General features: G+C 41.0%; 38 protein-coding genes, 4 tRNA genes and 1 pseudogene. 27 read left to right on the top strand and 16 right to left on the bottom strand.

Annotated elements, in window-relative coordinates:
- Window positions 1-139: 139 nt before the first annotated feature.
- The 10 genes from AABI99_RS06915 to lolB all read right to left on the bottom strand — a co-directional run bounded on the left by AABI99_RS06915 (window position 140) and on the right by lolB (window position 6,270).
- Window positions 140-216: transfer RNA gene (locus tag AABI99_RS06915), tRNA-Met, on the bottom strand.
- 5 nt (window positions 217-221) lie between these two features.
- Window positions 222-296, bottom strand: a tRNA-Gln gene (locus AABI99_RS06910).
- A gap of 40 nt (window positions 297-336) precedes the next feature.
- Window positions 337-421 (bottom strand) — tRNA-Leu (locus tag AABI99_RS06905).
- 66 nt (window positions 422-487) lie between these two features.
- Window positions 488-564 (bottom strand) — tRNA-Met (locus AABI99_RS06900).
- A gap of 728 nt (window positions 565-1,292) precedes the next feature.
- Window positions 1,293-2,384: a redox-regulated ATPase YchF gene (gene ychF / locus AABI99_RS06895; RefSeq protein ID WP_338364798.1), complete on the bottom strand. Its 1,092-nt coding sequence runs from the start codon at window positions 2,382-2,384 to the stop codon at window positions 1,293-1,295.
- A 33-nt stretch (window positions 2,385-2,417) separates the two neighbouring features.
- The gene (pth, locus tag AABI99_RS06890) at window positions 2,418-3,002 is read right to left on the bottom strand and encodes an aminoacyl-tRNA hydrolase (RefSeq protein ID WP_338364796.1); all 585 of its coding nucleotides are present in this window, start codon (window positions 3,000-3,002) and stop codon (window positions 2,418-2,420) included.
- A gap of 18 nt (window positions 3,003-3,020) precedes the next feature.
- The gene (locus AABI99_RS06885) at window positions 3,021-3,635 is read right to left on the bottom strand and encodes a 50S ribosomal protein L25/general stress protein Ctc (protein ID WP_338364793.1); all 615 of its coding nucleotides are present in this window, start codon (window positions 3,633-3,635) and stop codon (window positions 3,021-3,023) included.
- 151 nt (window positions 3,636-3,786) lie between these two features.
- Entirely contained in the window at window positions 3,787-4,734 is a 948-nt protein-coding gene (locus AABI99_RS06880) for a ribose-phosphate pyrophosphokinase (protein WP_338364791.1), read from the bottom strand.
- Between the two features lie 88 nt (window positions 4,735-4,822).
- On the bottom strand, window positions 4,823-5,680 hold the full coding sequence (gene ispE, locus AABI99_RS06875; protein WP_338364790.1) for a 4-(cytidine 5'-diphospho)-2-C-methyl-D-erythritol kinase: 858 nt from the start codon (window positions 5,678-5,680) through the stop codon (window positions 4,823-4,825).
- A 2-nt stretch (window positions 5,681-5,682) separates the two neighbouring features.
- Window positions 5,683-6,270, bottom strand: coding sequence for a lipoprotein insertase outer membrane protein LolB (gene lolB, locus AABI99_RS06870; RefSeq protein WP_338364786.1), 588 nt, complete (start codon window positions 6,268-6,270; stop codon window positions 5,683-5,685).
- An 83-nt stretch (window positions 6,271-6,353) separates the two neighbouring features.
- Between lolB and hemA the strand changes: the two genes are divergently transcribed.
- The 14 genes and pseudogenes from hemA (at window position 6,354) to AABI99_RS06800 (ending at window position 21,343) form a co-directional block, all read left to right on the top strand.
- Window positions 6,354-7,610: a glutamyl-tRNA reductase gene (gene hemA, locus AABI99_RS06865; RefSeq protein WP_338364785.1), complete on the top strand. Its 1,257-nt coding sequence runs from the start codon at window positions 6,354-6,356 to the stop codon at window positions 7,608-7,610.
- A gap of 7 nt (window positions 7,611-7,617) precedes the next feature.
- Window positions 7,618-8,703 (top strand): peptide chain release factor 1, encoded by a 1,086-nt coding sequence (gene prfA, locus AABI99_RS06860; RefSeq protein ID WP_338364784.1) that lies wholly within the window; start codon window positions 7,618-7,620, stop codon window positions 8,701-8,703.
- 2 nt (window positions 8,704-8,705) lie between these two features.
- Window positions 8,706-9,545: a peptide chain release factor N(5)-glutamine methyltransferase gene (gene prmC / locus AABI99_RS06855; protein WP_338364782.1), complete on the top strand. Its 840-nt coding sequence runs from the start codon at window positions 8,706-8,708 to the stop codon at window positions 9,543-9,545.
- A gap of 56 nt (window positions 9,546-9,601) precedes the next feature.
- Window positions 9,602-10,537, top strand: a pseudogene (locus tag AABI99_RS06850) (DUF3369 domain-containing protein); the annotation flags it as partial.
- 156 nt (window positions 10,538-10,693) lie between these two features.
- The gene (locus AABI99_RS06845) at window positions 10,694-11,068 is read left to right on the top strand and encodes a SirB2 family protein (protein WP_338364781.1); all 375 of its coding nucleotides are present in this window, start codon (window positions 10,694-10,696) and stop codon (window positions 11,066-11,068) included.
- 318 nt (window positions 11,069-11,386) lie between these two features.
- Window positions 11,387-12,214: a tetratricopeptide repeat protein gene (locus tag AABI99_RS06840; protein ID WP_338364779.1), complete on the top strand. Its 828-nt coding sequence runs from the start codon at window positions 11,387-11,389 to the stop codon at window positions 12,212-12,214.
- Window positions 12,215-12,228: 14 nt separating this feature from the next.
- Complete coding sequence (locus AABI99_RS06835) at window positions 12,229-13,482, top strand: DUF819 family protein (protein WP_338364777.1); 1,254 nt, start codon at window positions 12,229-12,231, stop codon at window positions 13,480-13,482.
- Window positions 13,483-13,490: 8 nt separating this feature from the next.
- A complete protein-coding gene (kdsA, locus tag AABI99_RS06830; protein ID WP_338364775.1) occupies window positions 13,491-14,345 on the top strand; it encodes a 3-deoxy-8-phosphooctulonate synthase in 855 nt (284 codons plus the stop codon).
- Window positions 14,346-14,468: 123 nt separating this feature from the next.
- Window positions 14,469-15,365: a transcriptional regulator GcvA gene (locus AABI99_RS06825; RefSeq protein ID WP_338364773.1), complete on the top strand. Its 897-nt coding sequence runs from the start codon at window positions 14,469-14,471 to the stop codon at window positions 15,363-15,365.
- Window positions 15,366-15,367: 2 nt separating this feature from the next.
- Window positions 15,368-16,003, top strand: a complete 636-nt coding sequence (locus AABI99_RS06820) for an alpha/beta family hydrolase (protein WP_338364771.1) — start codon at window positions 15,368-15,370, stop codon at window positions 16,001-16,003.
- Window positions 16,000-16,368, top strand: a complete 369-nt coding sequence (locus AABI99_RS06815; protein WP_338364768.1) for a DUF423 domain-containing protein — start codon at window positions 16,000-16,002, stop codon at window positions 16,366-16,368. Before AABI99_RS06820 ends, AABI99_RS06815 begins: the two co-directional genes overlap by 4 nt.
- 17 nt (window positions 16,369-16,385) lie before the next feature.
- Complete coding sequence (gene rlmM, locus AABI99_RS06810) at window positions 16,386-17,471, top strand: 23S rRNA (cytidine(2498)-2'-O)-methyltransferase RlmM (protein ID WP_338364766.1); 1,086 nt, start codon at window positions 16,386-16,388, stop codon at window positions 17,469-17,471.
- Window positions 17,472-17,488: 17 nt separating this feature from the next.
- Window positions 17,489-20,803, top strand: coding sequence for a lamin tail domain-containing protein (locus tag AABI99_RS06805; protein WP_338364764.1), 3,315 nt, complete (start codon window positions 17,489-17,491; stop codon window positions 20,801-20,803).
- Entirely contained in the window at window positions 20,804-21,343 is a 540-nt protein-coding gene (locus tag AABI99_RS06800) for a hypothetical protein (RefSeq protein ID WP_338364760.1), read from the top strand.
- A gap of 45 nt (window positions 21,344-21,388) precedes the next feature.
- On the opposite strand, the gene cysZ is transcribed toward AABI99_RS06800, so the two are convergent.
- Complete coding sequence (cysZ, locus tag AABI99_RS06795; RefSeq protein WP_338364757.1) at window positions 21,389-22,120, bottom strand: sulfate transporter CysZ; 732 nt, start codon at window positions 22,118-22,120, stop codon at window positions 21,389-21,391.
- A gap of 366 nt (window positions 22,121-22,486) precedes the next feature.
- Between cysZ and AABI99_RS06790 the strand changes: the two genes are divergently transcribed.
- From AABI99_RS06790 to AABI99_RS06775, 4 genes are all read left to right on the top strand, one after another.
- Window positions 22,487-24,742, top strand: a complete 2,256-nt coding sequence (locus AABI99_RS06790) for an EAL domain-containing protein (protein WP_338364755.1) — start codon at window positions 22,487-22,489, stop codon at window positions 24,740-24,742.
- Between the two features lie 162 nt (window positions 24,743-24,904).
- Window positions 24,905-25,375 carry a GNAT family N-acetyltransferase gene (locus AABI99_RS06785; protein ID WP_338364753.1) on the top strand — a complete coding sequence of 157 codons (471 nt, stop codon included), beginning with the start codon at window positions 24,905-24,907 and terminating at the stop codon, window positions 25,373-25,375.
- 164 nt (window positions 25,376-25,539) lie between these two features.
- Window positions 25,540-26,409 (top strand): MYG1 family protein, encoded by an 870-nt coding sequence (locus AABI99_RS06780; protein WP_338364750.1) that lies wholly within the window; start codon window positions 25,540-25,542, stop codon window positions 26,407-26,409.
- Window positions 26,410-26,488: 79 nt separating this feature from the next.
- Entirely contained in the window at window positions 26,489-26,821 is a 333-nt protein-coding gene (locus AABI99_RS06775; RefSeq protein ID WP_338364748.1) for a YnfA family protein, read from the top strand.
- Window positions 26,822-26,845: 24 nt separating this feature from the next.
- On the opposite strand, the gene AABI99_RS06770 is transcribed toward AABI99_RS06775, so the two are convergent.
- Both AABI99_RS06770 and AABI99_RS06765 read right to left on the bottom strand, forming a co-directional pair.
- Complete coding sequence (locus tag AABI99_RS06770; protein ID WP_338364746.1) at window positions 26,846-27,451, bottom strand: TetR/AcrR family transcriptional regulator; 606 nt, start codon at window positions 27,449-27,451, stop codon at window positions 26,846-26,848.
- A 2-nt stretch (window positions 27,452-27,453) separates the two neighbouring features.
- Window positions 27,454-28,317: an alpha/beta fold hydrolase gene (locus tag AABI99_RS06765; RefSeq protein WP_338364744.1), complete on the bottom strand. Its 864-nt coding sequence runs from the start codon at window positions 28,315-28,317 to the stop codon at window positions 27,454-27,456.
- A 224-nt stretch (window positions 28,318-28,541) separates the two neighbouring features.
- Here AABI99_RS06765 and speA point away from each other — a divergent pair, with 224 nt between their 5' ends.
- The gene (gene speA, locus AABI99_RS06760; protein WP_338364742.1) at window positions 28,542-30,455 is read left to right on the top strand and encodes a biosynthetic arginine decarboxylase; all 1,914 of its coding nucleotides are present in this window, start codon (window positions 28,542-28,544) and stop codon (window positions 30,453-30,455) included.
- A 3-nt stretch (window positions 30,456-30,458) separates the two neighbouring features.
- Window positions 30,459-31,382 (top strand): agmatinase, encoded by a 924-nt coding sequence (speB, locus tag AABI99_RS06755; protein WP_338364740.1) that lies wholly within the window; start codon window positions 30,459-30,461, stop codon window positions 31,380-31,382.
- Between the two features lie 77 nt (window positions 31,383-31,459).
- Here speB and AABI99_RS06750 read toward each other — a convergent pair whose 3' ends face one another.
- Together AABI99_RS06750 and AABI99_RS06745 are read right to left on the bottom strand one after the other, a co-directional pair.
- Window positions 31,460-32,482 (bottom strand): M48 family metallopeptidase, encoded by a 1,023-nt coding sequence (locus AABI99_RS06750; RefSeq protein WP_338364737.1) that lies wholly within the window; start codon window positions 32,480-32,482, stop codon window positions 31,460-31,462.
- Between the two features lie 9 nt (window positions 32,483-32,491).
- Entirely contained in the window at window positions 32,492-33,601 is a 1,110-nt protein-coding gene (locus AABI99_RS06745) for a YjgN family protein (protein ID WP_338364735.1), read from the bottom strand.
- Window positions 33,602-33,763: 162 nt separating this feature from the next.
- Here AABI99_RS06745 and AABI99_RS06740 point away from each other — a divergent pair, with 162 nt between their 5' ends.
- From AABI99_RS06740 to msrB, 7 genes are all read left to right on the top strand, one after another.
- The gene (locus tag AABI99_RS06740; protein WP_338364733.1) at window positions 33,764-34,495 is read left to right on the top strand and encodes an RNA methyltransferase; all 732 of its coding nucleotides are present in this window, start codon (window positions 33,764-33,766) and stop codon (window positions 34,493-34,495) included.
- Window positions 34,496-34,562: 67 nt separating this feature from the next.
- Window positions 34,563-37,958 carry an AAA family ATPase gene (locus AABI99_RS06735; protein WP_338364731.1) on the top strand — a complete coding sequence of 1,132 codons (3,396 nt, stop codon included), beginning with the start codon at window positions 34,563-34,565 and terminating at the stop codon, window positions 37,956-37,958.
- Between the two features lie 72 nt (window positions 37,959-38,030).
- Window positions 38,031-38,780 (top strand): cell division protein ZipA, encoded by a 750-nt coding sequence (gene zipA, locus AABI99_RS06730; RefSeq protein ID WP_338364729.1) that lies wholly within the window; start codon window positions 38,031-38,033, stop codon window positions 38,778-38,780.
- A gap of 70 nt (window positions 38,781-38,850) precedes the next feature.
- Complete coding sequence (gene ligA, locus AABI99_RS06725; RefSeq protein ID WP_338364727.1) at window positions 38,851-40,869, top strand: NAD-dependent DNA ligase LigA; 2,019 nt, start codon at window positions 38,851-38,853, stop codon at window positions 40,867-40,869.
- 9 nt (window positions 40,870-40,878) lie between these two features.
- Window positions 40,879-41,403: a DUF2919 domain-containing protein gene (locus tag AABI99_RS06720; protein ID WP_338364725.1), complete on the top strand. Its 525-nt coding sequence runs from the start codon at window positions 40,879-40,881 to the stop codon at window positions 41,401-41,403.
- Window positions 41,396-41,836, top strand: a complete 441-nt coding sequence (locus AABI99_RS06715; protein WP_338364723.1) for a hypothetical protein — start codon at window positions 41,396-41,398, stop codon at window positions 41,834-41,836. The genes AABI99_RS06720 and AABI99_RS06715 overlap by 8 nt, the downstream gene beginning before the upstream one ends.
- A 294-nt stretch (window positions 41,837-42,130) precedes the next feature.
- Window positions 42,131-42,571, top strand: coding sequence for a peptide-methionine (R)-S-oxide reductase MsrB (msrB, locus tag AABI99_RS06710; protein ID WP_338364721.1), 441 nt, complete (start codon window positions 42,131-42,133; stop codon window positions 42,569-42,571).
- 3 nt (window positions 42,572-42,574) lie between these two features.
- Here msrB and AABI99_RS06705 read toward each other — a convergent pair whose 3' ends face one another.
- Complete coding sequence (locus AABI99_RS06705) at window positions 42,575-44,221, bottom strand: response regulator (RefSeq protein WP_338364720.1); 1,647 nt, start codon at window positions 44,219-44,221, stop codon at window positions 42,575-42,577.
- Window positions 44,222-44,560 lie beyond the last annotated feature (339 nt).

Below are 44,560 nucleotides of genomic sequence, written 5' to 3'. Positions count from 1 at the left end.
AAGATACTGGAACCTAAATCCAGCGCGTCTACCAATTCCGCCACTCCCGCATTTTTTGTGTTTAATAAACACTGGTAGTTATTTTAAACTCTTTATTGAGCTGCAATTTAACTCTTGCAGAGCCACTTCAAAAAAGAAATGGTGGCTAAGACGGGATTTGAACCTGTGACCCCATCATTATGAGTGATGTGCTCTAACCAGCTGAGCTACTTAGCCATTGTTGGCTGGGATACCAGGATTTGAACCTGGGAATGCCAGGATCAAAACCTGGTGCCTTACCGCTTGGCGATATCCCAACAAAGAATTAATTGATAGTTTTAGTTCTTATCGAGAACATGGTGCGGAAGGAGAGACTTGAACTCTCACATCCTAAGATACTGGAACCTAAATCCAGCGCGTCTACCAATTCCGCCACTCCCGCATTTTCACTTTGAATAATCAAAGGAAGGTAGTTATTTTAAACTCTTCATTGAGCAGCAAAAGAAAATGGTGGCTAAGACGGGATTTGAACCTGTGACCCCATCATTATGAGTGATGTGCTCTAACCAGCTGAGCTACTTAGCCATCTCTTTTGTTATCACTTCATCGCTGAGTGCGGGGCGTATTATGCTGATATGACCCAAATCCGTCAACACCTTTTTTGCAAAAAAACACTTAACAGGGTTTGTTTGCAGGAAAATTAAGCTAAGAGACTAAATTTTAATAAATTTGCTGTTTTTTTAACTGCAAATCAACTGCCAAAGTACACCAAGTTAGTGCAAGTTAAAACTGTTGATATAAAAATTGCTTGTAAATTAAACAGCTAAATTGTAATTAAGCTTTATTTAAACTCAGTGTATTAATTATTTTTACTATTTAATAGTGTTTCGATACCTAAAAATAAGACGAGTTATTGATTAGTAGAGGCACCGACTGAGTTATTTCTGAAAAATGACGCTTTGATTCAACAATTGGATCAATAGTGGACATTGTTTAACTCACTCTAAGTTTGCATATCATGAGATTTTATTCAATTACAGATTAAACTCGACTTTTACCAATTTGTTTAATGAAGTGATCTATTTCAGAGCCAAAAAATGTTGGTAGCCGGGCAAAGAAATGTGTTATTCACTTGTCCTAAATGAGAATCTGTTGCCTATTTAGTGATGCGTTCAGCTGTCTAGCGTCATTAGATATTAGTAAAAACTAAAAGTGATTGCGGTTATGTGTGTTTTAAGTAAGTTTTGCTAAAGTATAAGTATAAAAAAACCCGCATTAAGCGGGCTTTTATAAACAGAGTGTTTTAAGCGTAATTATACGTTGAACAAGAAGTTCATCACATCGCCATCTTTAACAATGTACTCTTTACCTTCTTGACGCATTTTACCCGCTTCTTTAGCACCACCTTCGCCATTAAAGGCAATGTAGTCGTCATAACCGATAGTTTGTGCGCGAATAAAGCCACGTTCAAAGTCGGTGTGAATTTTACCAGCAGCTTGCGGTGCAGTTGCACCTACTGGAATAGTCCACGCGCGTACTTCTTTTACACCTGCAGTGAAGTAGGTTTGTAAATGTAATAGTTCGTAACCACCGCGAATAACACGGTTTAGACCTGGTTCGTCTAACCCAAGGTCTGCCATAAATTCAAGCTTGTCTTCTTCATCTAGTTCAGAAAGCTCAGATTCGATTGCAGCACACACCGGAATAACGACTGCGTCTTCAGACTCAGCAATAGCACGCACACGGTCAAGGTGTGGGTTATTTTCAAAGCCATCTTCAGCTACGTTAGCAATGTACATGGTAGGCTTAATAGTTAAGAAGTTAATTGAGCTAATAGCTGCTTTTTCTTCTTTAGTAAGCTCTAAAGAGCGAAGTGTTAAACCTTCGTCTAAATGCGCTTTTACTTTTTCAAGTACCGCATTTTGCTCTTTAGCGTCTTTATCGCCGCCTTTCGCTTTTTTAGCATTACGGAAAATAGCTTTATCAGCGCTGTCCATATCAGCAAGTACTAATTCGGTGTTGATAACATCAATATCGTCAGCAGGGTCAATTGTACCTGCAACGTGAATTACGTTTTCGTCTTCAAAACAGCGAACTACATGGCCAATTGCATCCGTTTCACGAATGTTTGCTAAAAATTGGTTTCCTAACCCTTCACCTTTCGACGCGCCTTTCACTAAACCAGCAATATCAACAAATTCCATACTGGTAGGTAGGATGCGTTGAGGATTTACAATCTTTGCTAGCTCGTTTAAGCGAGGATCGGGTACCGGTACTACACCTGTGTTAGGTTCGATGGTACAAAAAGGAAAGTTAGCGGCTTCAATACCCGCTTTAGTTAGTGCATTAAAAAGCGTTGATTTACCAACATTAGGCAAGCCAACGATGCCACATTTAAAACCCATAGTAAGATACCTTGTTAAGATTCGTTTAAACGATTATGGTTTAAAAGAATGTAGTCTGTTTTGTGCTTTTAACACACCATCTTTTGCAAGTATTTCCATACAACGAACTGCTTCATCAACCGCGGCATCCATTTTTTGTTGGTCTTCTTTGGCTGCTTTTCCAAGCACCCAACCTGTGACCATTTCACGATGCCCTGGATGACCGATACCTATGCGTAAGCGCATAAAATCTTTTTGGTTTGCCATTTTTGCAATAATGTCTTTTAAGCCATTATGACCGCCATGACCGCCGCCTTTTTTAAGTTTGGCAACGCCTGGGTCTAAATCCATTTCGTCATGGGCAACAAGTATGTTCTCCACGGGGATTTTGAAAAAATTGGCTAAACTACTGACCGCTTTACCACTTAAGTTCATGTAGGTGGTGGGGATCAATAATTTGAATTCTTGGCCTTGGATGATCACTTTGGCTGTGAGGCCGTGATATTTAGGATCGTGTTTAAGCGTGCAGTTGTAACGTGCGGCAAGTTCTTCAATGAACCATGCACCTGCATTGTGGCGTGTGTTTGCGTATTCGGGGCCTGGATTAGCCAGGCCCACAAGCATTTGAATAGAATTCAAGGTGCAAGACCTTAAATATTATTCAGCAGCGTCTGAAGCTTCTTCTTCAGCTGGAGCTGCTTTGTTAGCTTTGATAGTTACTACTGACAGGTCGTGGCCTTCGCCTTTACCTAGCTCAACAGACTGAACGCCTGCAGGAAGCTCAAGGTCAGAAATGTGAACTGAATCACCAACTACTAATTTAGAAACGTTAACTTCAACGAATTCTGGTAAAGATTTAGGAAGACAAGAAATCTCAACTTCAGTTAACTGGTGAACAACAGTTGCGCCAGCTTTAGTTACTACTTCTTCACCGATGAAGTGAAGAGGAACTTTAGTTACTAGCTTGTGAGTTGCATCTACACGTTGGAAATCAAGGTGAGTGATTTTTGGCTTGTATGGGTGACGTTGAATATCTTTTAAGATAGCTTCAACAGACTCGCCGCCAACATTTAGCGTAAGAATGTGCGTGTAAAAACCTTCGCTTTCTTGTGCTTTGATCATGTCTTTATGAGCAAGAGTAAGCGATACCGCTTCTTTATCTGCACCGTAAAGGATAGCAGGTACTTTGTCTTCGCGACGTAGGCGGCGGCTCGCACCAGTACCAGTTTCTACGCGAAGTTCAGCGTTGTAAGTATAAGTTTCGTTAGACATAATGTCTCCAATAATTAAAAGTGTTAGGGCCTTTGCGACCAAGGTCCCTACCCAAAAGGCGCGCTATCATAACACCGCCCCCCGATAAAATAAACAACACATACAAAAAAAGCGCCAAAAGGCGCTTATGTGTTCAAGCAGATGTGTGATTTTAATGTTCAAACATCGCTGAAATAGATTCTTCATTGCTGATGCGACGAATTGTTTCGGCTAACATGTCAGCAAGGGTCAGTACCTTTACATTATCAAGGGCTTTTAATTCATCAGATAACGGAATTGAGTCAGTTACAATTACTTCATCAATCACAGAGTTACGAATGTTCTCTGCGGCTTTACCCGATAAAATAGGGTGTGTTGCATAGGCAAATACGCGTTTAGCACCATGTTCTTTAAGTGCTTCTGCGGCTTTACATAAAGTGCCACCGGTATCAATCATATCATCTACGATAATACAGTCGCGGCCTTCAACATCACCAATAATATGCATTACTTGAGAAACGTTTGCTTGAGGGCGACGTTTATCAATGATAGCAAGGTCTGTGTCGTGAAGTAGCTTAGCAATAGCACGCGCACGTACTACACCACCAATATCTGGCGATACTACAACAACGTCTTCAAACTCACGCTCTTCCATATCTTCAAGCAGTACAGGGCTACCGAATACGTTATCTACAGGTACATCAAAGAAACCTTGTATTTGCTCGGCGTGTAAGTCAACCGTAAGAACACGGTCAACACCAACACTTGATAAGAAATCGGCAACAACTTTAGCGGTGATTGGAACACGCGCAGAACGTACGCGACGGTCTTGACGTGCATAACCAAAATAAGGAATGACTGCAGTAATACGACCTGCTGATGCACGTCGTAGAGCATCAACCATAACGATAAGTTCCATTAGGTTATCGTTAGTAGGGGCACAGGTTGATTGCAAGATAAAAACATCCGAGCCACGAACGTTTTCATTTATTTGAACACTGATCTCACCGTCACTAAAACGGCCAACAACAGCATCGCCTAATTCAATATACAAACGTTTTGCAACTTTTTGAGCTAGCTCAGGTGTTGCGTTACCAGCGAAGAGCTTCATGTCAGGCACGGTAGGGTTCCTCAGGCACTGAATTTTTGGACTAACGGGTAATAGGTAACCCTACTACGCGTTAACTTATGATTACTTGTACGTTACTTCATTGATCGAATATGGCGGTAAGCTCCGTATGAGCAGGTGAGACATTTGCGCTAGAAGCAACAAAACCCTGCCAATTATGGGGGAGGTTATCAAGTACATCTTGTGCTTGAACTTGACTTGCAAATTCAACAAAACAACATGAACCTGTTCCGGTCATCTTCGACGGGGCGTATTTTAGCAACCACTGCAGGGTTTTTTCAACCTCGGGGCAGAGCTTTTTGACTAAAGGCTCACAATCGTTGGTTAATTTATGAGTTCGCCAATCGCCTGAAATCTTTGGCGTGTCGCGCTTAAGCTCGGGATGAGTAAATATTTGGGCGGTACTTACATGTTGATTAGGGTGCACAACACAATACCATTTTTGCTCCAGCTGTACATCAACTAGCTGCTCGCCAATACCCTGTGCTATAGCGCTTTTACCTCGTATAAATACCGGAACGTCGGCGCCCAGTTGTAAGCCAATGTTTGCTAACTCATCTGTAGTGAGTTGGGTATTCCACAGTTTATTCAACGCAAGTAATGTGGTTGCAGCATCAGATGAGCCGCCGCCAACACCGCCACCCATAGGTAAGCGTTTAGTGAGGTTTATTGTTACCCCCGATGAAATGTTACCGTGTTCTTTTAATAGCGAAGCGGCTTTATAAATAAGGTTGTCGCAATCTTCAATGCCCTTGGTGTCACCTGTAATTACGATGGCGGGTGCTTCATTTAATGAAAAATCAAGCGTGTCGCCAAAATTTAAAAAGGTAAACAAGGTTTCGAGTTCGTGATAGCCGTCATCACGGCGTGCGTTGATGTGTAAAAATAAGTTAAGTTTTGCCGGTGCAATCACCGAAAAAGCTGTTTTAGTATTCATACTTAATTAAATTGCCAATTGTAGAGTTGAATTTTGATTTTAATTTGCTGATGTTTGAGCGTGACATTGCCAGGGACCCAAAAGCCACTTTGTTGCTTGTAGTTTGAATATGTTATTTGCCACTTTTTATTGCTGTTATCGTACCAAATAACTTGTTGTGCACGGTCAAGTTCGTCTACTTTTAATGTTTGCGAGATTAACGTGCCTTTTAACCAGTCAGCGGCGTTATCAACTGGTAGGTCAAAACCGGTTAAGCGCTTTAATAACAACGTGGCGTTAGTATCTGTGTATGTTTTATCGTCGTAATCGAGTACCGCACCAGTGCGGGTTTGTTTAAGTGACAATATACGAGTACCAATAAATGTAGTGAGCACTAATTTGTTTTGTTTTTCGTCTTGTTGCCAATTTAAGTTTGCAGATTGGCGTTCATCAGGGCTTATAAAAGCTAATTTACCTTGTGCTTGCCAGCTTTGTTGTGCTGCTAAACGGGGTTTCCAATCATCGTAAAGCGTTGTTTTAGTACCTATTTGATGGGCGCAGCCCGCTAAAAACAAATAAAGAGTGAATAAAATTAAATAATGTCTAATCAAATGTTGTTCCTTACTTTCCATATTCCGCTGATTTTTGATAAAATTACCGCCTTTAAAGTAGGGCGCAGTAATATTTGGCAAATATGACCATCATAGCACTTGGTATAAATCACAAAACCGCATCCGTAGAATTACGTGAAAAAGTGGCTTTTTCGCCTGAGCAAATGGCTGAGGCGCTCCAGCAATTAAGCGGTCATGCCAACTTTAACGAAGCCGTTATTGTATCTACCTGCAATCGCACTGAGCTCTATTGTAGCCTTGAGCAGTCAAATTCCCAAGCATTGCTGGCATGGCTTGCCAGTTTCCATGGTTTGGATGAACTCGAACTGAGCAAAAATATATACTGTCATCAAGGCGATGCGGCCATTAATCATCTAATGCGTGTTGCATGCGGCTTAGATTCGTTAGTTTTAGGTGAGCCGCAAATTTTAGGTCAAATAAAACAGGCCTACCATAGTGCCAAAACACATGATGCTGTTGGCGTCAAATTTGATAGGTTGTTTCAAAAAACGTTTTCGGTCGCGAAGCAAGTTCGTACCGACACCGATATTGGTGCCAGTGCTGTGTCTGTGGCATTTGCTGCGGTTAATTTAGCAAAGCATATTTACGGCAAGCTTGATAAGACCAATGTGTTACTAATAGGCGCTGGCGAAACAATAGAGCTTGTAGCTAAACACTTATACCAAAATGAGCCACAGCAGATAACGGTTGCTAATAGAACCATTGAACGTGCACGGGGTTTAGCACAGGAAGTCTCGGCTGATGTTATAGCGCTGGCGCAATTACCAGAGCGTTTGCACAAAGCCGATATTGTGATTAGTTCCACAGCCAGCACTTTGCCTATAATAGGTAAAGGAGTGGTGGAGCAAGCACTTAAACAGCGCCGCCATAAACCTATGCTGTTTATTGATATTGCTGTACCGCGCGATATAGAAAGCCAAGTTGGCGAGTTAGATGCCGCCTATTTATATTCGGTTGATGACTTACAAGCTATTGTGAGCGAGAATATGGCCGCGCGTGAACAAGCTGCAGAGCAAGCACAATTAATTATAAGCGAACGCGTAAAAGAATTTGAAATGTGGATTCGCTCTCTCGATTCGGTTGATTTAATTCGCCATTACCGAAACGACGTACAAACCATTAAGTCAGAACTTGTAGGGCGGGCAGTGAGTCAGTTAAATACAGGTAAAGACGCCGAAAAAATTATATTAGAGTTGGCCAATAAATTAACCAATCGCTTAATGCACGCGCCTACCCGTGCAATTCAAGATGCGGCTAAAAACGGTGAAGTGGCCCAACTAACTCAGTTGAAAAAAATGTTAGGTATTGATCAGGAATAACAGTTAAATGAAAGAGTCTGTATATCGTAAATTAGAAACCTTAGTTGAGCGCTACGAAGAAGTGCAAGCGCTACTAAGCGATCCGTCGGTCATTAGTGATCAAAACCGCTTTCGTGCGCTTTCAAAAGAATACGCTGAGCTAGAAGAAATTGTAAAAACTTTTTTAGCTTACCAACAAGCGCAAGATGACGTGACGACGGCTGAAGAAATGCTTAAAGATTCAGACCCTGACATGCGTGAAATGGCACAAGAAGAATACAAAGAAGCTAAAGCACAAATAACTTCTCTTGAAGATGAATTGCAAGTATTGATGCTCCCTAAAGATCCTAAAGATAATAACAATGTGTTTTTAGAAGTACGCGCCGGTACGGGTGGTGATGAGGCTGCTATATTTGCTGGTGATTTATTTAGGATGTATAGCCGTTACGCCGAAACACAAAAGTGGAAAGTTGAAGTAGTAAGCACCAATGAAGGTGAGCATGGCGGTTACAAAGAAGTGATTGCCAATATTAGCGGCGAAGGGGTGTACGGTAAGCTTAAGTTTGAATCGGGCGCACACCGTGTTCAACGTGTGCCAGAGACTGAATCGCAAGGGCGTGTACATACCTCTGCGTGTACGGTTGCTGTGATGGCGGAAATTCCAGAAGCAGAAGCTATTGAAATAAACACCGCCGACATAAAAGTAGATACATTTAGAGCTTCGGGCGCGGGTGGTCAACACGTAAATAAAACCGATTCAGCTATTCGTATTACCCATATCCCAACGGGCGTTGTGGTTGAATGTCAGGATGAACGTTCGCAGCATAAAAACCGTGCTAAAGCAATGTCGGTGCTATCAGCGCGCTTACAGCAAGCCGAGGATGAAAAACGCCATGCGGCTGAGGCTTCTGAGCGTCGTAATCTAGTTGGTAGTGGTGACCGCTCTGAGCGTATTCGTACCTATAACTACCCGCAAGGGCGTATTACTGATCACCGCATTAACTTAACACTTTATCGTTTAAATGAAGTGGTAACCGGCGATTTAGGCGCAATTATTGACCCTCTAATGCAAGAGCATCAAGCCGATTTACTTGCCGCTATGGGTGATGAGTAATTGTGACCCTTACCCTTGAGCAGGCAATAGCAGTTGGTGCAAATACACTTGCACCAGCTAGCGACAGTGCTAAATTAGACGCACAAGTACTTCTTCTACATATTCTTCAAAAACCTCGTAGTTATTTATTTACTTGGCCAGATAAGCTACTTAGCAGCGATGAACAATACCAATATGATGTGTTTTGTCAGCGCCGCTTAAAGGGGGAACCGGTAGCCCATATTACTGGTCAGCGCGAATTTTGGAGCTTAGCGCTCGAGGTGAATGCCACGACGCTTATTCCTAGACCTGATACCGAAACACTCGTTGAGCAAGCGCTAGCGCTTTCGGTGCCCGAGCATGCAAAAGTCCTTGATTTAGGCACTGGCACCGGGGCAATTGCATTGGCGCTGGGTAGTGAAATGCCCACATGGAAAATAACAGCAGTTGACAAAGTAGCCGATGCAGTCGCCTTGGCGAGTCGAAATCAGCAGCGTTTAGCAATTGAAAACGTGCAAGTTAAGCAAAGTAACTGGTTTAGCGCGCTTAAAAATGAGCAATTTAATTTAATTGTTACCAACCCACCTTACATTGAACACGGCGATAAACATTTAAAAGAAGGGGATGTACGCTTTGAACCTCTTTCTGCGTTAGTGGCCGATGAAGCCGGATTGGCTGATATAAAACAAATAATTACACAATCACGTGACTATTTGCTCCCTAGTGGCTATCTTTTAATAGAACATGGTTTTGAACAGGGTGAAGCTGTTCGGTATTTGTTTAAACAAATGGCGTTTATAAATATTAAAACAGTAAAAGACTTGGGAAATAACGATCGTGTAACGCTCGCACAATGGCCTTAACTTATAATAAATAGCCATGCTTGTGTGTTCAATAAATGCATTAAGGAACCTTTAATATGATGGGTGATTTTTTATTTTCAGATGAGCCAGATGAGTTAGAAAGTGAAGTAGAGCTTGGCACTTGGAAAGTATTAATCGTTGATGATGAACCTGAAGTCCATGCTGTTACCAAACTTGCGTTGAGTGATTTTGAATTTCAGAACAAACGGCTAGAGTTTTTAAGTGCCTACTCGGGTGCTGAGGCAAAAGAATTAATAAATGCGCATCCTGATGCCGCCATTGTACTGCTTGATGTAGTAATGGAAACTGATGACGCTGGATTGCAAGTTGCTAAATTTATCCGTGAAGAGGCAGATAATAATCATATCCGTATTATTTTAAGAACCGGTCAACCAGGGCAAGCGCCTGAGCGCCAAGTGATTATTAATTACGATATTAACGACTATAAATCAAAAACAGAGCTAACAGCGCAAAAATTATTTACGGTGATTATGTCGAGCTTGCGCTCGTATCGCGATATTATTTCTATTGAGCAATCTCGTGAGGGGCTTGAAAAAATTATTGTGGCCTCGCGCGATATTTTTGCGACTCGTTCAATTGAGCAATTTATCGAAGGCGTGATGCAGCAGCTTACCTCGTTATTAGGTATTGCAGAGCAAGCGGTATATGCCACAACCTTAGTGGCTCAAAACTCGCAAGATAACAGCAACGAAAAACTTATTGTGCGCTCTGGCACTGGTGAATTTGAGCAAAGCGAAGGTAAAGAACTTGAAGCGGTGTTACAAAATGAGCAGCTAGAGGCGTGTCATCAGGCACTTAAAGAAAAAAGTATTATTTATAAAGATAACTATTTGTTTGCTTATTGCAGCAGCGAATACAATCACAACTCGATGTTATTCATATCAGGGATCCCTAAAAATATCACCGATACTCAGCGTCACTTAATTGAAATTTTTTCTCAAAATGTGCAGCTGGCATTTGAGAATGTTCAACGACAACAACACTAGTTGTAATTATACGTTTAAAAAGCACATGGCACTTGCAGCTATGTGCTTTTTAGTTTGTAAGGCATAATAGCCAACATTGTGTGCCGCGCAGGTAAGTTGGCGCACGCCAATACATTTAATAGCATAAAAAGTACGGGGCTTATGGATTATTTAGCAGTAAAACACTCACACATGGCAATTGCTATGCTCAGCGTTATTTTATTTTATATTCGCTCATTTTCACGTATGGGCAGTGGCAAGCTTGCTAAAAACAAGTTGGTTTTTATTGGCAGCCATAGCATTGACACTTTATTACTTGTTTCTGCACTAACATTAATGTTTATGGCAAAATTTAATCCTTTTGAACAGCTTTGGTTATTAGAAAAAATAGTGCTTGTAGTGATTTATATTGCCATAGGCATTATTAGCGCTAAACAAACTAACACTTTGCCTAAAATTATTTATTTGGTCGTAAACACGGTTGTGATTTTAGCCATAGGGTATTTGGCAACGGCAAAATCGCCGCTGCTTTTTTAAAAGTGCTTAAGTATCAGTGCGTGTAAAATTATTAATCACGCACTGTGCTTAAAAATACGAGTTAACATATTGAGGGGGAGTTCTACGAATTAAACCTTCCAATCAGTAGCAATTAATTCACAGTGCTAGGTGTATAACTTGTAAGCTTACTAACTGCGTCTGCGTTCATCTTAATATGGCCTAAAATTGTAATCACTTTGTTTACTACAAATCATATTAACAACTTATAAATTGAACCTATAGTCTTTGCTGTATTGGTAACTGTGTTTAAAGTTAGGTAAACTACGCCTTCGTTTTTTTATAAATGTTGTAGTATTGATGACCACCCTCGGGTATGACGAACACGATGAATCGTATTTAGATGATGCGTATGACGAATTTACTCCACCGCCACTTTATCGGTGTATTAACGCAGAATCGAAATGGGATCCTCAAATAGACTTAGCCCCCACGTTTTCTCTGTTAACTGACTTTGAGCAGCAAATAAGTGCATTGTGTGTTAAGCAAAAAGACCCTCACGATAGATTAGAAGCACTACTTGATATGTTCTATAGTCAGTGGCTTTTTAGCGCCTCTGGATTGAAAGTGCCTGAGTATAAAATTAATAGCGTCAGTTACACGCTTACTATGCGCAGCGGCTCTATAACCACATTAGGCATTTTATTAACACACTTACTTGAGCAAGCGCAATTAGACGCCAGTGTGTCTATTAACCAGGGCGATATTAGCGTGCATGTCGCAATAAGTGACGAAGAAGGCTACATTATTGAGCCTAGCAGCGGGCAACAAAGTTGGTACATCATTCCTGAAAATGCAGATGAAGAAAATGGCCAAGAACAAGAGCCTCTTGAACTTATATACAACGATGAAGTATATAAACTGTTTTTAGCGCAGCAAAAATGGTCATTTATTAGTGAAAATAAATTTGGCCATGCACTGGTATGCGTTGAGTTGCTCATGGAGCTATTAGGCGATGACCCGTACGAGAGACGCGATAGAGGTTACTTACTCAATCAGTTAGATTGCCCTAAAATGGCACGCGATGATTTACAGTTTTTTGTTGATGAATGCCCAGATGATCCGGCAATAGAGATTATTCAGCATCAGATAGAAGAACTGGAAGATAATAATAAAACACACCATTAATAATAGGAACAAATATGGCTGATACTCACACTGCATTGATCACCAATGATGCTGTTGTACTGGGTTTGCTTGCTGTAATTTTAGGGTTCATTTTTAAAACCTCAAATAGCGATAACCCCAAACTAAAAGCATTTTATAAATATGTGCCAGCATTATTACTATGTTACTTTTTACCGTCATTATTAAATACGTTTGGTATTGTAGATGGGCACAGCTCAAATATTTACTATGTTGCTTCACGCTATTTACTGCCAGCGTGTTTAATTCTACTCACCATTAGTATTGATTTAAAAGCGATTATTAATTTGGGCCCCAAAGCACTTATTATGTTTTTAGTGGGCACGCTGGGTATAGTGGTTGGTGGGCCTTTATCAATTTTAGTGGTAAGCGTATTTAGCCCTGACTTAGTGGGCGGCCACGGCCCTGATGCGGTTTGGCGCGGTATGACGACGGTTGCTGGAAGTTGGATTGGCGGCGGAGCAAACCAAGCTTCTATGAAAGAAATGTTTGAAGTAGGCGGCGATATATTCTCGGTCATGGTGACCGTTGATGTAATAGTGGCAAATATTTGGATGGCTGTTTTATTATTAATGGCGGCCAATCACACAAAAATTGATGCCGCAACTGGGGCAGATACAAGCGCTATTGAAGATCTAAAAAAGCGGGTAGAGGAATATCATGCCCAGCATGCGCGTATGCCTACCTCAAATGATTATATGACCATCATTACTATTGCGTTTGGCATAACAGGGCTTGCGCATTTTTGTGCCGATTTTTTAGGGCCGTTTTTTGCAAACAATTATGCGTGGGCTAAAGAATACAGCTTAAATAGCAAATTCTTTTGGTTAATTGTTATTTCTACTACGATTGGTATTAGCTTATCGTTCACGAAAGTCAGACAAATAGAAGCGTTTGGCGCATCAAAAGTTGCTTCTAGCTTTTTATATATTTTAGTGGCATCCATTGGTTTACACATGAACGTAACCGCTATATTTAGTAATCCGGGGTTATTTTTAATCGGTGCTATTTGGATGTTAACACACGCAAGTTTAATGCTGATTGTAGCTAAAGTGATTAAAGCACCGTTGTTTTACATGGCAGTAGGCTCACAAGCTAATGTAGGCGGCGCTGCGTCAGCGCCTGTAGTGGCTTCAGCGTTTCACCCTTCGCTTGCGCCTGTAGGCGTATTATTAGCTGTATTAGGGTATGGTGTAGGCACATATATGGCCTACATTTGTGGATTAATGATGCAAGTAGTTGCACCTTAGGAATTAAAATGAATAACCAAGTAATTAATATTAACGATATAGAACTGGCTAATGACAAACCATTTGTATTATTTGGTGGTATGAATGTATTAGAATCGCGTGATTTGGCGATGCGTATTGCAGAGCATTACGTAGAAGTCACCACTAAATTAAATATCCCTTATGTATTTAAAGCCTCGTTTGATAAAGCAAACCGATCATCAATAAACTCTTACCGTGGTCCGGGTATGGAAGAAGGCTTAAAAATATTTGAAGAAATTAAAACTACCTTTAATATTCCGCTAATTACCGATGTACACGAACCACATCAAGCTGCCCCAGTTGCCGAAGTTGTTGATGTTATCCAACTGCCTGCTTTTTTGGCACGCCAGACAGATTTAGTTGTTGCTATGGCTAAAACGGGTGCCATCATTAACGTGAAAAAACCACAGTTTTTAGCTCCTCACGAAATGCGCCATATCATTACTAAATTTAATGAAGCGGGTAATAACAATGTTGCTCTGTGCGAGCGTGGCTCTAGCTTTGGCTACAACAACTTAGTCGTTGATATGTTGGGCATGGATGATATGAAAGCTATGGCGCCAGTTATTTTTGATGCAACCCATGCACTACAACGCCCAGGCGGGCGAGCAGATTCTGCAGATGGGCGCCGCGCACAAGCTGCCGAACTTGCACGCAGTGGTATGGCATTAGGCATTGCTGGTTTATTTATTGAAGCACACCCTAATCCTAATGAAGCTAAGTGTGATGGTCCATGTGCATTGGCACTGAGCAAGCTTGAAGGCTACTTATCGCAAATGAAAGCCGTGGATGAGTTAATTAAAAGCTTTGCACCTCTTGATACAAGTGCAAGTGACTTATAATGGCTATTTAGGCCATCGACAAAAAGCGACTTAGGTCGCTTTTTTTATGCCATTAATATACACGCACGACGATGCTGTATATAATCTTATGCATAAGAAAAACTAATTCTAAGCTTGGTCACTATGTCAAGACGAGTCCCTCCATTAAACGCACTAAAAGCTTTTGAAGCCGCGGCACGCCATTTAAGCTTTACTAAAGCAGCAGAAGAGCTTTATGTAACGCAAGCGGCAGTGAGCCATCAAATAAAAACACTTGAAGAACATTTAGGCTTAAAATTGTTTTTACGTAAAAACCGCTCGTTACTATTAACCGAAGAAGGCCAAGGCTATTTTTTAGATATTAAAGAGATTTTTACCCAGTTAATAGATGCCACCGAAAAGCTGCTTGCTCGCGGAGCAAAGGGCTCACTTACGGTAAGCTTAACCCCAAGTTTTGCAATTCAGTGGTTAGTTCCTCGGTTGAGCTTATTTAACGAGTTGCACCCTGAAATAGATGTGCGTATTAAGGCGCAAGATCATGATGAAAACTCGTTAACCGATGATGTTGATATTGCTATTTATTACGGCCGAGGCCACTGGAGTGGGGTGCAAACTTATAAACTGCACACCGAGTATTTGGTGCCTTTATGTAGCCCGCTGTTATTAAGTGGGCATAAACCGCTTAATCAACCGAGTGACTTAGCCCAACACACTTTATTGCACGATACCACACGCCGTAACTGGAAAACATGGATGAAAACGGCGGGAGTTCGCAATGTACAGGTAAACCAAGGCCCAATATTTAGTCACTCATCAATGGTTCTTCAAGCTGCAGTGCACGGACAAGGCGTTGCTATTGGTAATAGTGTACTTGCCAAGCCAGATATAGACGCAGGGCGTTTAGTGATCCCATTTAGTCACAGTTTAGAGAGTAAAAACGCGTATTACTTGGTTATTCGTGAATCACAAACCGAGCTGGGTAAAATTGTGTCGTTTAAAGATTGGATGCTGAGCTTAGTAGAACAAGAACAAGAGTATTGATAATGATTGAATGGTTTAAAAGTAACACACAGCCTGCTATTGCACAGTTTATATTTGCACACGGCGCAGGTGCTGGAAGTGACTCTGATTTTATGCAGCACATGGCTAAACTTATTAGTGCGCAAGGAATTGATGTGGGTTTGTTTGATTTTGAATACATGCAAATAGCAAAACAAACTAATAAACGCAGGCCACCAGAGCGTGCTCCTAAATTGTTGGCTTTTTACGAGCAAGTACTCACAAATGCGCAGCCTGAGCTGCCACTGTTTATTGGTGGAAAGTCGATGGGCGGGCGAATGGCGTCTATGCTTGCCTGTATTTCTAAACAACCAATAGCAGGTGTATTAGCGTTTGGCTACCCGTTTCACCCGCCAGGTAAACCCGAAAAGCTACGCACCGAGCATTTTGCAGACATCCCTTGCCCATTTTTAGTGTTACAAGGTGAGCGAGATACTTTTGGTACCCGTGAAGAGCTTAAAACGCTTTCTATGCCAAAACAGCCAACTTATGTTTGGCTTAGCGATGGTGACCATTCACTCAAACCGCGTAAAAAAAGTGGTGTAAGCGAGCTTGAAAATCGTGAAACTGCAGCGCGTGAAGCCAGTAAATTTATAGTCAACAGGGTGGAGCAATTATGATTAAATTATTTTTACTGACGGGCAGCATTTTTTGCATGCTGTCGGTTATGTTAGGCGCGTTTGCCGCACATGGCTTAAAAAGCCGATTAACGGAGTATTCGTTGGGTGTATTTAAAACTGGCGCTGAATATCAAATGGTGCACGGCTTAGCGCTGATTGCTGTTGCTATTTTGATTAAATGGGGGATTAACTTAACCATGGCGGGTGGCTTTTTCATTGCCGGCACGCTGCTTTTTAGTGGCAGTTTATATTTATTAGCATTAACAGGTATGAAGTGGTTAGGGCCAATAACCCCGTTAGGTGGGTTGTGTTTTATCATTGGTTGGGTCGTTATTCTAGTGCAAGTTGCACGATTTAAGTTTTAAAGAGTTTAAGGGTTAATATGTCTAGTGTTGTGATTTATTGTCGTAGTGGTTTTGAAAGTGATGCGGCTGCTGAAATAACGTTTCATGCTGCCGAGCAAGGTTTTGCTGGCTATGTAAAAGCTAAACCAAATACAGGCTACGTGATTTATGAATGTTTTGAAGCACAACACAGCGACGAAATAATCAAAAAGGTCGACTTTAAAAGTATGGTATTTGCGCGTCAATGGTTTGCAGGTACACTCATCGAAAATATGCCGGTAGAAGATAGGGTAACTGCAATAAAAGATGCCGCGAAGGCGTTTCCTTTATGTAGTGAATTGCGTGTAGAAACCCCCGACACCAATGAGGGCAAAGAGCTACTGACCTTTTGTAAAAAAATATCAACGCCATTAAAAAAAGCACTCGAAAAACAAAATACGGTATTGCGTGAGCCTAAGGCAAACCGTCCGGTAATGCATGTTTTATTTTTAGCAAACAACACCGCTTTTGTTGGCTACTCTTATAGCTATAATAACTCGCCGCTATTTATGGGCATTTTGCGTTTACGCATGCCAAGTGATGGACCGAGCCGCTCAACGCTTAAACTTGACGAAGCTTTTAATGTTTTTATTCCTGAAAAAGAGCGAGAAGAGCGAGTACAACCAGGTATGCGTGGTGTTGATTTAGGTGCCTGCCCGGGTGGCTGGACGTACCAATTAGTACGCAGAGGCATGTTTGTCAGCGCAATAGACAATGGCCCAATGAACGAAAGTTTAATGGAAACAGGCCAAGTTAAGCACTTTAGAGCAGATGGTTTTAAATATCGCCCAGAAAAAAGAAATATTGATTGGTTAGTATGCGATATGGTGGAAAAACCAGCCAAAGTGACTAATCTAATGATTGACTGGGCAGTAAACGCATACGCCAAAGAGCTTATATTTAATTTAAAGCTGCCTATGAAAAAACGCTTTGATAGTGTTTATGAATGCCTAACGATGATCAAAGAAGAGCTTACTAAGTACGGTATAACCTATGAATTGCAAGCTAAGCATTTGTATCATGATCGTGAGGAAATCACCGTTCATTTAAACGTTGTTAAGGTGCCCCAAAATTTGTATAGCTAAATCATAGAGGCATAAAAGTGGTATTAAATAATGTTTATAAATGGCTAGGGTTACTTTTTTTATCACTTTTAATTGCCGGTTGCGGCGGCGGGGGCGGTGATAGTGACACCACAGATAGTGGAGCAGCTGACAATTCGGCCCCGATCGTTAATGTTGATGTTAGCAGCAGTGTTATTGTTGCTAACCAAACCTTTACCATCACAGCGCAAGCAAGCGATAACGATGGACAAATATCAAGCTATCAATGGCAGCAGTTATCAGGCCCTGAATTTACTTTTACGGCTAATGGCAATGTACTCACAGTAACGGCCCCAAATGTGCAGAGTGACACTGACTTTAGCTTTTCGGTCGTTGTTACCGATAATGATGGTGCAACCACAGAGCAAGTTTTTTCAGGTACCGTTACAGTTCAAAATACGCCGCCAACAGTAAACATTACTGGCCCAAGCAGTGCACTGGCTAACACCCAAGTTAATTTAATAGCCAATGCACAAGATATAGATGGCACAATTAGCAGTATTGTGTGGGAACAATCTTCAGGACCCTCAGTTGAGTTTAGTCAAACAGAAGCAGAGCTTAGCTTTACTGCACCTAATGTAAGTAATAATGAAACGCTTGGTTTTAGTGTAACGGTCATTGACAATGCAGGGGGCACTGCACAAAGTAGTACAACAGTAATTATCACGCAGTTAAATAGCGCACCCAGTGTTACTCTAGCAGGGCCAGATGAGGCTATGCAAAATGAGTCAGTGACAATAACAGCCACAACGCAGGATAGCGATGGCACTATTAGCGAACTTAGCTGGCAGCAAACTAATGGTCCTGTAGTCGAATTTACCCGGGCCGAATCTAGCATTACCTTTACAGCCCCAACGGTTGCTCAAAACACAAATATTACCTTTTTAGCCACAGTTAAAGATAACGACGATGCTACTAATAGCGCGCAATTCACGGTGATTGTGATGCCGCCAAACAATCCACCTGTGGCAGACGATGCAACCGTTGAAGTGCAATATAATCTAAGCGCTGAGTTTAATTTGACAGTAAGTGACCCCGATGGTGATACGGTTCAAATAATTTTTCCTGACGATTTAGAAGGGGCACAGGTGAGCATTATTGATGCTCAAACACTGCGCTTTAGCTATACCCCCCCTTTAAATAGCATTTCTGCGAAGAGTTATACGTTGATAGCCAGTGATGGTGAAGACAGTACAAACTTTCTACTCAACACGACAATTGTTGACACCAGCCCTGCAACGGTGGTTTCAATAACGCCTGATGGTACTGCTGAGCCAGTATTGGTTGATACTCCCATTAGTATGATGTTTTCTGATGTGATGTTGAGGAGCTCGTTAACTGTAAATGATAGTGCGGGGAGCTGTGGAGGGAGTATTCAGGTATCAAGTGATGATTTTGCAAGCTGTGTTGCGCTTAATATAGAGAGCGTCTCAGGAGGGCCTGAACAGACCAATGATTATTTTAAAAGCGTTAACCTAAGCGCGGATTTTTTGGAAAATACAGCATACAAAGTGCGAGTAAATAACCAGTTAGTTAATTTTTTTGGTACAGCTGCAACAGCCACCGAGGTGAGTGAATTTACCACCTCAACGCAAGATTTAAAAATAACAGAGCTCATATCTGTACAATTTAGTAACGATACGCCCTGGGTCGAAATTTATAACGGCACGGGAGCGGCTGTTAATTTACAAAACTACTCGCTAAAAACGCGCGCAATTAATATGCTTGATAGCTCAGTCAGCGCAGAGCAAGTATTTACTCTACCTAATAAAGTAATAGAAAACGGAAGTTACGTTTTACTGCAAAGCCGCTTTGGCGATGAGTTTTTAGCAAGTGCTGCGCTAAATAACCCAAAAATTGCGCTGGTGGGAAACCAAAACGATGCGTTACGGCCTTACTGGTATATCAATGGCTTTGCGGAGTTATTAAATAGTGCTGCCACACAAACAATCGATTTTGTACGTTTTGGCAATTCCACCCAACAACCAGTAAATGCATCGCAATGGCAAAGCAACAATGCACCAGCAATGCAAGCTGAACAAGGCTCAAGCTTAAAGCGAGCGCTTGATTTAACTGATACCAACCAAGCAAGTGATTGGACTTACTCTGTTTTTAATACACCTGCGGCTCAAAATGATGTGAGCTGTGATACGGATGCCGATATAGACGGTATTCCTGATTGTGCTGAGCAAGAAGGGTCTACATTTGGTGGATTACCCTTGTACGAGTGGGGGGCACGGGAAAACCAAAAAGATATATTTATCGAAATTGATTATATGGACAGTAGCGATGCAGGTATTACGCCTCAGCGAATTGCACTTGAAAAAGTAGTGAGCGTTTTTGCAAGTAACGGTTACACCGTGCACTTTGATGTGGGTGATTTATTCGATCAAAGCATAGGCATTTCTGCGAATAATTTTGATTTAGGAGGGGGAAGCACCGTACCGTTTAATAGTTACACGCCATTTGAATATAACCAAGGGAGTGCTAATTTATTTGCCTATAAAATGGAGTATGCCGATACAGCGCGCCGACCTATTTTTCATTATTTGTTAATGGCAAATAGCGGTAATCCAGATGGCAGTATCAGTGGTTCAGGTATTGCAGAAATTAATGGTAATGATCTTATGCTGACCATGGGAGGATGGGGGTTATCGGTTGACGACCAAACATCACAAAATGTGACGAATAATTATCAAGCATCTACTATATTTCATGAACTAGGGCATAACCTTGGGCTTTATCATGGCGGTGATGAGGAGGTAAATTTTAAGCCAAATCATTTAAGCTCAATGAACTACTTATACCAATTAACAGGGCTCGCCACTATTGGTGATAATGAGGGCGACCGTTATTACGACCGGTTTTATACCAACAATATTAATTGTGATCTTTTTCCAAATACAAATAATCAAGCTGGTCCAACAGATGATTTTATAATTGATTATTCAAATGGCAGTGCGGCAGATATAAATGAAAGTGCTATTGAAGAAAGTGCAGGGCTAAACAGAGCAGGCTCTGAGGCGGTTGATTATAATTGTAATGCAATTTTAGGTGATGCATTAACTAACTTTGATGCAAACCAAGACTCGCAAATTACTATACTGACCGATGTTGATGAGTGGGGGATGATCGATCTGCAATTTTATGCCAAAAGTGCAGGTAATCGATTTGGTGCTGTTAACATGATGAACCAAAATTTGTTTAAGCGACAAAGCGTAACACCTGTTTCGAGTGCATTGCCGAGCTATATTAAAGAAGCTCCGCCGAGTGAGGCACTTATTAACCAAATTAAAGCAATAAAAGAGCAGTAAATGTACTATAAACTTATGCGGTTGGGGTTATTATACGTTGCCACATTTTGCTTAATATTGGCGTGTACTCATAAAGAAACCAATTTAAATCATATAAATAAAGATAGTGAATGGTCACTTACCGATAAGCTTTATTATAATAATGAAGCAGTAAATTGGCAGCAGAGCCAAGTAGACGGTTGCAGCATGTGTTTAATACAAACAAGCTCCGTGTTGCAACCCGAAGGTATAACTCGCTTCAATACACTTTATAAAAAAGGGCAGTGGATTGCAGTGCAAGAGCAAAGTAGTGTCAATGTTATAAGGTTAAAGCTTCCCTTGTACACACCGTACTTATACGTTGAGCAATTAGCAAACGGAGAGCTTAAATTATTTAATCAGCAGGTTACGCTTAAAGCCGCGATAGACCGCGTCGCTAACATCACTTTAAATGGGCAGTTGTTTGCGATAGTGATCACACAATTTAGTATGCTCGATGAAAAAACAGCAGCATTGCCTCGCCGAGCTAAATTAAATTACACTGCACTTAAGTTGAGATAGGTAAAAGCACCAAAAGGTGCTTTTATTTTTTGCTATACGTATTACTTAGCTCACTCGGTATTTAGGGCGGTAATTATCTACCCATAAGCGAGTAGCGCCACACACAGCTACAGGCATAACGATTAAATTAATAAACGGGATTGCACTTAGCAACATGACAGCAAAACCAAAGCCATAAGATAAACTTTGCTTTGATTTTAAATCGTCTTTCATGTGCTTAAAGGCAATCTTGTGGTTATCGAAGGCAAAGTCTTTGTATTGAACGGCATACATCCAACACGTAAATAAAACCCATAGTATTTGCCCTAACACAGGTAGGATCCACAATAAGATAAAAAAGCCAATTGCACGGGGCAAGTAGTAGCAAAGCTTTGTCCACTCTCTGCCAACCATTCGGGGTATATCTTTGATTAAATCAGCAAAGCCATCGTCATTTATTTTTTGACCGGTGAGATAAAGCTCTACTTTTTCGCTGAGTAGTCCGTTAAAAGGAGCTGCTATAAAGTTAGTGATCACAGTAAATACCATGCTGTAACTAAATAACACAACTAAAATTGCAATTGGCCACATTAACCATTCTAACCAGCTTAACCACTCGGGCAGCATAGTGCTTATGTAGTTAAAGCTGTCGCTTAGCCAGCCGACTAAAAAGAATAATGAGCTACCAAACAGCAAAATATTCAGTAAAAGTGGAATAAGCACAAAACGCTTAAGCCCTTTTTGGCTAATTAATTTAAAGCCAGAAAAAAAATACTCCATACCTTGTATGATTTGCACAGCGACCTCTAAAAACACTTATTATTGCTAGCAGTATAAATAGCTTGTTTGCTTTGAACAGCTTTTTTAAGTAACAAAGTGTTTAAATTGCTAATCTACTACACGCACTTGAGTGAAGTTTTGCGTGTTTTATGTTAATAATTTGTTTATTTATTGTTTTTTTGTATAGTATATATTTCTTAGTTAAGGAATGGTCCTTTAAATTGGTAAGCTAATGATTATAACGGTAGTAAATAGCCTCGCAATTCTTAGTTTTTAACTATACTCAATTTAATTAAACAAACTAGGGGCAGTAATTGGCTTAAATAAACTGCATATAGTTAAAGTGCTTAGTCTAGTTTAGAGTACCTACATGTATGGTGAAGTATGAATACCGAACGACTGAAACAATTGTTATCTCACCAGCAAGATATATTATCTAAAATTGCATTAGGCGCTGGCCTAGACGAAATACTCGAAGATATTTGTTTTGCGATAGAGGAAGTTATTGACAGTAAATCAGCAAGGTGTTCAATTCTTTCTTTGAGTGGGGAGCAGCTTTTCCATCGCGCAGCCCCCAATATTGCCACTGGTTATTTGCAAGCTATCAATGGTTTATTTATTGGGTCTAATGTCGGCTCATGTGGCTCTGCTGCATTTCATCAAACGCGTGTTATTGTTCATAATATTGATCAGTCACCCCTTTGGGAAGACTTTAAAGAGTTAGCACATAGCTATGGATTGTATTCATGCTGGTCTACACCAATTATATCAAGTCATTCTGAGGTTTTAGGCACCTTTGCTATTTATCATGACAAGCCAAAATCACCTAACAGACAAGATTTAGAACTTATTGATTACTTTGTACACTTTTCAAGTATTGCACTTGAAAAAAACGCGGAGTCACTCAAAGCAAAGCAGCTTGTTGCCGACCTACAAAAAAGTAATGAAAAGTTTAAAGCATTTACGCAGGTAATGCCTGATCTGATTTTAATTTTAAATGAAGACGGTGTGTATACCGATATCTATGGCATGTCAGATGATCTATTGCTTAAATCGAACAATCACTTGATTGGTCAAAATGTACAAGATTTGTTTCCTAAAAAAGACGCTGAGATGATAATAAATGTGATCAGCGAAACATTACGTACGAATGAAATGCAAATCTTTGAATATGACTTAACCGTGCCAAAAGGAAACATTACGTTTGAGGGGCGAGCCGCAGCACTTGATAACTATATACCGGATGATCCATCAAAAAGGCATATAGTGTGGATGGCAAGAGATGTAACCCTACGAAAACAAGCTGAGCAAGAAGTTCAGCGGTTAGCCTTTTTTGATCCGCTAACCAGTTTACCTAACAGAAGGATGCTAAGTGACAATTTAACAAAGTGCATAGAGCGTATAAAACGAACAAAAAAAACCGGCGCTTTATTGTTTTTAGACTTAGATGATTTTAAAAGAATAAATGATTCATTAGGCCATGGCGCAGGTGATGTGGTGCTAGTCGAGTTAGCAAAACGTTTAAGCGCAGTGATCAGAGCATCTGATACATTGGCCAGAGTCGGTGGCGATGAGTTTATTATTTTACTTGAGTATATTGGAGAAGATAATCAGCAGGCCAGTGTAGAGTCAGAAATAGTAGCCAAAAAAGTACAAGCCGTATTTAATGAAAAATTTTCGGTGGGTGAATTAGATTTTCAGGTTAGTTGCAGCATCGGTATTTGTTTAATAAATGAAGAAAACGCGCTGACCGATAACATATTAAAATTTGCTGACACAGCTATGTATCGCTCTAAAGCTAAAGGTGGAAATAGTTGTAGTTTTTATGACCCTAAGTTACAAACCTTACTTGAAAAGCAAGCTGAACTTGAAACTGATATTGTAAGAGCAATTATAAATAATGAGTTTTGTGCTTATTTTCAGCCACAAATTAGCATGCAAGGCAAGCTTGTCGGTGCTGAGGCACTGATCCGCTGGCTGCACCCTGTAAAAGGACTTATATCACCTAATCAATTTATACCTATTGCTGAACAATACGGTCTAATTCAAAAGTTACAAACTATTGTGTTGCGCGATATTTGCGGTTTATTAAATCAGCTTGGTGCAAAAAACATGATCGATAAGGAATTTTGTGTATCGATAAATATTTCTCAAAGACAATTCAACTCTACCGAGCTTAAAAACGAGCTTTGCAAAACGATTAATGAATTTAATATAAATCCTGCACAAATCAAACTTGAGATCACCGAAACCATGCTATCAGGCGATATTAACAGCACAATAAAGCAAATGACGGAGCTACAAGAACAAGGGTTTGTGTTTTCTATAGACGACTTTGGCACCGGCTATTCCTGTTTAGCCCATTTAAATGCTTTTCCTGTACAAGAAATAAAAATAGATAAGAGCTTTATCGATAAGATTCTTGATAAAGGCAAGGGCTTTAATATTGTAAATACTATAATTAGTCTAGGAAAAAGCCTAGATATAACTGTAGTGGCCGAAGGAGTAGAGCAAAAAGAGCAATTTGAGTTGCTAACTATGCTTAACGCAGACTGCATGCAAGGTTATTTGGTTGCAAAGCCGATGAATGCAACTGATTACTTATCTTGGCACGCTCAACAAATAAAAAAGAGGGCTTAATAACATAAGCTAATAGCTAAGCGATAAAATTGTCCTAACATTTAATACAAAACTTTTTACCTGATTAAAACATTTTGTTCAAACAAGACTAGGAACATACGTACTAAGTATATATTATGAAACCACTATAAAGATTCAAAATAATAAGATGGACGACAAGAGATGCAGTTAGTCGAATTAAACCCTAAGGATCCAGATGTAGTTAATGTGTTTGCAGATATAGATAGACTGATAAACTCCTTATACCCCGTGGCTACAGCCCAATCTCTTAAATTAGAAGAATTAAGTGAAGAAAACGTTTACGCAATTGGTTTAAAAAACGAAGATGGTATTATCGCCTGTGGTGCCATTGTTAAACAAAATGATGGCGTGATCTATGGCGAAATAAGACGTTTATACGTAAAGCCAAGCTACCGCGGCAGAGGTTTTTCAAGACGCATAATGCAAAACCTACTGCATTACGCCGGCGAGACAAAAATCCCACTTATTCGATTAGAAACCGGTCCAAAGCAAACCGAGTCAATTAGTTTATATGAAGATTTAGGTTTTGAGCGCTGTGCAAGCTTTGGCAGTTATAAAGATGACCCTCAAAGTGTGTTTATGGAGCTTGGGTTAAGTCCTGAGCCAAAATAAGCCCCCTTGCTTACTCTTTGCGCCTGCCTTTTTAGGGTAGGCGCAGATAATACTTCACTGTTTTTCATTGCGCTGTTCGTATAAAATTCACCACGTAAATTTTAATCTGTATTTAGCACTTTATAAGTGAGAATTTTATCTTTAATAACAGTAGCCCAAAATCAATGAGTGATTTAACAGTAGTAACCCACAGCGGTAATTTTCATGCCGACGACGTGTTTAGTATTGCGGTACTTAAGCATGTATTGCCTGCCTTTAACTTGGTACGTACCCGCGATAAAGCCATAATAGAAAGTGCCGATATTGTTGTTGATGTAGGCGGTGAATATAACCCTGATACAGGGCGTTTTGATCATCACCAGCGCGGTGGCGCAGGTGAGCGCGAAGATGGCACGCCTTACTCGTCATTTGGCTTAATTTGGAAAAAGTATGGTTTAGAACTGTGTGACAATAACCAAGCGGTGGCTGATAGAGTAGACACTGGTTTAGTCTCTACTATTGATGCTATCGATTGTGGTTACGTAAAAGGCGTGGTTGAGGGTATAACGCTTAGCCAAACGCTTTCTATGTTTAATCCAACGTGGGAAGAGCAAGGTAACTTTGATGAATGTTTTGATGAAGCCGTTGAGTTTGCAGCGCGTTTATTAACTCGTTTTATAGCTTCAGCAAAAGGCAGTATCAATGCCAAAGATATTGTTGCTAAAGCGATAGACGAGGCAAAAGATCCGCGCGTGATTATTTTAGAAAAATATACACCATGGAAAAAAACAGTGCACCATTTATCAAACGATGCGTTATTTATGGTTTACCCTTCGCAAAACGGTCAATGGATTATTCAAACAGTCCCTGTAGAGCCAGGCTCCTTTGAAGACAGAAAATCACTGCCAAAAGCCTGGGCTGGGTTATCTGATGAAGAGTTTCAAGCGGAGACCGGATTAGATGACGCTGTATTTTGTCATAATGGTTTATTTATAGCTGGTACAAAATCATTCGAAAGTACAATGAAACTTGCCGAAGTGGCCCTTGCTGATTGATCCGATGCAACCTTATGCTAAGTAGTTAATTTGTCGCTACTTAGCTTTTTATATTGGTATTTATAGTAGGTGTGGATTTATGTTTGAAGTAAAAACAATTGCGTTATTTTTCCTAACGGCCCTTGCTGAGATTATTGGCTGTTACTTACCATACCTTTGGCTTAAAGAAGATAAATCCATACTCCTATTAATACCCGCTGCAATGAGTTTGGCGTTATTTGCTTGGTTGTTAACGTTGCACCCAGCAGCCGCAGGGCGTGTGTATGCCGCTTACGGTGGTGTGTATATATGTGTTGCATTATTGTGGTTATGGGCCGTGGATGGGGTAAAGCTCACCATGTGGGATTTAGTTGGTGGAACCGTTGCTTTAATTGGAATGGCTATTATTATTTTTGCGCCTAAATCAACTTAACAGCTTGGGCCTTGCTGGCTAACATTATTGTTTATATCGCTCAATTAAATTAGCAACGACTTTTTTATATCTTAGCGTTAAATCAGGGTTATCAATTAAGCTTGTTTGTACAACATGTCCGGTATATAGGCTATAAAATTCGTAGGCAAAATGATTTGGCTCTTTATCTTGGCTAAAGTAGCCCTGTGTTTGGCAGTTAACCGCAAGTTTAGTGAGGTAATTAATCATCCTTACGTGCTGGTCTTGCATAAATTGCCTTACCAAACAATGTGGGCTTGCTTTAAATTCTACCGAGGCCTTAATAAGCGGGCAACTTGCCGGCTTATTAGGTGATTGCATATCTAAAAAATGTAGCCATTCAAGCCAGCGCTGCTGAAAATTATTTAAATGAATTAACGCGTCTGTATTAACAGATGCCTCAACAACTTGTTTTTTAAATTCGTCTTCTGTGTAGGCCAATATTGCTACTTGCATATCTTCTTTATTGGCAAAGTGAGAGATCACCCCAGTGCGCGACATATTGGTCACTGCCGCAATTTTTCCTATTGATATGCTATACAAGCCATGTGCAGCTGCATAGGCCATTCCTTTGTGTAAAATATTGCGTTTTGTGCTCTCACTTTTTTTCATCGTTAATCCATAAAGTAGGTTATTTGGTCATACACGTATTGGCTTTTTAAAATGCGCACATGACCAAGCTCTTGTGTAGCTATTAATGTGGCTGGTGTATCATCAGTTAATAACTTGATAGCCTCAAAGCTTGCCACTGAGTCATTTTCATCATGAATAAACAGCATGTTTTCGTTAATTTTATTTTTAGAGCGATCTGGATGAAGGTCTTGCCAGCGAATGCCATAATTATCTGACACTTTATTAAGCATGTTCTCTAACATCAGCTCAGCAATCCCTACTTGCTTAACCTTTGCAAACATGGCTTCAAATATTTGTGCAGGGGCTGAGATCATCACTATTTTTTTATTCTTTAAATAATGTGGTGCTAAGTTTAGCAAAGCAACACCGCCCATAGAGTGTGTGACTACTCTATTAATTGCAATATTTTGCGCATTAAAATATTCAAAAGCGGCTGTTAATCCCTGCATATACCCGTATAAATGCGATATGTTTCCGTGTGAATAACCATGCCCTATGTGGTCTATTGAGTAAACATTAAAGCCTTTTGCGAGTAATTCATCGATCAGAGTAGTAAATCGATTGGTGCTATCGGCCCAGCCATGAGATAAAAATACCGTTTTAGTGTTTTCAGCTTGGCTAAAATAGTACAGGTTTACAGCGCCAAGCTCAGTAGTCAGTTTAATATTGATTGGTTGGATGCTGGTTCTAAATTCGTATTGACGTCGACTATGGGGGTTACAAAATACCTTCATTGCAAGGCGGGCACTGAGGTTAGGGAATGTTTTGGTGAGGCCGAAGGTAGCCGCCTTTGTTATTTTCGAAAATTTAGGTGGCTTGTTTTGATTAAAATAAATTTGTTTCATGATTATACCAAATAAGTACAGTTGTTCTATTTTATCTTAAAAAAGTACAGCTGTACTTATTTATTTAGCTCTATTACCTCATTGCTATATTGAGGCTGCCTTTATACTTCAACACTAAAAATCACTCGTTACGAGTAAAAATACTTGTTGGACTTAAATGTCTATTTTCCATTTAATGCGCGCAACTCGCCAAACCGGCATCATTAAATAAAAGAGAAAGATAAATGAAAGAAACAACATCACTAGAACATGCTCGCACGAGCTACAACGTTCGTCATTGGAGCCAAGGATTTTTTGGTATTAATGATCAAGGTGATGTGTATGTTGCGCCAAAGGCTCACGCCCCAGAGCAAACTATTGCACTGACAGATATCGCAAAGCAACTAGAAGAAAACGGTTTGAGCTTACCGGCTTTAGTGCGCTTTCCACAAATTTTGCATCATCGTGTACACAGTTTATGCGGTGCGTTTAATACCGCGATTGAAAACTACGGTTACCCAAAAGACTATTTATTAGTTTACCCAATTAAAGTAAATCAACAACGTGAAGTGGTCGAAGAAATAGTTGCAAGCCAAGCCGAATTAGACAAAAAACAATTAGGGCTTGAGGCTGGTAGTAAAGCAGAGCTATTAACCGTTTTGGCAATGGCAGAAAAAACCAGTGCGGTGATTGTTTGTAATGGTTACAAAGACAAAGAATACGTACGCCTAGCCCTACTTGGCGAAAAACTAGGCCATACAGTGTACATCGTGCTTGAAAAGCTTTCTGAGCTCGACATGGTACTTAGCCAAGCTAAAGCGCTAAATGTTAAGCCGCGTATTGGTATTCGCGTACGTTTAGCATCGCAAGGTAAAGGGAAGTGGCAAGCAAGCGGCGGCGAAAAATCAAAATTTGGTTTATCAGCCTCACAAGTACTGCATGTAGTGAACCGTTTAAAGGAGTCAGGCCAACTTGACTTAATGCAACTAGTGCATTTTCACTTAGGCTCGCAAATGGCCAACATTCGCGATGTGCGCTTAGGTGTAAGCGAAGCCGCGCGATTTTACTGTGAGCTACGCAAATTAGGTGCACACATTGAGTGCCTTGATGTTGGGGGCGGTTTAGCGGTGGATTATGACGGTACGCGCAGCCAGTCTCATAACTCAATGAACTATAGCTTAGCTGAGTATGCAAATAATATTGTATACACCATAGGCGACACCTGTAAGCAGTACGCGCAGCCCATGCCGACGATTATTTCTGAGTCAGGGCGCGCACTAACGGCGCACCATGCTGTACTTATCTCAAATGTGATAGGAACAGAAAGCTACGTACCAGAGGAGCTAAAAGCGCCTGCAGACGATGCACCACTGTTATTAAATAACATGTGGTCGTCATTTGTACAGCTCACTGATTTAACGGATGACCGAGCACTGATTGAAATTTATCACGATAGCCAAGAAGATTTAGCACAGGCGCACAACCAGTTTGCGTTGGGGCTTTTAGATTTAACGCAGCGTGCGTGGGCAGAGCAAGTTAACTTGCGAATTTGTTATGAGCTTAACAAGTTAATGGATAATAAAAACCGTTTTCATCGCCCGATTATTGATGAGTTAAATGCGCGTTTAGCCGATAAGTTTTTCTTAAACTTTTCGCTTTTTCAATCATTGCCTGATGCGTGGGGGATTGATCAAGTGTTTCCGGTATTGCCATTAAGTGGCTTAACCGAAGCACCAAAAAAACGTGCTGTATTACTTGATATAACCTGTGATTCGGACGGTGCGCTTGAGCACTATGTTGATGGCCAAGGCATTGAAAGTACACTACCCGTGCCTGAGTACAGCGCGGATAAACCTTATTTAATGGGCTTTTTCTTAGTGGGTGCATACCAGGAAATACTCGGTGATATGCACAACTTATTTGGTGATACGCACAGTGCCATTATCACTATGGATGAGCAAGGTGTTGCCAGTATAAGTGAAATAAATCAAGGTGATACCGTCGCCGATATGATGCGTTATGTACATTTAGATGTTGAGGGCTTTCAGCAGTCGTACGCGCAGTTAGTGTCAGCAAAAATAGATAAAAATGAACAGCAAAGCGTTTTAGACGAGTTGCAAAGCGGCCTTAGTGGCTATACGTATTTAGAAGAGTTATAAGCAATGTCTAGCTTGTTTGGTCATGTTGACCACTCACTGTATTCAAACGGGATGACGTTTTTACGTCGTCCTATGGTGCAAAATATTAACGCAATAGATGCAGATGTCGTTGTACTGGGGTTACCTTTTGATTTAGCCACATCGGGCCGCCCTGGTGCACGCTTAGGGCCGGATGCCATTCGCAGAGCGTCGGTACATTTAGCCTGGGAAGACACTAAATACCCGTGGACGTTCCCTTTGTTTGAGCGTTTAAGTGTTGCCGATGCGGGGGACTTTACCTATCCGGTAGGTGACCCAGAGTATTTTACTGCACAGCTAGAAATGGCTGCAGAGCAAATACTTCGCCAAGGGGCAACCCTTCTAGGCCTTGGGGGCGATCACTTTGTAACGCTTCCGCTATTGCGCGCGCATGCAAAGATACATGGCAAAATGGCACTGGTTCATTTTGATGCGCACACTGATACATACAGCAATGGCTCACGTTATGATCACGGCACTATGTTTTATCATGCCCCTATGGAAGGGCTAATTGATGTAGAGCACAGTGTACAAATTGGTATTCGCACCGACTTTGACCAATCAAAGCATGAGTTTGCAGTGATTGATGCAATGCAAGCTAACGATTTGCACGCCAATGAAATAGCAGCGCAAATACGTGAGCGAGTAGGCGACTTACCCGTGTACTTAACATTTGATATAGATTGTTTAGACCCTGCATTTGCACCAGGTACAGGCACACCGGTATGCGGTGGATTAACATCTGATAAAGTGCTTAAAATACTGCGCGCGCTCAATGGCATAAATATGGTAGGCATGGATGTGGTAGAGGTTTCACCGTCGTACGACCAAAGTGAGCTTACCGCTATTGCCGCAGCCACCATTGCCAGCGAACTATTGCATCTATGGACGTATAAAAATAAGTATTAACGCTATAAGTGAAGTACTATAGAAAAGGTATGTGCAGGCATACCTTTACATTTTAGGGGGGCCAAGTATTTAGCCTGTCACTTTCTGGCATTATCAATCCGCTCTTGTGCACTTGGGTGGCTAGATAAATATTCAAGCAAATTATTTACCTTTTCAAGGTGTTCGTTTTCGCTGGTGTGCGCACCTTGTAATGCTTGTATGGCATCGGCAAAGTCGTTGCTTGAGTATCCTAAGTTTTCAAGTTGAATGAGCGCGTAGCTATCGGCCTCGCGCTCCATATCACGCGAAAATCCTTGCTGTGCAAACGTAGCCCCAGTACCAAGCGCCACTTCTGCGATGCCTTCTAAATCGCCAAACATAACCGCAAGTACAATAGTACTGGCTGCCGATTGCGCGGTCATGCGTACACTATGCTGGTGGACAACATGGCCAATTTCGTGCAGTAGCACGGCTTTTAACGCGTTAGGTTTATCAGCTAATAGATTTGCTAGCTCGTCAGTGACCACTATACGCCCATGGGGCATAGCAAAGGCGTTAGCACCAAAACTTTCTGATTTATAAAACGATAGCCTATAAACCGATGGCTCAAGCGAGAGTTCACTCAGAATGCTTTTAAACTGCTGTTGTACTTTAATTTGCTGATCAATGGGCAGCTCACTTTCATCGAGGGCTAGCTTTTCAATTAAAGTAAAACTTTGCTCCCCCATTTGCTCTACTACACTGCGCGGTAGGGTATCAACACTGTAAACAGCAATAGCAGGCACAACTTTATAAAGCATTAACCACATAAAAAGCGGTGTAAAAATAACGGCGGCAATGATAGCCCATTTATTTTTTTCAAGGCGCTCAAGTCTGTTGTGTTTGTCTGCCTTAAAGGGCCAGCGATAATGTACATCAGTTGGTATAAAGCGGCTACCATCACTAAAGCTTAGTTCATCAGCAAGCCCAGCAAGACCTGGGCTGAGAGTTATGTCACTTATTGTATAGCTTGAAATTAGTGCATCATCTTGGCTAATCTCAACTAAGGTGTCGCTAATATTAGCGACACTTAATTGATAATTGCTCGATGCTTTTGGGAAGTAATGTCCCTGTACGCGCATAGTAAGCTCTTAGGTTAGCGATAGGTCAATATCAAATACATTCGCTGCCTCTTCGGCAAACGATGATTGTTCTTGTTGCGCGGTATCAACCAAGTTTAGCGCACTTGGGTAAATATTAACGGTTGTTACCTCGGCTAGCATTTTAGATGTACGCACTTTGGTCCACGGGTAGGCAAGCCCTAAAGAGAACACAATTGCCAGCATATTGGTTAACAGCAATATGGCAAAAGGAATAGGCTTAAGCTCTGATTTAAATGACGCAACGTCTTCAAATTGGCTGTTATCAAAAATATGGTTACGAATAGCCGCAGCCCAAACAGCAGTTACTATCGCAATCATAAATACGTAAGCAATCATTAATCCACCAAACATAATGCCCATTTTGGCTGGGTTTTGTACAGCTTGTTGGTTTTCAGCATTCATTAAATCAAGCCCAAATAAGCCTAATACAGCCATAAATATCACCATAGTGATAGAGCTCACTACAAAGCAAATAAGCGCGGTTAAGTAATAGGTTTCACCTTTTAGATTTACTGTTAATGGCGTGTCACCGTAACTAATATTGCTATGAATGTAGCTGTCGATGCGCTTTAAAACATAAGGCACTAACAAATAAAGGGTAAAAATACTGGCAATAGGCAAAAGTATAAAATTAACAAAAGCTTCGCCGTAATCGCCTTTGAATGCAAAGCGCACGTTACGATGACGGGTCATACGCATATTAAAGCGCAGACCTTGGTTAATAATCCACGGCATTAAAAATATAAACGCAATCGCAAAAAGTAAGCCTATAAAAGGGAAAAAGCTGCTTCCAAAGGTGTAAATTAAAAATACAATAACCGCTAAAATACGGCCTTTTAAAATTTGCATAGGTGTTGCTAGGTAGTCAAAGCTGTGACCATCAACACGTGTGTGGCCATAAAAGTATCGCATTGTGCGCACTTTTGCCCAAGCCGAGTAAATACCTAAAGTAAGTACGCTCAGTAAAATATTAACGATCCAAATACCAAAAAATTCACCGCCTTTACCGCTAAACTGTACTTTACCACTAAAAATTGGGGCTGCAGGTTCACTTACCGATGAATTGGTTTCAGGGGGGGTAGGGTGTGCTGATTCCATTAAAATTATATCCATGTTGTTTTTTTGTTAATTTACCTAAGTTTGGTGCAAAGCTCAATCTTTAAAAGTCTTACAGCCTACAATGGCGCTGCTTTTAATATATGTGGTACTGCACTTTAAACCATCTCTGGTATACTAGGGCAATAATTTTATGGGGCTGTTATGATTTCAAAAAACCAACTCAAACTTATTCGCCAACTTGGCCAAAAAAAGTACCGAAAGCAATATAATCAATACCTTGTACAAGGTGAAAAAAACGTACTTGAGTTGTTAAACAGCCCATTAAAAGCGGTTGATATATTTGCAACGCAGGCCTTTATCAATGCTCATCAAGGCCAATATCCCCACACACAATTAATTGAAGCACAAGAAGAGCAGCTCACCAAAGCAAGTACGTTGGTAAGTAATAATGCCGCAATTGCCATTGTTAATATGCCAAATGCAGAGCCTCCAAAAAGCAATGGGTTAGTACTTGCTCTTGATGGTGTCTCAGACCCGGGTAATTTAGGCACAATTATTAGAGTTGCTGACTGGTATGGCATTAAACATATTGTAACAAGTACCGACAGCGCCGATGCTTACAACCCTAAAACAATTAGCGCCACTATGGGCTCGTTTGTAAGGGTATCGGTAAGCCAAGTAGAGCTACCTGAATATTTACAAACATTAAATATGCCAATATATGGGGCATTTTTAGATGGACAAAGTGTGCATAAAACACAATTTAACGGTGAAGGTGTGCTGCTTATGGGCAGTGAATCACATGGCATACGCGAGCAGTGTGCAAAACTAGTGAGCGATAAAATAACCATACCGGCATTTGGTAGGGCAGAGTCACTAAATGTGGCTATGGCCACCGGTATTATTTTGGATAACTTTAAACGCCAAGCTTAACTTTTTAACTGTTTATGAGTTAAATTGTTTGTAATTAAAAACAATAATAATCGGTAATAACAATAAGATGCGCTTAAGCACTATTAAATTAGCGGGCTTTAAATCGTTTGTAGAGCCCACTAAAATTCCATTTCCTGATCAAATGACGTGTGTTGTTGGCCCTAATGGCTGCGGCAAATCAAACGTGATTGATGCAGTGCGATGGGTACTTGGTGAAAGCTCAGCTAAAAATTTACGTGGCGATGCCATGACCGATGTTATCTTTAACGGCTCAACTAACCGTAAAGCTATCTCGCAAGCCTCGGTAGAGCTTATTTTTGATAACACCCAAGGCGATTTACCCAATACATTTGCCCACAGAAACCAAATAGCAATTAAACGCTTAGTAACACGCGATGGACAATCACTGTATTTTTTAAACGGTAGCAAATGCCGTAAGCGTGACATTACCGATATATTTTTAGGCACAGGGCTTGGCCCACGCAGTTACGCTATTATTGAGCAAGGGATGATCTCGCGTTTAATTGAGAGCAAACCCCAAGAGCTACGCGTATTTTTAGAAGAAGCTGCTGGTGTGTCTAAGTACAAAGAACGCCGCCGCGAAACCCAAACACGTATAAAAAGCTCCCGCGAAAACCTAGAGCGCTTGCTCGATGTGCGTAAAGAGTTGCAAGCGCAGCTTGATAAGTTGGCTGTGCAGTCGGTTGATGCTAAAAAATATCGAGAGCTAAAAGCACAAGAGCGCACCTTAAAAGGTCAAGTTGCAGTACTAAAGTGGCAAAAGTTGCATCAGCAACAGCTCGAAAAAAGTAAGCAAATAAAAGAGCTGAATGAAAAAATTGCCTTTTTTAAAACTGCCCACTTAGGGCACGATGATGTACTTGCAAGCTTAGAGTCGCAAGTAACAACAGAGCAAGATGCGCTTAACGATGCGCAGCATCAGCAACACATTATACATACTGAATTGACGCGTGCTGAGCAACAACACATTAATATTAAACAGCAAATACAATCGCTTAAACAAAATGTGGTTAAGCTAGAACAGCGAAAACGACAAAATGAAGAGCTAAAAACGCAACAGCAAAATGTGTGTGAACAGTTGGCTGTGAGCCACCAAGAAATAAGCGAGTACAGTGTAGAGTGCAACGAGCAAGTTGAGGAGCTTACCCTTACACTTGCAGATTTAATGGATGAAAAAAATAAACACACAGCTGCATGGCAAACTCTTAATCAGCAACAGCATGAGCTTAATAATCAAGTGCAACTGCAAAAAAGTAATACGCAGCAAACAGAGCAATCATTAGCCCATATTAATACGCAACTTAGCCAATTAAACAGCCAAATTGATGATATTAAAAATAGCGATTTAGAGCAGCAACTGGCTGAACAACAAAAATACAAACAAACCCTTACTCAAGAGCTTGCCAGTAAGCAAACGGCACAAACACACTGCAACGCGGCGCTTAAAGAGCAAACCGATTTAGTGAATAACGCTGAGCAACAACGCCAGCAGAGTATGCAGCATATTAATGAACTAAACGCGCGCATTGCCGGACTTAAAAGTAGCTTAGGGATTGAAGATGACGAAAAGCAGCACACTTTATTTAATCAATTACAGGTAAAGCCAGGGTTTGAGCATATAGTTGAACAGGCTCTGCAAACGCTTGAACACCTAAACGTAGCTGATGTGCAAAGTAACAATAGTGTGTGGCCGCATAAACGTGAAATACCCGAAAATAGTGTAGCGGCATTGATAGCTGAGGGTGTTTATCCGGATATACTTACGCGTATAGCGTTTAGCGAAAACGCAGATCTTAGTGTGTTAAATGATACGTTTTATATTGCTGTTATAGATAAAGCCGGCGCTTTACATGCCCGCAATTGGCACCGCAGCGCAGATAAAAACGCCGAAAACTCGCAACTTTTAAAGCACACGCAGTTAAAGCAAAAAACGGCGAGCTTAGTAGATGCCGAAAATAGACTTGCTAGTGATCTCGAACACCTCAATACGCTAAAAGCACAGCAAAAAGAACTTTCTGATGAATTAGCGCTACATAAAAATGCTATTCATCAATTAGCGCAAAACATTGCCGTGGCTACCACCCGTAGCGATATGCTTAAAGAACAAGTAGCACAATTTTTACAGCAACTAGAAAAATACCAGCAGCAAAAACATTTATTAGCCACTGAGCAATCACGCTTATTGAGTATGCGCGATGAGCACGTACTTGCACTCGACGCCTTACATCAAAAGCAAAGTAAATTGGCTAAAGAGTTGGAAAGCGCTGAAGCTGATAACACACGAAGCAATGCTGCATACAACGAAGCGGCAACTACACTTGAGCAGTATAAAACACTCGCGCATCAGGCTACTTTAAAAGAGCAAAAGGCGTACAGCGATTGGCAGCTTAGTCAAACAAAACTGAATCATGCTGAGCAAGAGCTGAACAGCACACACGAAGAAGCGCAAGAGCTGCAAGTACAAATAGAGGCATTGTTAGTACCTGAACAAGAACTCAATGAGCAAATTGCAAAGCTTTTACTACAACATCAACAAGGCGAAGCGAGCACCGTCGCGATACAAAAAAAGCTTAGCCAAGCAAAGCAAGAGTTTGTAACAAAGCAAAGTAGCCTTAAGCATTCGCAAGGTGAGCTGGTAGGTTTACAAGAACAGCATCAAAAATTAAGTATTGAAGAGCAAAGCCTAATAATAAAAGCACAAGCAGCGCTTGAGCCGCTAGAAGAATTAAAACAAAGCTTAAAAAGTGTTTTAGAAACACTGCCTGACTCACTGAGTTTAAGTGCAGCGCAAAATCAGATCAGCGGGCTTATGCATCAATTAGATAAGCTAGGTCCGGTTAATTTAGCTGCCATAGATGAGTTTGAACAAGCCAAAGCGCGTAACGACTATCTTAATAATCAATTAGAGGATTTAACAAAAGCGCTAAACACGCTAGAAGGGGCGATACGTAAAATTGACAGTGAAACTAAAACACGCTTTAAAGCCACCTTTGATCAAGTTAATAACGATTTTGCCGAGTTATTTCCCAAAGTATTTGGTGGTGGCAGCGCGTATTTAGAATTAACCAGTGACGATTTACTCGAAAGTGGTGTTAGTATAATGGCACAGCCACCAGGCAAGAAAAATTCGACAATTCACTTGTTAAGTGGTGGAGAAAAAGCGCTGAGCGCATTATCATTGGTGTTTTCTATATTCAGGCTCAATCCAGCTCCGTTCTGTATGCTGGACGAAGTAGATGCGCCGCTTGATGATGCTAACGTGGTCCGTTTTTGCCGTTTAGTTGAAGAAATGTCACAATCGGTGCAGTTTATTTATATCAGCCATAATAAAATTGCAATGGAAATGGCAGGACGCTTAACGGGTGTCACTATGGCAGAGCCAGGCGTATCACGCATGGTAGCAGTTGATATAGAACAAGCAGTGCAACTTGCACATACATAACAGTTTATTTTAAGCGTATTAGTGAAAATTAATACTCAGGTTTAGACATAACAAATAATAAAAGGTGAGGGGATGGCCGAAGAACTAAGATTGGTTTTAATTGTGATCAGTGTACTTGTCATAGGTGGCTTATTGGTGCATGGATTATGGTCAGTTAGAAAAAAAGACAATCCAGAGGCTGCACCTGCTGAGCGGGTTGAGCCAATGCAAGATACACCTTCGCATACACCAATTGAACCTAAAGAGCCGGTTATTGCACAGCGAGACGAGCCACAATTTGGTGAGCTCAACTTTGATTCAAACGAGCCGCAAATAGACACTAGCACGGCGCAAACACCTATTGAAGACGACCTCCAGGTAGTGCAAGAGGATGAAGTACAGCCAGAGAGCGAAGAAGATGCACCGGCAGAGGTATCTGATTTTGTTATTGTACATATTCAAATGCCCGAAGGGTTAACTATGCAAGGCAGTAAGTTATTACCTGCGGTAAATACTTTAGGGTTTAAATATTCAGAAGAAGGCTTTTTCAATCGCCATATTGACCCAGCAGGCCAAGGCCCTGTGTTATTTAGATTGGTTAATATGTATAACCCTGGCACATTTGATATTGATAATATGGAGCAATTTAGCACTGCAGGGGTAAGCTTATTCATGACTTTACCTTGTGAAGGCGACGGGCTTGCCGCTTTTAATATGTTACACAGCGCGGCGAAAAAAATAGCTGATGAATTTGGTGCACAACTTTTAGATGCCGAGCGTGAAGAGATGACGGTTGAGCGCGTTCGTCAATATGTTGAGCAGGTCCGTGCATTTTCTGCGTAATTGATACGCAACATTTTTTTATTAAGCCACTTAACTAAAAGTGGCTTTTTTTATGTTTTTTGAGGTTTAAATGTCTAGCAGCATTAGTGAACAAATTAATCATCTTCGTAGTACGTTAGAGCAACATAACTACAATTATTATGTACTTGATACCCCCAGTATTCCTGATGCAGAGTACGACAGGCTATTGCGTGAGCTAAGCGGCCTTGAAACTGAAAATCCAGAGTTTTTAACACCTGATTCACCCACTCAAAAAGTAGGCGGCGCTGCACTGAGTAAATTTGAACAAGTAGCTCACCAAGTGCCTATGTTATCGCTCGATAATGCTTTTAGCGAAGAAGAATTTAGCGCGTTTAACCGTCGTATTAAAGAGCGTCTAATGAGCCAAGATGAGCTTACCTTTTGCTGTGAGCCTAAATTAGATGGCTTGGCGGTATCGATTATTTACCGCGATGGCGTTCTTGTGCAAGCAGCGACACGCGGTGATGGCTTTACCGGCGAAAATATTACGCAAAATGTAAAAACAATCCGTAATGTGCCTCTTAAATTGCGTGGCGATTACCCCGCAGAGCTTGAAGTACGCGGGGAAGTATTTATGGATAGCGCTGGGTTCGAAAAATTAAACGCCGACGCCGAAAAACGTGGCGAAAAAGTATTTGTTAACCCACGCAATGCTGCAGCAGGAAGCCTGCGTCAGCTTGATTCAAAAATTACCGCAAAGCGCCCGCTTATGTTTTATGCATACAGCACAGGGCTGGTGGCCGAAGGCACAACCCCTGAGGATCATTACCAACAACTGGCAAAGTTAACCGACTGGGGGCTACCGCTGTGTCCAGAAACAAAATTAGTAAAGGGCACACAGGCGGCTTTAGACTATTACAGCGATATTTTAACGCGCAGAAGCGAGCTAAAATATGAAATTGACGGTGTAGTAATAAAAGTAAATCAAAAGGCGTTACAAGAGCGCCTGGGGTTTGTTGCACGTGCGCCGCGTTGGGCGATTGCATATAAATTTCCCGCGCAAGAAGAAATCACCCAATTACTTGATGTTGAATTTCAGGTTGGCCGCACTGGGGCAATAACGCCGGTAGCGCGTTTAGAGCCTGTGTTTGTGGGCGGTGTGACGGTATCAAACGCGACGCTTCACAATGGCGACGAAATTGCGCGTTTAGGCGTAAAGGTAGGCGATACGGTAATCATACGCCGCGCTGGCGATGTTATTCCACAAATTACACAAGTAGTACTTGAGCGCCGCCCAGATGATGCACGCGACATTGTATTTCCTGACAGTTGCCCCATTTGTGACTCACACGTTGAAAAAGTAGAAGGCGAGGCCGTGGCTCGTTGTACCGGTGGCTTAGTGTGCCAAGCTCAGCGTAAACAAGCGATAAAACATTTTGCATCACGAAAAGCGCTAGATATAGATGGCTTAGGCGACAAAATAGTTGATCAGCTGGTTGATAGAGAGCTGGTAAAAACCCCCGCAGATTTATTTATATTAAAACAAGGCCACTTTGAGTCACTTGAGCGAATGGGCCCTAAGTCAGCTAAAAATTTAGTAGAGGCACTTGAAGTTGCAAAAACAACTACGCTTGCTAAATTTTTATATTCGCTGGGTATTCGTGAGGTTGGCGAGGCCACAGCGCAAAACTTAGCAAATCATTTTTTAACACTTGAAAAGGTAACCCAAGCCAGTATTGAAAGCCTTACACAAGTGAGCGATGTAGGCGTTATTGTAGCAACGCATGTTCGTGGCTTTTTTGATGAGCAACATAATGTAGATGTGGTTAATGCGTTAATTGAACAAGGCATTAATTGGCCAGCGCTAACGCCGCCTTCAGAGGATGAGCAACCCTTAGTAGGGCTCACCTATGTATTAACAGGTACGCTTAATACGCTAAATCGCAACGACGCTAAAGCACGCCTTCAGCAGCTAGGTGCAAAAGTAGCTGGTAGTGTATCGGCTAAAACAGATGCATTGGTGGCAGGCGAAAAAGCCGGCTCTAAACTCACCAAAGCACAAGATTTAGGCATAGATATACTCACCGAAGAAGACTTAATTGCACTATTTGATAAGTATAATGCCTAAGGTAGTAAAATGAGCCGATATGGACCCGAGTACTGGGATAAATACGGAAGTTACCGTACGCCCATTGCCTTTCACCTAAGTTTATTGGTGTTGCTCCGTGCGTATTTTATTTGGGTTATAGCGGCGTTAAGCCGCCGGCCTGAACTTGATTTAATGTCGTTGTTTTTTAAATCTAAAAACGATTTTTTTATTGCAATTGCCATTGGTGCAATTGCAATAGTGCCTACTTTTTTGTTTTGCTTAAGACGCCCCCGTGACTCTCATCAAAAAAGTGCACGTTTAGCTGCGCTTTGGCGTTATATGCGCTGGCCATTAATTGTGTGCGCAATAATTGATTTAAGCTGGTTAACAATACAAGCTGCACATAGTCATTATCGTTTCTCTTTGTTTTTAGCCGTGCAAATGGTGATCGTATTTTGGGTTATGTTGTATTTGGCTAAAAGCCGCTATTTAAGTGTGTTTTTTAATGATTGGCCAGAGCCGACTGAAAAAGCAGACCAAAACGCACATAAAAAAAGGAAGCCAAATGGATAACATTAATAAAAAAATTGCTGTTGCCGTGCTTTGCGTAGGTATTGTTTTAGGTGCTATGGCAACATTTACATCACGCACTGATCATAATTGGTTTTCTGCCGTACTAGGTTTATGGTTGTTTGTGTTTTGCTCGTGTTGTTACCGGCTAACCCCCGTATTTAAAAAGCGTAACAAACTTGATAACTTTATTCAGCGCGACGAACAACACTTATTGTTATTTAGTCTAGCAGGCTTTTTTGATAAAAAAATTGGCCCGCAATGGCTTGTTATTGGCAATATTGAACACATTGAGAGTAAAGACGATGCCCTTGTTATACATAGTAATAACGAGCGTCGGCTTTGTGTTAGTTTGCCTGCGCAAAAAAGTGATATAGACGCCTACATCAAGCGCATACTTTCAGATCAAGAAAAGCAAACTATTCGCTTTAGTTAGGGGCTGTTGAACTTTGCGGATTAAAGTTTGTTCAAACTAGGGACTATTTAATCGCGGCGCGAAGTTTGTAACCTAGTGGGCTAAGTAAAAGCTGAGCAACAAAGAGTAAATAGCCCCTAGGAAGAACCCGTTGGGCAGCGCCTGTTTGGCATTAATGCTACGTTATCGCCCAATTATGGGGAATAACCACACTGCATAGGCTCTGCCTTGCCTAAATACCAAACAGAGTGCTGCAAATTTAACCTTAAAAGATCAACAGACCCTAATCACTTATTAATACCGAAGGAGGCTATTATGCTTACTTGGAATGACGTTGTTAATTTTGCAAATAATGGTAATCCTACACCACCTAAAAAAGTGGTAAAAACGCAGGCGCAATGGCAGTCAATGCTCAGTGATGAGCAATATTATGTAACGCGTGAGAAGGGCACAGAGCGCCCCCACAGCTCACAAACTTGCACTCTATTAGAGCCTGGCAAATATGCGTGCGTGTGTTGCGACAATTTACTTTTTGATGCCGATGAAAAGTTTGACAGTGGTACAGGCTGGCCGTCGTTTACGCAACCAGCAACGCTCGAGGCTATTGGCTATGTAAACGATTCAAGCCATGGTATGCAGCGTATTGAAGTGGTATGTAATGTGTGTGATGCTCACCTAGGGCATATATTTCCTGATGGACCTGCGCCGTCAGGGCTGCGTTACTGTGTTAATGCATTGGCAATGAAAAAACTATAGACCTTATTTGTCTAGAGTCTGAATATCAAGTTTCATCTCTTTTGCTATGTGCAAGATTTTGTCTAACCGCTGCGCCTGTTCTGGCTGCAATGTTGAATTATTCAAAAGGGCGTAACACTTTTTAGCAAGCGTTAAGTTAAATGTGCCGCCTTTTTGCTTGGTCGAATCGAATAAGCACTGCAATAAATTAAGCGCAATGCTAGGGTTGCGTGGCATTACCCTAAATGCCTGCGTAAACGCCTCTAAAGCCGTATTTAATTGTCCTTTATTAAATTGCGTAACAGCATGGTTATTGAGCTCTTTAGGGCCCATTTTAATATCGCGACGCTCACTTTGTTGCTGCTGAATATAACGCAGGTAAGTCGTGTCACTGATATTAGGGTGGCGCTCACAATGGTTAATTATCTGGCTAAATAACGCTTGTGCCTTTTGGTGGAAACCTAATTCATGAAACGCTTTTGCCTTATCAAGTGCGCCATCAACAGAGCGTATTAACGTATCGTCGTCATCGAGTTGCTCTATTAAGCGCTTTGCTTTTTGGTGCTCATCTTTTAAATAATGCAAACGTGCATTAAGTACATCAATTTGAGACTGGTTTGCGTTATTAGGAAACTGCTTTTTTAAATCATTGATGTATTTATTAGTTTGACGCGAAATACGCTGTATTTGATCTGTTTGATCCGTGGTTAGGGCAAAATCTATGCCTGCACGGGCGGCATTGAGATAGATGTCTGGGCTATCGTGAATAGAGTGGCGTGCGTAAGAGGCTATGTCTTTTTGGGTTAAATAACTTTTTTCGTAATCATGGTTTATTAATGACACGTTACTTAGCGATTTTTGCCTTTGAATATTGCGCGGCGCAATATCGGCTGCTTGGGTTAGAAAGTTTTGCGCCAATTCAAATTGGTTAAGTTTAATTTCTAATCGTCCAAGTAAATCTAGGGCAACTAAACGCGTTTCATGGCGTTCTAACATGGTTTTTAACATGCGCTGCGCAAGAATGTGCTCATTATTAGCAATCAAGGCTTCTACTAAACCAACTTTAGCCCAAGCAAATTTTTGTATATCAAGCACCGAGGTAAAAAAGGCTTTAGCCTCTTCACTGCGCTTTAGCCTAAGTAATGCATCACCCTTTAAACGCAGTAGGATAGGGCTGTATACATTGTTTTTTTTGCCCAGTGCAGCATCAATTACTTTTATGGCTTTTGAGTCATTACCATCATCTATGAGCGTGTAAATACTTTGCAGCTCATTTTTACGCTTTAATATTCTTTCAATTCGTGTTTTTAGCTCTTGTACAGTAAATGGCTTTACTAAAAAGTCGTCAGGTTGAAGCTCTAAAACACTATGTACTAGCTCACCGCTGGTTTCGGCTGAAATAAAAATAAACGCGGTGGAGTTTTTAATAAGCTGCTTAACACGGAGCTCTTCGTAGAGTTGGTAGCCATCTTGGTGTTTACTGAGATTAAACGAACATACTATTAAATCAAATTGCCCAGCCAAGCATTGTTCTTTAGCTGCAATGGCATCATCGGCAAAGTGCAACTGCCGAAAGCCAAGCCTTTCTAGCGATTGTTTCATGTAGCTTTGAGCAAGGGGCTGCTCTTCAACTATCAGAATTTTTGCTTTTGCGTAGATCTTTGTTGGCATTGGCTTACATGTTATTAGCTTTAACACAGACTATAATCAACAGTTTAATTGCTTACAAGGAAATTCAACTATTAGCCGAGGTTATTAAAAAATAAATTATTTTCATACGTTTTATGGCTTAGCCCTATATTGGCCTTAGGAATGATATTCTACTTTAATTCATCATAATTGAGCTGCACTAAATACAGTAAAGCTGAAGTTAGCTGTTTTGAAATAATTATGTGTTGTAGATGATAGTAAAAGAATGAAAATAGATATTTTGAAATAGTTATATGTGGTGGGTGATACTGGACTTGAACCAGTGACCCTCGCCTTGTAAGGGCGATGCTCTCCCAACTG

Source organism: uncultured Pseudoalteromonas sp. (assembly GCF_963922945.1).
GTDB lineage: Bacteria > Pseudomonadota > Gammaproteobacteria > Enterobacterales > Alteromonadaceae > Pseudoalteromonas.
Note: the sequence above shows the minus strand (reverse complement) of the source record. Positions and strands in the feature narration are given on the sequence as shown.

Bases quoted from the DNA above. Each gene is read 5' to 3' on its own strand.
- ychF (WP_338364798.1), bottom strand. From the start codon at position 2,384: ATGGGTTTTAAATGTGGCATCGTTGGCTTGCCTAATGTTGGTAAATCA.
- AABI99_RS06885 (WP_338364793.1), bottom strand. From the start codon at position 3,635: ATGTCTAACGAAACTTATACTTACAACGCTGAACTTCGCGTAGAAACT.
- ispE (WP_338364790.1), bottom strand. From the start codon at position 5,680: ATGAATACTAAAACAGCTTTTTCGGTGATTGCACCGGCAAAACTTAAC.
- hemA (WP_338364785.1), top strand. From the start codon at position 6,354: ATGACCATCATAGCACTTGGTATAAATCACAAAACCGCATCCGTAGAA.
- prfA (WP_338364784.1), top strand. From the start codon at position 7,618: ATGAAAGAGTCTGTATATCGTAAATTAGAAACCTTAGTTGAGCGCTAC.
- AABI99_RS06845 (WP_338364781.1), top strand. From the start codon at position 10,694: ATGGATTATTTAGCAGTAAAACACTCACACATGGCAATTGCTATGCTC.
- AABI99_RS06840 (WP_338364779.1), top strand. From the start codon at position 11,387: ATGACCACCCTCGGGTATGACGAACACGATGAATCGTATTTAGATGAT.
- AABI99_RS06835 (WP_338364777.1), top strand. From the start codon at position 12,229: ATGGCTGATACTCACACTGCATTGATCACCAATGATGCTGTTGTACTG.
- kdsA (WP_338364775.1), top strand. From the start codon at position 13,491: ATGAATAACCAAGTAATTAATATTAACGATATAGAACTGGCTAATGAC.
- AABI99_RS06825 (WP_338364773.1), top strand. From the start codon at position 14,469: ATGTCAAGACGAGTCCCTCCATTAAACGCACTAAAAGCTTTTGAAGCC.
- AABI99_RS06820 (WP_338364771.1), top strand. From the start codon at position 15,368: ATGATTGAATGGTTTAAAAGTAACACACAGCCTGCTATTGCACAGTTT.
- AABI99_RS06815 (WP_338364768.1), top strand. From the start codon at position 16,000: ATGATTAAATTATTTTTACTGACGGGCAGCATTTTTTGCATGCTGTCG.
- rlmM (WP_338364766.1), top strand. From the start codon at position 16,386: ATGTCTAGTGTTGTGATTTATTGTCGTAGTGGTTTTGAAAGTGATGCG.
- AABI99_RS06800 (WP_338364760.1), top strand. From the start codon at position 20,804: ATGTACTATAAACTTATGCGGTTGGGGTTATTATACGTTGCCACATTT.
- AABI99_RS06790 (WP_338364755.1), top strand. From the start codon at position 22,487: ATGAATACCGAACGACTGAAACAATTGTTATCTCACCAGCAAGATATA.
- AABI99_RS06785 (WP_338364753.1), top strand. From the start codon at position 24,905: ATGCAGTTAGTCGAATTAAACCCTAAGGATCCAGATGTAGTTAATGTG.
- AABI99_RS06780 (WP_338364750.1), top strand. From the start codon at position 25,540: ATGAGTGATTTAACAGTAGTAACCCACAGCGGTAATTTTCATGCCGAC.
- AABI99_RS06775 (WP_338364748.1), top strand. From the start codon at position 26,489: ATGTTTGAAGTAAAAACAATTGCGTTATTTTTCCTAACGGCCCTTGCT.
- AABI99_RS06770 (WP_338364746.1), bottom strand. From the start codon at position 27,451: ATGAAAAAAAGTGAGAGCACAAAACGCAATATTTTACACAAAGGAATG.
- AABI99_RS06765 (WP_338364744.1), bottom strand. From the start codon at position 28,317: ATGAAACAAATTTATTTTAATCAAAACAAGCCACCTAAATTTTCGAAA.
- speA (WP_338364742.1), top strand. From the start codon at position 28,542: ATGAAAGAAACAACATCACTAGAACATGCTCGCACGAGCTACAACGTT.
- speB (WP_338364740.1), top strand. From the start codon at position 30,459: ATGTCTAGCTTGTTTGGTCATGTTGACCACTCACTGTATTCAAACGGG.
- AABI99_RS06750 (WP_338364737.1), bottom strand. From the start codon at position 32,482: ATGCGCGTACAGGGACATTACTTCCCAAAAGCATCGAGCAATTATCAA.
- AABI99_RS06745 (WP_338364735.1), bottom strand. From the start codon at position 33,601: ATGGAATCAGCACACCCTACCCCCCCTGAAACCAATTCATCGGTAAGT.
- AABI99_RS06740 (WP_338364733.1), top strand. From the start codon at position 33,764: ATGATTTCAAAAAACCAACTCAAACTTATTCGCCAACTTGGCCAAAAA.
- AABI99_RS06735 (WP_338364731.1), top strand. From the start codon at position 34,563: ATGCGCTTAAGCACTATTAAATTAGCGGGCTTTAAATCGTTTGTAGAG.
- zipA (WP_338364729.1), top strand. From the start codon at position 38,031: ATGGCCGAAGAACTAAGATTGGTTTTAATTGTGATCAGTGTACTTGTC.
- ligA (WP_338364727.1), top strand. From the start codon at position 38,851: ATGTCTAGCAGCATTAGTGAACAAATTAATCATCTTCGTAGTACGTTA.
- AABI99_RS06720 (WP_338364725.1), top strand. From the start codon at position 40,879: ATGAGCCGATATGGACCCGAGTACTGGGATAAATACGGAAGTTACCGT.
- AABI99_RS06715 (WP_338364723.1), top strand. From the start codon at position 41,396: ATGGATAACATTAATAAAAAAATTGCTGTTGCCGTGCTTTGCGTAGGT.
- msrB (WP_338364721.1), top strand. From the start codon at position 42,131: ATGCTTACTTGGAATGACGTTGTTAATTTTGCAAATAATGGTAATCCT.
- AABI99_RS06705 (WP_338364720.1), bottom strand. From the start codon at position 44,221: ATGCCAACAAAGATCTACGCAAAAGCAAAAATTCTGATAGTTGAAGAG.